The 55,476-nt window shown below is 70.5% G+C and carries 55 protein-coding genes and 2 pseudogenes (1 of these 57 only partly in view); 31 read left to right on the top strand and 26 right to left on the bottom strand.

The annotated features are described in order from the left end of the window. Window positions 1-78, bottom strand: the 5' portion of a protein-coding gene (locus ACWGDB_RS18610) for a menaquinone biosynthesis decarboxylase (RefSeq protein WP_453823416.1). 1,380 nt of this gene lie to the left of the window's left edge; the window shows 78 of its 1,458 coding nt (coding positions 1-78); its start codon is at window positions 76-78; the stop codon falls past the left edge of the window. An 89-nt stretch (window positions 79-167) separates the two neighbouring features. On the opposite strand from ACWGDB_RS18610, the gene ACWGDB_RS18605 reads away from it, so the two are divergent. Then, window positions 168-491 carry a PLD nuclease N-terminal domain-containing protein gene (locus ACWGDB_RS18605; protein WP_453823415.1) on the top strand — a complete coding sequence of 108 codons (324 nt, stop codon included), beginning with the start codon at window positions 168-170 and terminating at the stop codon, window positions 489-491. A 19-nt stretch (window positions 492-510) separates the two neighbouring features. Here ACWGDB_RS18605 and ACWGDB_RS18600 read toward each other — a convergent pair whose 3' ends face one another. Both ACWGDB_RS18600 and ACWGDB_RS18595 read right to left on the bottom strand, forming a co-directional pair. Continuing rightward, window positions 511-999, bottom strand: a complete 489-nt coding sequence (locus tag ACWGDB_RS18600; protein WP_453823414.1) for a hypothetical protein — start codon at window positions 997-999, stop codon at window positions 511-513. A 115-nt stretch (window positions 1,000-1,114) separates the two neighbouring features. Beyond that, window positions 1,115-1,663 carry a hypothetical protein gene (locus ACWGDB_RS18595; protein ID WP_453823413.1) on the bottom strand — a complete coding sequence of 183 codons (549 nt, stop codon included), beginning with the start codon at window positions 1,661-1,663 and terminating at the stop codon, window positions 1,115-1,117. Between the two features lie 282 nt (window positions 1,664-1,945). Between ACWGDB_RS18595 and ACWGDB_RS18590 the strand changes: the two genes are divergently transcribed. From ACWGDB_RS18590 to ACWGDB_RS18580, 3 genes are all read left to right on the top strand, one after another. Continuing rightward, window positions 1,946-2,404: a nucleoside deaminase gene (locus ACWGDB_RS18590; protein WP_453823412.1), complete on the top strand. Its 459-nt coding sequence runs from the start codon at window positions 1,946-1,948 to the stop codon at window positions 2,402-2,404. Next, window positions 2,397-3,362 (top strand): isopenicillin N synthase family dioxygenase, encoded by a 966-nt coding sequence (locus ACWGDB_RS18585; protein WP_453823411.1) that lies wholly within the window; start codon window positions 2,397-2,399, stop codon window positions 3,360-3,362. The genes ACWGDB_RS18590 and ACWGDB_RS18585 overlap by 8 nt, the downstream gene beginning before the upstream one ends. 103 nt (window positions 3,363-3,465) lie before the next feature. After that, window positions 3,466-4,857 carry a condensation domain-containing protein gene (locus tag ACWGDB_RS18580; protein WP_453823410.1) on the top strand — a complete coding sequence of 464 codons (1,392 nt, stop codon included), beginning with the start codon at window positions 3,466-3,468 and terminating at the stop codon, window positions 4,855-4,857. 21 nt (window positions 4,858-4,878) lie between these two features. On the opposite strand, the gene ACWGDB_RS18575 is transcribed toward ACWGDB_RS18580, so the two are convergent. From ACWGDB_RS18575 to hemL, 8 genes are all read right to left on the bottom strand, one after another. Beyond that, a complete protein-coding gene (locus ACWGDB_RS18575; RefSeq protein WP_453823409.1) occupies window positions 4,879-5,286 on the bottom strand; it encodes an SRPBCC domain-containing protein in 408 nt (135 codons plus the stop codon). A gap of 235 nt (window positions 5,287-5,521) precedes the next feature. Continuing rightward, window positions 5,522-6,625, bottom strand: coding sequence for a c-type cytochrome biogenesis protein CcsB (ccsB, locus tag ACWGDB_RS18570; RefSeq protein ID WP_427840476.1), 1,104 nt, complete (start codon window positions 6,623-6,625; stop codon window positions 5,522-5,524). Then, on the bottom strand, window positions 6,622-8,349 hold the full coding sequence (gene resB, locus ACWGDB_RS18565; RefSeq protein WP_453823408.1) for a cytochrome c biogenesis protein ResB: 1,728 nt from the start codon (window positions 8,347-8,349) through the stop codon (window positions 6,622-6,624). Before resB ends, ccsB begins: the two co-directional genes overlap by 4 nt. Window positions 8,350-8,352: 3 nt before the next feature. Further along, a complete protein-coding gene (locus ACWGDB_RS18560) occupies window positions 8,353-9,120 on the bottom strand; it encodes a cytochrome c biogenesis CcdA family protein (RefSeq protein WP_328880046.1) in 768 nt (255 codons plus the stop codon). Between the two features lies 1 nt (window position 9,121). After that, complete coding sequence (locus ACWGDB_RS18555) at window positions 9,122-9,736, bottom strand: TlpA family protein disulfide reductase (protein ID WP_453823407.1); 615 nt, start codon at window positions 9,734-9,736, stop codon at window positions 9,122-9,124. A gap of 66 nt (window positions 9,737-9,802) precedes the next feature. After that, window positions 9,803-11,089 (bottom strand): hypothetical protein, encoded by a 1,287-nt coding sequence (locus tag ACWGDB_RS18550; RefSeq protein WP_453823406.1) that lies wholly within the window; start codon window positions 11,087-11,089, stop codon window positions 9,803-9,805. Between the two features lie 109 nt (window positions 11,090-11,198). Beyond that, the gene (locus tag ACWGDB_RS18545) at window positions 11,199-11,912 is read right to left on the bottom strand and encodes a histidine phosphatase family protein (RefSeq protein WP_453823405.1); all 714 of its coding nucleotides are present in this window, start codon (window positions 11,910-11,912) and stop codon (window positions 11,199-11,201) included. Further along, on the bottom strand, window positions 11,909-13,228 hold the full coding sequence (gene hemL, locus ACWGDB_RS18540) for a glutamate-1-semialdehyde 2,1-aminomutase (RefSeq protein WP_453823404.1): 1,320 nt from the start codon (window positions 13,226-13,228) through the stop codon (window positions 11,909-11,911). The genes ACWGDB_RS18545 and hemL overlap by 4 nt, the downstream gene beginning before the upstream one ends. A 509-nt stretch (window positions 13,229-13,737) precedes the next feature. Here hemL and ACWGDB_RS18535 point away from each other — a divergent pair. From ACWGDB_RS18535 to ACWGDB_RS18525, 3 genes and pseudogenes are all read left to right on the top strand, one after another. After that, window positions 13,738-14,175, top strand: coding sequence for a hypothetical protein (locus ACWGDB_RS18535; protein WP_003974483.1), 438 nt, complete (start codon window positions 13,738-13,740; stop codon window positions 14,173-14,175). A gap of 134 nt (window positions 14,176-14,309) precedes the next feature. Beyond that, window positions 14,310-14,680: pseudogene (locus ACWGDB_RS18530) on the top strand (MFS transporter); the annotation flags it as partial. A gap of 205 nt (window positions 14,681-14,885) precedes the next feature. Then, window positions 14,886-15,548, top strand: coding sequence for an HdeD family acid-resistance protein (locus ACWGDB_RS18525; protein WP_453823403.1), 663 nt, complete (start codon window positions 14,886-14,888; stop codon window positions 15,546-15,548). Between the two features lie 140 nt (window positions 15,549-15,688). Here ACWGDB_RS18525 and ACWGDB_RS18520 read toward each other — a convergent pair whose 3' ends face one another. Further along, window positions 15,689-16,708, bottom strand: a complete 1,020-nt coding sequence (locus ACWGDB_RS18520) for a LacI family DNA-binding transcriptional regulator (protein WP_453823510.1) — start codon at window positions 16,706-16,708, stop codon at window positions 15,689-15,691. A 286-nt stretch (window positions 16,709-16,994) separates the two neighbouring features. Between ACWGDB_RS18520 and ACWGDB_RS18515 the strand changes: the two genes are divergently transcribed. From ACWGDB_RS18515 to ACWGDB_RS18485, 7 genes are all read left to right on the top strand, one after another. Next, a complete protein-coding gene (locus tag ACWGDB_RS18515; protein WP_453823402.1) occupies window positions 16,995-18,311 on the top strand; it encodes an ABC transporter substrate-binding protein in 1,317 nt (438 codons plus the stop codon). Window positions 18,312-18,322: 11 nt separating this feature from the next. Then, complete coding sequence (locus tag ACWGDB_RS18510) at window positions 18,323-19,345, top strand: carbohydrate ABC transporter permease (protein ID WP_453823401.1); 1,023 nt, start codon at window positions 18,323-18,325, stop codon at window positions 19,343-19,345. Beyond that, window positions 19,342-20,202, top strand: a complete 861-nt coding sequence (locus ACWGDB_RS18505; protein WP_453823400.1) for a carbohydrate ABC transporter permease — start codon at window positions 19,342-19,344, stop codon at window positions 20,200-20,202. Before ACWGDB_RS18510 ends, ACWGDB_RS18505 begins: the two co-directional genes overlap by 4 nt. Window positions 20,203-20,263: 61 nt before the next feature. Next, window positions 20,264-21,907: a glycoside hydrolase family 13 protein gene (locus ACWGDB_RS18500; protein WP_453823399.1), complete on the top strand. Its 1,644-nt coding sequence runs from the start codon at window positions 20,264-20,266 to the stop codon at window positions 21,905-21,907. Window positions 21,908-22,081: 174 nt separating this feature from the next. After that, complete coding sequence (locus ACWGDB_RS18495; protein ID WP_427840490.1) at window positions 22,082-22,807, top strand: response regulator transcription factor; 726 nt, start codon at window positions 22,082-22,084, stop codon at window positions 22,805-22,807. Beyond that, window positions 22,808-24,229 carry an ATP-binding protein gene (locus ACWGDB_RS18490; RefSeq protein WP_453823398.1) on the top strand — a complete coding sequence of 474 codons (1,422 nt, stop codon included), beginning with the start codon at window positions 22,808-22,810 and terminating at the stop codon, window positions 24,227-24,229. A gap of 126 nt (window positions 24,230-24,355) precedes the next feature. Then, window positions 24,356-25,621, top strand: a complete 1,266-nt coding sequence (locus ACWGDB_RS18485; RefSeq protein WP_453823397.1) for an ArgE/DapE family deacylase — start codon at window positions 24,356-24,358, stop codon at window positions 25,619-25,621. Between the two features lie 70 nt (window positions 25,622-25,691). Here ACWGDB_RS18485 and ACWGDB_RS18480 read toward each other — a convergent pair whose 3' ends face one another. Beyond that, window positions 25,692-26,588, bottom strand: coding sequence for a LysR family transcriptional regulator (locus ACWGDB_RS18480; protein ID WP_453823509.1), 897 nt, complete (start codon window positions 26,586-26,588; stop codon window positions 25,692-25,694). A gap of 79 nt (window positions 26,589-26,667) precedes the next feature. Between ACWGDB_RS18480 and ACWGDB_RS18475 the strand changes: the two genes are divergently transcribed. Both ACWGDB_RS18475 and ACWGDB_RS18470 read left to right on the top strand, forming a co-directional pair. Continuing rightward, window positions 26,668-27,612 (top strand): EamA family transporter, encoded by a 945-nt coding sequence (locus ACWGDB_RS18475; RefSeq protein WP_453823396.1) that lies wholly within the window; start codon window positions 26,668-26,670, stop codon window positions 27,610-27,612. 68 nt (window positions 27,613-27,680) lie between these two features. After that, the gene (locus ACWGDB_RS18470; RefSeq protein WP_453823395.1) at window positions 27,681-28,400 is read left to right on the top strand and encodes an NAD(P)-dependent oxidoreductase; all 720 of its coding nucleotides are present in this window, start codon (window positions 27,681-27,683) and stop codon (window positions 28,398-28,400) included. 238 nt (window positions 28,401-28,638) lie between these two features. On the opposite strand, the gene ACWGDB_RS18465 is transcribed toward ACWGDB_RS18470, so the two are convergent. The 3 genes from ACWGDB_RS18465 to ACWGDB_RS18455 all read right to left on the bottom strand — a co-directional run bounded on the left by ACWGDB_RS18465 (window position 28,639) and on the right by ACWGDB_RS18455 (window position 31,003). After that, a complete protein-coding gene (locus ACWGDB_RS18465) occupies window positions 28,639-29,244 on the bottom strand; it encodes an FMN reductase (protein ID WP_453823394.1) in 606 nt (201 codons plus the stop codon). After that, entirely contained in the window at window positions 29,241-30,335 is a 1,095-nt protein-coding gene (locus ACWGDB_RS18460) for an LLM class flavin-dependent oxidoreductase (protein WP_453823393.1), read from the bottom strand. Before ACWGDB_RS18460 ends, ACWGDB_RS18465 begins: the two co-directional genes overlap by 4 nt. A gap of 77 nt (window positions 30,336-30,412) precedes the next feature. Continuing rightward, on the bottom strand, window positions 30,413-31,003 hold the full coding sequence (locus ACWGDB_RS18455; protein WP_453823392.1) for a TIGR03086 family metal-binding protein: 591 nt from the start codon (window positions 31,001-31,003) through the stop codon (window positions 30,413-30,415). A 78-nt stretch (window positions 31,004-31,081) separates the two neighbouring features. On the opposite strand from ACWGDB_RS18455, the gene ACWGDB_RS18450 reads away from it, so the two are divergent. Continuing rightward, window positions 31,082-31,915: an AraC family transcriptional regulator gene (locus tag ACWGDB_RS18450; protein ID WP_453823391.1), complete on the top strand. Its 834-nt coding sequence runs from the start codon at window positions 31,082-31,084 to the stop codon at window positions 31,913-31,915. Here the strand turns inward: ACWGDB_RS18450 and ACWGDB_RS18445 are convergent. Continuing rightward, window positions 31,912-32,802, bottom strand: a complete 891-nt coding sequence (locus tag ACWGDB_RS18445) for an NADP-dependent oxidoreductase (RefSeq protein WP_453823390.1) — start codon at window positions 32,800-32,802, stop codon at window positions 31,912-31,914. The genes ACWGDB_RS18450 and ACWGDB_RS18445 overlap by 4 nt on opposite strands. Before the next feature lie 132 nt (window positions 32,803-32,934). On the opposite strand from ACWGDB_RS18445, the gene ACWGDB_RS18440 reads away from it, so the two are divergent. After that, window positions 32,935-33,345, top strand: a complete 411-nt coding sequence (locus tag ACWGDB_RS18440) for a winged helix-turn-helix transcriptional regulator (protein WP_453823389.1) — start codon at window positions 32,935-32,937, stop codon at window positions 33,343-33,345. Window positions 33,346-33,373: 28 nt separating this feature from the next. Here ACWGDB_RS18440 and ACWGDB_RS18435 read toward each other — a convergent pair whose 3' ends face one another. Beyond that, the gene (locus ACWGDB_RS18435) at window positions 33,374-33,859 is read right to left on the bottom strand and encodes a hypothetical protein (protein ID WP_453823388.1); all 486 of its coding nucleotides are present in this window, start codon (window positions 33,857-33,859) and stop codon (window positions 33,374-33,376) included. A 137-nt stretch (window positions 33,860-33,996) separates the two neighbouring features. On the opposite strand from ACWGDB_RS18435, the gene ACWGDB_RS18430 reads away from it, so the two are divergent. Further along, window positions 33,997-34,332 (top strand): YnfA family protein, encoded by a 336-nt coding sequence (locus ACWGDB_RS18430; RefSeq protein ID WP_453823387.1) that lies wholly within the window; start codon window positions 33,997-33,999, stop codon window positions 34,330-34,332. 10 nt (window positions 34,333-34,342) lie between these two features. Here the strand turns inward: ACWGDB_RS18430 and ACWGDB_RS18425 are convergent, their stop codons facing one another. Beyond that, complete coding sequence (locus ACWGDB_RS18425) at window positions 34,343-34,771, bottom strand: ester cyclase (RefSeq protein WP_453823386.1); 429 nt, start codon at window positions 34,769-34,771, stop codon at window positions 34,343-34,345. A 104-nt stretch (window positions 34,772-34,875) separates the two neighbouring features. On the opposite strand from ACWGDB_RS18425, the gene ACWGDB_RS18420 reads away from it, so the two are divergent. The 3 genes from ACWGDB_RS18420 to ACWGDB_RS18410 all read left to right on the top strand — a co-directional run bounded on the left by ACWGDB_RS18420 (window position 34,876) and on the right by ACWGDB_RS18410 (window position 37,215). Further along, window positions 34,876-35,652, top strand: coding sequence for an SDR family NAD(P)-dependent oxidoreductase (locus ACWGDB_RS18420; protein WP_453823385.1), 777 nt, complete (start codon window positions 34,876-34,878; stop codon window positions 35,650-35,652). Between the two features lie 11 nt (window positions 35,653-35,663). Beyond that, window positions 35,664-36,239 (top strand): tyrosine-protein phosphatase, encoded by a 576-nt coding sequence (locus ACWGDB_RS18415; RefSeq protein ID WP_453823384.1) that lies wholly within the window; start codon window positions 35,664-35,666, stop codon window positions 36,237-36,239. A gap of 142 nt (window positions 36,240-36,381) precedes the next feature. After that, on the top strand, window positions 36,382-37,215 hold the full coding sequence (locus tag ACWGDB_RS18410; protein ID WP_453823383.1) for a hypothetical protein: 834 nt from the start codon (window positions 36,382-36,384) through the stop codon (window positions 37,213-37,215). A gap of 44 nt (window positions 37,216-37,259) precedes the next feature. Here ACWGDB_RS18410 and ACWGDB_RS18405 read toward each other — a convergent pair whose 3' ends face one another. Next, window positions 37,260-38,453 carry an RtcB family protein gene (locus tag ACWGDB_RS18405; protein WP_453823382.1) on the bottom strand — a complete coding sequence of 398 codons (1,194 nt, stop codon included), beginning with the start codon at window positions 38,451-38,453 and terminating at the stop codon, window positions 37,260-37,262. Between the two features lie 215 nt (window positions 38,454-38,668). Here ACWGDB_RS18405 and ACWGDB_RS18400 point away from each other — a divergent pair, with 215 nt between their 5' ends. From ACWGDB_RS18400 to ACWGDB_RS18390, 3 genes are all read left to right on the top strand, one after another. After that, entirely contained in the window at window positions 38,669-39,529 is an 861-nt protein-coding gene (locus ACWGDB_RS18400) for a DUF3558 domain-containing protein (protein WP_453823381.1), read from the top strand. A 137-nt stretch (window positions 39,530-39,666) separates the two neighbouring features. Further along, window positions 39,667-40,566, top strand: a complete 900-nt coding sequence (locus ACWGDB_RS18395) for a DUF3558 family protein (protein ID WP_453823380.1) — start codon at window positions 39,667-39,669, stop codon at window positions 40,564-40,566. A gap of 167 nt (window positions 40,567-40,733) precedes the next feature. Then, a complete protein-coding gene (locus ACWGDB_RS18390; RefSeq protein ID WP_453823379.1) occupies window positions 40,734-42,068 on the top strand; it encodes a DUF2637 domain-containing protein in 1,335 nt (444 codons plus the stop codon). A gap of 51 nt (window positions 42,069-42,119) precedes the next feature. Here the strand turns inward: ACWGDB_RS18390 and lysS are convergent, their stop codons facing one another. After that, window positions 42,120-43,862, bottom strand: coding sequence for a lysine--tRNA ligase (gene lysS, locus ACWGDB_RS18385; protein WP_453823378.1), 1,743 nt, complete (start codon window positions 43,860-43,862; stop codon window positions 42,120-42,122). Window positions 43,863-44,109: 247 nt separating this feature from the next. Between lysS and argS the strand changes: the two genes are divergently transcribed. Then, the gene (argS, locus tag ACWGDB_RS18380) at window positions 44,110-45,867 is read left to right on the top strand and encodes an arginine--tRNA ligase (protein ID WP_453823377.1); all 1,758 of its coding nucleotides are present in this window, start codon (window positions 44,110-44,112) and stop codon (window positions 45,865-45,867) included. 82 nt (window positions 45,868-45,949) lie between these two features. Here argS and ACWGDB_RS18375 read toward each other — a convergent pair whose 3' ends face one another. Further along, on the bottom strand, window positions 45,950-46,390 hold the full coding sequence (locus ACWGDB_RS18375) for a peptidoglycan-binding domain-containing protein (RefSeq protein ID WP_383610391.1): 441 nt from the start codon (window positions 46,388-46,390) through the stop codon (window positions 45,950-45,952). A gap of 317 nt (window positions 46,391-46,707) precedes the next feature. On the opposite strand from ACWGDB_RS18375, the gene ACWGDB_RS18370 reads away from it, so the two are divergent. The 3 genes and pseudogenes from ACWGDB_RS18370 (at window position 46,708) to ACWGDB_RS18360 (ending at window position 49,268) form a co-directional block, all read left to right on the top strand. After that, on the top strand, window positions 46,708-47,541 hold the full coding sequence (locus tag ACWGDB_RS18370) for a peptidoglycan-binding protein (RefSeq protein ID WP_453823376.1): 834 nt from the start codon (window positions 46,708-46,710) through the stop codon (window positions 47,539-47,541). Next, a pseudogene (locus ACWGDB_RS18365) lies at window positions 47,538-48,290 on the top strand (helix-turn-helix domain-containing protein); the annotation flags it as partial. The gene ACWGDB_RS18370 and the pseudogene ACWGDB_RS18365, both read left to right, overlap by 4 nt. Before the next feature lie 168 nt (window positions 48,291-48,458). Further along, complete coding sequence (locus ACWGDB_RS18360; RefSeq protein WP_453823508.1) at window positions 48,459-49,268, top strand: DUF4253 domain-containing protein; 810 nt, start codon at window positions 48,459-48,461, stop codon at window positions 49,266-49,268. A gap of 18 nt (window positions 49,269-49,286) precedes the next feature. Here ACWGDB_RS18360 and ACWGDB_RS18355 read toward each other — a convergent pair whose 3' ends face one another. After that, entirely contained in the window at window positions 49,287-50,138 is an 852-nt protein-coding gene (locus ACWGDB_RS18355) for an arylamine N-acetyltransferase family protein (protein WP_453823375.1), read from the bottom strand. 3 nt (window positions 50,139-50,141) lie between these two features. Further along, entirely contained in the window at window positions 50,142-51,362 is a 1,221-nt protein-coding gene (locus ACWGDB_RS18350) for an aminotransferase-like domain-containing protein (RefSeq protein WP_453823374.1), read from the bottom strand. A gap of 287 nt (window positions 51,363-51,649) precedes the next feature. Here ACWGDB_RS18350 and ACWGDB_RS18345 point away from each other — a divergent pair, with 287 nt between their 5' ends. Beyond that, window positions 51,650-51,838: a hypothetical protein gene (locus ACWGDB_RS18345; RefSeq protein WP_383610405.1), complete on the top strand. Its 189-nt coding sequence runs from the start codon at window positions 51,650-51,652 to the stop codon at window positions 51,836-51,838. A 24-nt stretch (window positions 51,839-51,862) separates the two neighbouring features. Here ACWGDB_RS18345 and ACWGDB_RS18340 read toward each other — a convergent pair whose 3' ends face one another. Together ACWGDB_RS18340 and hemB are read right to left on the bottom strand one after the other, a co-directional pair. Then, entirely contained in the window at window positions 51,863-52,219 is a 357-nt protein-coding gene (locus ACWGDB_RS18340; RefSeq protein ID WP_453823373.1) for a DUF805 domain-containing protein, read from the bottom strand. A 330-nt stretch (window positions 52,220-52,549) separates the two neighbouring features. Further along, window positions 52,550-53,542 (bottom strand): porphobilinogen synthase, encoded by a 993-nt coding sequence (gene hemB / locus ACWGDB_RS18335; protein WP_453823372.1) that lies wholly within the window; start codon window positions 53,540-53,542, stop codon window positions 52,550-52,552. A gap of 240 nt (window positions 53,543-53,782) precedes the next feature. On the opposite strand from hemB, the gene ACWGDB_RS18330 reads away from it, so the two are divergent. Continuing rightward, window positions 53,783-55,168: an FAD-binding oxidoreductase gene (locus ACWGDB_RS18330; RefSeq protein ID WP_453823371.1), complete on the top strand. Its 1,386-nt coding sequence runs from the start codon at window positions 53,783-53,785 to the stop codon at window positions 55,166-55,168. Window positions 55,169-55,476 lie beyond the last annotated feature (308 nt).

The raw sequence follows: 55,476 nt of genomic DNA, 5'->3' as shown, positions 1-55,476 counted from the left end.
GACCTCAGCCTTGACGCGCTTGAGGTCGCCTTCGCGCTCCAGCGCCCTGAGCAGGGAACGAAGATCGTCGTAAGCCATGGGGTCAAGTATCCCCGAGCGGCTACCCTGGCCCTTGACCCGGGGGGCCGTACCCCCGGTCCGACGACCGTTTCGCTGGAGAGGGGCCCATGCTCCGCGTGCTGATGTTCCTCGTGCCACTGGCGCTCAGCGTGTATGCCTTCATCGACTGCATCAGCACGAAGGAGGACGAGATCCGCCACATGCCCAAGCCGCTGTGGGCCATCCTCGTCCTGGTCTTCCCGCTGGTCGGTTCGATCTCCTGGCTCATCGCGGGCAAGAAGCGCAGCCCCGCGGCCGAGGGCTGGTCCGGGGTCCGGGACAACCGGCGCCGGCAGTGGGTCGCGCCCGACGACAATCCGGAGTTCCTGAAGTCCCTGGACGAGGACGACGACGGGACGAAGGACGACAAGCCCAAGCGGGACGAGCCCTGACACGGAGCTGCGGCTCCGCCTACGCCTCGTACAGCTCGCGCAGCTCCCGCAGCCGTGCCAGTTCCCGTGCCGCGGCCGGGCGATTGCCGAGGTCGAGGGCCATCGTGCCGCGGCCGTAGGCGTAGAAGACGTCCTCGCGCGTCTGCGGGTCGAGTCTCCGCACCCTGCGCAGGGCGAAGAAGCAGACGTCCAGGGAGAGCTTCGTCCCCGACAGCCAGTCGCGGGCCGGGGCCGTGAGACGTTCGCGCAGGACGTCCTTGACGTGGTCCCGCGTCAGACGGTCGGCCTCGTCGGGGCGGGGGACGCCGGGATGGTGCGGGTGATCAGCGAGGTCGTCCGCCCAGTCGGCCAGCGTCCGCACGATCTCGTGGGCCGCATCGAGGTCGCCGGGGTCCGACGCGAGCAACCGCCCCGCCAACTCCCGCGCCTGTCGGCCCCGCTCCTCGTCATCACCGCACGCGGCCACGAAGGCCGCCAGCGCACCGCCTCTCTGACGCAGCTCGGCCACCTGCCAAGCCCACTCCCGCCCCGCCACACAACCTCCCCGCCCCGGCACTCCTCGTGATCACCGGGCCTGGCCACACAACACCCGGCGCCCACCGGCCCGCCACCGAATTTCCGCGTCAGCGCAAGGCGGCGGCCTCGCGCGCGAAGGCGCCGAGGGCAGCGAAGTCCGCATCCCGCAGGCCGAGGCGCGCGTCCACGTGCCGGAGCAGCGCGGGGCCGGCATGGTGTGCGACGACGAAGCGCCGGTCAGGGACGCCGAGTTCGTCGTCCACCCAGGCGAACGGCCTGCCGTCGGCATGTGCGACGAGGTGGCGGGTCTTCCAGAAGGTGCCGTGCGGCCCCTCGTCGTGCATCGCCGGCCACTCCACCACGGCCAGGTCCGGCAGACCGAGCACCGGCGAGATGAAGGTGTTCGCCTCCGCTCCCCACGTGGTCGCCCACACCAGGTCGTACCGCTCACCCAGTTCGAGGAGCCTGCGGCCGTGGCCGGCGTTGAGCCACACCCGTAACGGCCGCACGCGATGCGCGGGTGTGTCACCGTGCCGGGCGAGCCAACCCTCGGGCTTCATCCGGTGGGTCGAGTAGCCGTCGGGGCGGCGCTCGGGCTTCGCGGCGTACGGGTTCAGCGGGCCGTCGACGTCGAGGTAGAGCAGGGGGCGGCGCACGGGACTGCTCCTCTCGGTGTGAGGGGCGTGGCGGCGAGCGTAGCTCCGGTGCCGGGCGGGGGCCTTCGCTTTTCGCGGCCAGCAGACGTCGGCCCGGCTCCGGACGATTCGGCGCGAGGGGGCGCGGCAGTTGTTCACCGCGGACGGCATCCTGCGTACGCCGGACACGGTGACGTGCTTGGCGCCCTTCAACGGGGAGAGCCGGGTGGTGCTGCGTCGTTGCGGCGGGTGGGTAGTCATCCCAGGTCGCCACCCCGTCTGCCCCGCAGGAAAGTGAGAGGCATGGAGTTCTTGGATCACGCCACGGCCCGCGCCTGGCTGGCCACCGCCGTCGAGGAGGCGCGCGCCGGGCTCGCCGGGGGCGGTATCCCGATCGGGGCCGCGCTCCATGGCCCGGACGGGGTCGTCCTCGGCCGCGGGCACAACCGACGCGTCCAGGACGGTGACCCGTCGATGCACGCGGAGACGGCCGCGTTCCGGGCGGCGGGACGGCAGCGGTCGTATCGCAAAACGACCATGGTGACCACGCTCTCGCCCTGCTGGTACTGCTCCGGGCTGGTACGGCAGTTCGGGATCTCCCGCGTCGTCATCGGCGAGGCGGTCACCTTTCACGGCGGGCACGACTGGCTGGCCGAGCACGGCGTGGAGATCGTGCTGCTCGACGACCCCGAGTGCATCGCGATGATGCGCGACTTCATCAGGAACAATCCGGAACTGTGGAACGAGGACATCGGTGAGTGAGCCACGCATTCCCACGATCGACCTCGGGCCCTGGATCGAGGGCGACGCCCGGGCGCGCGGCGCGATCGCCCGTACCGTCGACAAGGCCCTGCAGACCGCCGGCTTCCTGCTGGTCACCGGGCACGGCGTGGACGCTGGGCTGCGGGGACGGATCCGGGAGGCGGCCCGCGCCTTCTTCGTGCTCCCCGGGCCGGCCAAGCAGGCCTACGAGGCCAAGGTCGGCGGCCGCGGCTGGCTCGGCCCCGGCGCCGAGGCGAACGGCTACGCGGAGGGCACCGAGACCCCGCCGGATCTGAAGGAGTCGCTGACCTTCGCGACGCACGAGCCCTTCGAGGACCCGATCGTCAACGCCGAGTGGTACGCGCCGAACGTCTGGCCGGCCGAGGTCCCCGAACTCCGTGCGCTGTGCGAGGAGTACCTCGCGCGGATGGGCGAGCTGGAGAACCGGCTCCTCTCCCTGCTCGGTGAGGCCCTCGGCCTCGAACCCGACTTCTTCAGCCGGCACATGGCCCACCCGACCTACGGCTTCAACATCAACTGGTATCCGGGAGCGGACGTGATCGGTGAGCCGGAGCCCGGTCAGTTCCGGATCGGGCCGCACACCGACTTCGGGACCGTGACGATCCTCGACCGGCAGGAGGGGAAGGGCGGCTTGCAGGTCTACACGGACGAGGGCGGCTGGGAGGACGCGCCGTTCGATCCGGCGGCGTTCACCATCAACATCGGGGATCTGATGGCCCGTTGGACCGGCGACCGGTGGCGGTCCGGGCGCCATCGCGTCCTGCCGCCACCCGCCGACGCCCCCACCGAGGAGCTGATGTCCCTCGTCTACTTCGGGGAGTGCACACCCGGCACCCGCGTGGAGTCGGTGCCCGCTCCGGTGGGACGGGTGGCGTACGCGCCGGTGGACTCGCATGTGTATCTGCGCGAGAAGCTGAACTCGATCACTGTCGGATGATCATGGTTGGGTGATCGCGACGAGCCGTTTCTGACAAAGGGTTGCCTCGTTGGGCGGGATACCACCCTTTCGGGTGTGTCCCCCGCCGCGAATGGAGCCGCCCGTGCGAATGACTGACATCCAGCGCTGCGAGGTCCGACCCGGACGACTCGTCGAATGGACGTTCAGTCCGGCGACCGTGGCGACGGCGGCAGACCTCCCGGAGGACTCCCGCCCACCGGCGTACATCCAGGAGTCGCACCTAAGGACCGCCCGATCCGTGCGCGAGGACGGCCTGTTCGTGCCGACCTGGCTCGGTACCGCGTTCGATCTCCCGGGCCGGGCCGACCTCGACGCGCTGGGAGAGGCGCTGCGCAGGTGGACGCTGCGGCACGAGACGCTGCGCAGCGGCTTCCGCTGGTCCGGCCGGCCCGCCGACGAGGTACGCCGGTTCACGCTCGACGCCGGCGCCGTGTCCCTGCACCGCACCGAGGTCGGCGACTTCACCGACCCCACGGCCTTGGTCCAGCACCTCCAGGACCGCTTCGACGTCACCGCGGACGCGCTGCGCTGGCCCAACCTCATCTACACGGCCGTCCTCCGCGACGACTCCACCAGCGTGTACATGGCCTTCGACCACAGCAACGTCGACGCCCACTCCATCCATCGCATCCCCGCCGAGATCCACGAGCTCTACGCCGCGTGCCTCGCGGGCGGGACCGTGGAGGGGACGCCGGCCGGGAGCTACGTCGACTTCTGCGAGATCGAGCGGACGGACGCCGACCGGATCGACGACGGCCACGACATCGTCGGCCGCTGGCGCGAGTTCATCCGGCGCTGCGACGGCAGGCTGCCCGCCTTCCCCGTCGATCTGGGCCTGGACCCCGAGGGCGGGCTGCCCACCCAGGAGCTGCTGCGCGAGCCGCTCACCGACGCGGACACCGCCGCCGCGTTCGAGGCGTACTGCCGTCCCTACGGCGGCAGTTCGGTCGGCATCCTGGCCGCGACCGCCCTCATCGTCCACGAGATCGGCGGCGAGCCCGTCTACCGCACCGTCGTGCCGTTCCACACCCGAGTGAAGTCCCGGTGGTCCGACTCCGTCGGCTGGTACGTCGGCGGCGCGCCCATCGAGATCCCCGTGGAGCAGGCCCACGACCTGCCCAGCGCGCTGCGCACGGTACGCGCCGCGCTGCACGCCAACCGGCATCTGGCCCGTATGCCGCTGGCCCGGGTGCTCCGCCTGCTCGGCGCGGACTTCCGCCCCACGTCACCCGACCTGTACTCGATCGTCTCCTTCGTCGACACCCGCGGCATCCCCGGCTCCGGCCACTGGGCCGAGCACAAGGCGTACGGGCTGATCAGGGTGTCGTACGGCGACCAGGTGTGCGCCTGGGTCACGCGGCTGCACGAGGGCCTGTGGTTCGCGGGCCGCTACCCGGACACCGACGTCGCGCAGAAGAACATGCGGCTGTACGTTGAGCGGCTGCGGGACGTCATCGCCTCGACCGCCTCGTAGTCCGGGGTGGCGCGGCGGCGCTCAGGAGCCGCCGCCCTCCAGCATCTCGATCAGCGCCTCGAAGCGGGCCCGCCAGCGCTGCTCCGACTCCGTCTCGCCCTGGAACTCGTACGTGAAGCGCAGCGCGGTCCCCGTATCGCCGTCCCGTTCCAGGTGGAACCGCAGGCGTCCGCCGTCCTCCATCGTGTACTCGGCGACCCGCTCGACGTCCCATGCCGTGACCTGCCCGGATCCGACGTCACGCAGTGAGATCGAGCCGCCGAGCCGGGGTTCCAGGACGTCGGCGGGCGTGAACCAGCCGGCGAGCCCTTCGGGGGTGCCGAGCGCCGGCCAGACCGTCTCCACGGGCCGGGGGAGCCGCACCAGGAAGTGCAGGATGTGCGTGTTCCCGTGGGTCTGGCTGATGCCCTGTTCTACGGAACCGCTCATGACACCAGCCTGACCCCGACGGGGGCGATGCGCACCCGTTACGGGCGCTGACCTGCACGGTCGACGACGGCCCGGCGTCCACCACGTTCTCAGCGACCTTCACACCGGGGATCCTGGCGGCCGCGCGGAAGAGCGCCACGCCTTCAGATTCGTATCCACGCCCTCTGCCTGTCCGCACGACAAAGGCCGGCTCCTGTGAACTGGGTCATGGGAACCGGCCTTCGCGGCGAGGGACTTACACCCCGGCGTACGAGTGCTTGCCGGAGACGAAGATGTTCACGCCGTAGTAGTTGAACAGCCAGCAGCCGAAGGCGATCAGGGCCAGGTAGGCGGCCTTGCGGCCCTTCCAGCCGGCTGTGGCGCGGGCGTGCAGGTAGCAGGCGTAGGCGACCCAGGTGATGAAGGACCAGGTCTCCTTGGGGTCCCAGCCCCAGTAGCGGCCCCAGGCGTCGCCCGCCCAGATGGCGCCCGCGATGATCGTGAAGGTCCACAGCGGGAAGACGGCGGCGTTGACGCGGTAGGAGAACTTGTCGAGGGACGCCGAGGCGGGCAGCCGGTCCAGGACGGAGTTCGCGAAGCGGCCGGGGGTGCCCCCGTTCGCGAGCTTGTTCTCGTAGCTGTCCTTGAAGAGGTAGAGCAGCGTGGACATCGCGCCGACGTAGAAGACCGCGCCGCAGAAGATCGCCGTGGAGACGTGGATGTACAGCCAGTACGAGTGAAGGGCGGGAACCAACTGGTCGCTGGCGGTGTACAAGACAGTGACGGCGAGGCCGAGATCGAGGAGGACCGTGGTGATCAGGAACAAGCCGAGCCAGCGCACGTTCTTCTTCAGCGCGAGCAGCGACAGGTACACCCCGACGGCGACCGTGGAGAAGGTGATGTTGAACTCGTACATGTTGCCCCACGGCGCCCGCTCCACCGACAGAGCCCGCGTGAGCACACCACCGAACTCGATCAGGAAGGCGAGCACGGTGAGGGAGATGGCGATACGCCCGTAGAGGTCGCCCTGCGCGTCCCCACCGTGCGCCCCGGGCCCGTCCGGCACGTCCCGCTGACCGGCGGTGGCCCGCACGACGACCTTCGGCCGCTCCAGTACGGCGGTGGACCCGCCCTTCTTCACGGTGACGGCGGGCGCGGCGGCGGCCTTGGCGGCCTTCGCCGGGGTGAGCGCGGCGGCCGTGCGGCCGACCTTGCTGCGGCTGCCGAGGAGCCATTCGGCGATGTACGCGAAGAAGGCCAGGGTGTAGACGGCCATCGACGAGTAGATCAGCGTGTTGCTGATGTTCGCCAGGTTTTCGTTGGTGGCGGCGGCCAGCTCGGTCGCGGCGGCGAGAGTCACTTGGTGTCAGCCCCTTCGGCGGGTGCGACTTGGGGGTCGGGGGGAGCTTCGGAATCTGCGGGGTCGTCGGCTGCGGCATCGGGTGCGCCCGGCGCCTGCTCGTACAGGATCCCGGCGAGATCGCCGAGCTCCTCGGGCACCTTGGCGGACTCGCTGCGGCCGAGGCCGGCCATCTCGACGACCGTGACGCCGTCGGGGCCGGGGGCTGCCCGCACCCAGACGCGGCGGCGCTGGATGAAGAGGGAGGCGGCCAGACCGAAGATCGCAGCGAGGGAACCGGCGAGCGCCCAGCCGCTGCCGGGCTGGCGGGCCACCTGGAAGCCGGCCCACTCCTTGACCTCCTTCTCGAAGGTGATCGAGCCGGCACCGTCCGGGAGCTTCATGGTCTCGCCGGGCTTCAGGTTCTCCCTGAGCTGTGCGCCCTTGGAGTCCTTGAACCCCTTCAGGTTCTTCTTGTTCAGCTGGTACACGCTCTGCGGGAGGCCCGCGTTGACACCGAGGTCACCGTGGTAGGCCTCCAGGTTCAGCACCGGGTTCAGCAGCGCCGGGAACTGCGAGGCGATCTCGTTGCCCTTGACGTAGGTGGGAAGGAAGAAGGCCTGGAAACCGAGCTGGTCCCACTTGCCCTTGGCATCGCGGTAGCCGTCCATGACCTTGATCGCGCCGGTGGAGGTGACGTTGCCGTCAAGCGGCAGCAGCGGTACCGCGTCGCTGTAGACGGCCTTGCCCTTGCCGTCGCGGACCGTGATGACGGGCGCGTAGCCGTGGCTGACGAGGTAGACCTTCGAGTCGCCGATCTCCAGCGGCTCGTTGACCTTGACCGTGGTCGTCTGCTCCTTGCCGTCGGCGCCCACGCTGTAGGCGAGGTCTGCCTGGTAGGTGCGCGGGGTGCCGCGGTTGGGGCCGCTTGCCTCGTACGTGCCCTTGAAGTTCTTCAGGTTGAAGCTGAACGGATCCAGCTCGTCCTGGCTGAAGAGGCTGCCCGACTTGAAGTCGTCGTACTGGGTGAGGGTGTTGGAGAAGCCGTCTCCCTCGACGATCAGCTTGTTGCCCTCGGACTTGTACAACTGGCCCCAGGCGAAGGCGATCAGCATCACGATCAGCGCGATGTGAAAGGCAAGGTTGCCGACCTCGCGCAGATAGCCCTTCTCCGCGGCGACGGCGTCACCGGCGAGGTGGGCCCGGAAGCGGCGCTTCTTCAGCAGCGCGAGCGCGGCCTCGCGGACCTGGTCGGGCTCGGCCTCGGTGCGCCAGGTGGTGTAGGCGGGCAGCCGGGTCAGGCGCCTCGGGGCGCCCGGCGGACGGCCGCGGAGCTGGCCGACGAACTGCCAGGTGCGCGGGACGATGCAGCCGATGAGGGAGACGAACAGCAGGATGTAGATCGCGGAGAACCACACCGAGCTGTAGACGTTGAAGAGGCCGAGCTTGTCGTAGATCGGCGCGAGCGTCTCATGTGCCTTGCGGAACTCGGCGACCTTCGTCTCGTCGATGCCGGTCTGCGGGATGAGCGAGCCAGGGATCGCGCCGAGCGACAGCAGCAGAAGCAGCAAAAGCGCGACCCGCATCGAGGTGAGCTGCCGCCAGAACCAGCGCGCCCAGCCGATGATGCCGAAGGAGGGGAGGTGGGAGATCTCCTCGACGGGGGCTGTGGAGAGCTGAGAGCCGGCGGTGCCCAGATCCTGGTCGTCGGCGGCCGGGGTCGCGTCGGTTGTCGTCTTGCTCATGGATCAGATCCCCACAGTGAAGCCGTTGGACCAGACCTGCATCTCCTGCACGATGCGGTCCCACGCGCCGGTCAGCAGCAGCACACCGGTCACGATCATCATGGTGCCGCCGATGCGCATTACCCAGACATAGTGGCGCTTGACCCAGGCGAAGGCGCCGAGGGCCTTGCGGAAGGCTACGGCAGCGAGCACGAAGGGGATGCCGAGGCCGAGGCAGTAGGCGACGGTCAGTATGGCGCCGCGGGCGGCACTGGCCTCGTTGATGGCGAGCGTCTGCACGGAGGACAGGGTCGGGCCGATGCACGGCGTCCAGCCGATGCCGAACAGCGCGCCCAGCAGGGGCGCACCGGCGAGTCCGGTGGTCGGCCTGGTGTGGAAGCGGAACTCCCGCTGGGTGAGCCAGGGCATCATCCCCATGAAGAAGACGCCCATGAGGATCATCAGGACGCCGAGAATCTTCGACAGGACGTCCTTGTGCTCCTGAAGGGTCGAGCCCCAGTAGCCGAACAGCGCCCCGCCGGAGACGAACACGACGGTGAAGCCGAGCACGAACAGGGAGGCGCCGGCGACCATGCGTCCGCGGCGGGCCTCGGCCAGGTCGGTGCCGCTGACTCCGGTGACGTACGACAGATAGCCGGGGACGAGAGGCAGGACGCACGGGGAGAAGAAGGAGACGAGCCCGCCGAGCATCGCGATCGGCAGCGCCAGCAGCAGGGCACCGTGCAGCACGGTGCCGTTGTACTCCGCGGCGAGGGTGAGCGCTCCGGCCACGTCACTTCTCCGCGAGGACCGGCTCGATCATGCCCCGCAGCGACTCCTCGCTGAGGGGCTGCAGCGCACGCGCCGCGATCTTGCCGTCCCGGTCGATGACGAGGGTGGAGGGAATCAGCTGCGGGTTGAGCGTGCCCTTCTCGAAGCGGAGCATCAGCTTGCCCGTCGGGTCGTACAGGCTCGGGTAGGTGATCCCCTGCTCCTTCTCGAAGGCGAGCGCGGGGGTGGTGCTGGTGTCGCGGGTGTTGATGCCGACGAACTGGACGCCCTGGTCCTTGAGGTCGCTGGACACCTTCTCGAAGTTCTTCGCCTCGAGCCGGCAGGGCGGACACCACGATCCCCACACGTTGACGACGATGATCTTGCCCTTGTAGTCGGCGGTGGTCAGCTTCTTGTCGTCGACGGTCTTGCCGTCCAGCACGGGCGCCGTGGTGCGCTTGCCCTGCTCGACCGTGGCGATGCCGTTCTTGCCGGTGACGAAGTTGGTGTCACCGCCGCCGCCCGACGTGCCGCCGGAACTGCACGCGGACAGGGTCAGCGCGGTGGCCGCGGCTGTCGCGGTGAGCAGGACGAGACGTCGGCGGTTCGAGCGCTGGGGGGCGCTTGCGGCACTCATGTGAAAAGTTTCGCATGCCCGTTCCGGGGATCTTGCGCACCCCCCTTGCGGGTGGAAAACCGCATTTCAGGCAGCGTTTTGGGTGCTGTTGGAGCTGCCCGCGCCGCCCTTCATGAACGCCTTCCAGCCACCGGCCGGCTCCTGCCCGACCTCCAGCGTGCGCAACTTGTCCAGAACATCCGGCTTCTGTACGTCCATCCAGTCCACGAACTGCCGGAAGGAGACGAGCCGGACGTCGCCGCCCTTCTCCTTCTCCCGCGCGATGTGCTTGAGGGCCTCCTCGACGGCGTCCATGTAGATGCCGCCGTTCCACTGCTCGAAGTGGTTGCCCACGAAGAAGGGGGCGCGGTTTGTCTCGTATGCCCGCTTGAATCCCTGGATGTACGCCTGTGCGGACTGCTCGCGCCAGGCCGGGTAGTTGTGGCTGGGCGCGTTCGTGGAGTTGATCGACTGGTTGGCGAGCATGTTGTAGTCCATGGAGAGGACCTCGAACGAACGGCCGGGGAAAGGTATCTGCTGCAACGGCAGATCCCACAGTCCCTGCTTCTTCGTCGGCCACACCTGACGCCCGCCGGGCGAGGAGGCGTCGTAGCGCCAGCCCAGCTCCTTGGCGGTGGGCAGCAGGTTGTCCTGACCGAGGAGACAGGGCGTGCGGCCGCCGACGAGTTCCTTGTCGTAGTCGAAGGGCAGGGAGGGCAGGTCGGTCCACCCGGAGTTCGTGCGCCACTCCTTGACGAAGGACTTGGCCTGGTCGATCTCGCTGCGCCACTGCTGCGCGGTCCAGTTGCCGACGGTGCCGTTGCCGCCGCAGAAGTGGCCGTTGAAGTGGGTGCCTATCTCGTGGCCGTCGAGCCAGGCCTGGCGGACGTTCTTCAGCGTGGCCTTGATGTGGTCGTCGGTGAGGTAGCCGATGTCGGAGGCGCCGCGCGGGTTGTTCGGCGGGTCGTAGAGCCGCTTCTTCGACTCGGGCAGCAGATAGAGCCCCGAGAGGAAGAAGGTCATGTGCGCCTCGTGCTGCTTGGCGAGGTCGAGGAAGCGCGGGAAGAGACCGTTGCCGACCTCCCCGGCACCGTCCCAGGAGAAGACGACGAACTGCGGCGGCTCCTGACCGGGCTCCAGCGGCTCGGGCTTGCCGGGCTGGTTCGGCTGCTTGCCGGTGTACGAGGTGGAGCCGTCGCCTATGGGCTTGGCGCGCTGGGTCTGGGTGCCGGGCCGATTGTCCCCGCCGTCGCCGGAACCTCCACCCTGGTTCGACCCGTCTGACTGCGTGAAGGTGCCGCACCCCGCGAGTCCGAGTGCGGCAGCGGCTCCGGCGCCGAGCCCGAGAATTCCCCTTCGGTTGAAGTCGCGCATTGCTTTCCCGTCCGTCGCGTCCTTCGGTGGTCACCCAGTCAGAGGGCGCGACGAACGGGGAGGTTCCTCCAGATCACGGAGGATTCGCAACAAATGTCACAAAGGCGTCTTAGGCGCCGAAAGCCTTGTCCTTCCCCTTCACCGGCTTGGCGCCGGCGCGGAGATGGGCGGGGACGAGGTCGATGGCCGGCTCGCTGTAGCCGACGGACACGATCTTGTCGCCCTGGTACGTGAAGGTCGTCAGGGACGCCAGCGTGCACTGCCGCTTGCGCGGGTCGTGCCACAGCCGCCGCTTCTCGACGTAGCTGCGCACGATCCAGATCGGCAGCTGGTGACTGACCAGCACGGCCTCATGCCCACGCGCGGCGTCCTTGGCGGCGTCCAGCGCGCCCATCATGCGGATGACCTGCTCGACGTACGGCTCACCCCAGGACGGCTTGAAGGGGTTGACGAGGTGCTTCCAGTTCTCCGGCCGCTTCAGCGCCCCGTCCCCCACCCCGAAGGTCTTGCCCTGGAAGACGTTGCCGGCCTCGATGAGCCGCGCGTCGGTCGCGAGGTCCAGGCCGTGCGCCTTGGCGATCGGCGTCGCGGTCTCCTGCGCCCGCTCCAGCGGGGAGGCGCAGACGTGCGTGACGTCCCGGGAGGCGAGATGCTCGGCGACCCGGTCGGCCATCTGCCGCCCGAGTTCGGACAGGTGATACCCCGCGAGACGGCCGTAGAGAATCCCGTCCGGGTTGGCCACCTCGCCGTGCCGCATGAGGTGGACGACGGTGATGTCGCTGTCGCCGGTGGGGCTGTCGTTGGTCATGGGGGTGTCGCTCATGCCGCCGTGGCCTCCGCCGCCGCTCGGGCCGCCGCCGGGAGGGCGTCGGCGATCCGCTGGACGGCCTGCTCGTCGTGTGCCGTGGAAACGAACCAGGACTCGAAGGACGAGGGCGGCAGATAGACACCCTGCGCCAGCATCGACTGGAAGAACGCGGTGAAGCGGAAAGACTCCTGCCGCTTGGCGTCCTCGTAGTTGCGCACTTCCCGGTCCGTGAAGAACACGGAGAACATGTTGGAGGCGGTCTGCAGCCGGTGCGCGACGCCTTCCTTGGTGAGGGCCTCGGTGACGAGGGACTGGATGGCCCCCGACACGGCGTTGACCTTGTCGTACGCCGCCTCGTCGAGGAGCCGCAGCTGGGCGAGCCCGGCGGCGGTGGCGACGGGGTTACCGGAGAGGGTGCCGGCCTGGTAGACGGGTCCGGCGGGCGCGAGGTGGGCCATCACATCGGCACGGCCACCGAAGGCGGCGGCCGGGAAGCCGCCGCCCATGACCTTGCCGAAGGTCATGAGGTCGGGCTTGACCCCGTCGACGCCGTACCACCCGGCGCGGCTGGTGCGGAAGCCGGTCATGACCTCGTCGGAGATGTAGAGGGCGCCGTTCTTCCCGCAGGCGTCCTTCAGCCCCTGGTTGAAGCCGGGCAGCGGCGGGACGACGCCCATGTTGCCGGGCGAGGCCTCGGTGATCACACAGGCGATCTCACCGGGGAAGCGGTGGAAGGCCTCGTGGACGGACTCGAGGTCGTTGTAGGGCAGGACGATCGTGTCGCCGGCCTGGGCGCCGGTGACGCCGGGGGTGTCGGGAAGAGCGAAGGTCGCGACTCCTGACCCGGCAGAGGCGAGCAGCGAGTCGACGTGCCCGTGATAGCACCCGGCGAACTTGATCACCTTGGACCGCTGGGTGAACCCGCGGGCGAGCCGGATGGCGGACATCGTGGCCTCGGTGCCGCTGGACACAAGCCGCACCTGCTCCAGCGGCTCGATCCGGTCGACCATCTCCTCCGCGAGCGCGACCTCGCCCTCACCGGGCGTACCGAAGGAGGTACCGCGGGAGACGGCGTCCTGGACGGCGGCGATCACGTCCGGGTGGGAGTGCCCGAGGATCATGGGGCCCCAGGAGCAGACGAGGTCGACGTACTCACGTCCGTCGGCGTCGGTCAGATACGGACCGCTGCCGGACACCATGAACCGGGGCGTTCCGCCCACGGCGCGGAAGGCACGGACCGGGGAGTTCACGCCGCCGGGTGTGACGGCGGCCGCACGGTCGAACAGGGCCTGCGAGGCCGGTGCTTCGTATGGGTAGGGCGATTCGCTCATGGCCTGCGACTTCTCCGACCTTCTCGGGCTCCGATTGCCAGTGACCTCCTCAGGGTAGGCCAGCGGGAGGTGACGGCAGCGGGGCCACCGCTGACCGGGCAACCGGTCTCCGCTCGCCCGCGATCTGCGAGACTGGGCGTGATACACACAGCTCATGCGGGGCGTGATGGTCGGGGACTGAAGGCATCCCGCGGACAGGTGTTTCAACGCACGTTTCGGCGGGCGGCCGTGGGGGAGGTCACTGACACGATGATCGGGTTGCGCGGCCGGGGCCACGCGTCCTAGAAAAGCAGTCGGGTGGAGATATGCATCGCGGTGGCGGACTGGGCGAGGGGACTGATGACCTGGGTCCTCGACGTGCCCGGCGGGGAAAACACCGGCGCGAGGCAGAGGATTCGAACGAAGCACGTCAGGGACACGTAGTACCGGATATGCCGAGTGTTCCGAACGAATCAGAGCGGGCCGACCGACGCAGTGATCGGCTGAGGGTGAGCGGGAATGGTGGTCGGGTGGGGGTGACGTACAAGTACTTCGGCGCGCCTGACGGCGCGACCGCGGCCCGCGTCCCGATCTCGATGCGCCCCGAGGAACTCGGCGGCGACGAGCTTGGCATGAACGGCATGTTCACCAAGATCAAGCCGGAGACCATGGCCGCGATGGTCCTCACGGGCATCGAGGGCGTCCCCCTGCACAAGGTGCCGCCCCTGGAGCTGGTCGTCCTCCACCCCGACTACGCCGTGGTCAAGCTGCCGATGACGGTCGTGGATCCCCTGCGCGGCATAGGAGAGGAAGCGGTGGGCGCGGCGGCGTTCATCTGGTCGACCGTGCCGGACCGGGGTGGGCCCCGGGATGCGTTCAACGTGTATCAGCTGCTGCACGAGTGGCAGGACTTCTCGCATCGGTTGCACGAGGCTGGGCATCAGCCCTACTGCCTCGTCTGGCCCTGAGCGGACGGCGCCCGGCCGAGGACCCCCCTCCCCCGACCCCCCGTAGCGGGTGAGGCGCGGGTCAGGTCCTTCGGATGTCATGAGGGTGACGGCGGCGCAGGCGTCTGCCGTCACCCGGCGGTCTCCCTCGGCGCGGGACCGCGCTGATCGGATCGATCCTCATCGGTTCGCTGGCCCAAGCCCTCACCACCCAGGTCGCGGACGACCCGCGACTGTCCACGCAGACACGGGAGGAGGTCGGCGTGGCCCTCGAGGCGGGAGTCACCTTCGTCGCCACCGACCAGGTGCGCTCCGCCGCCCAGCGCGCCGGGCTGCCCCCGTCCGAGGTCGACGCAGTGACGGACTCCTACGCCTCGGCACAGCTCACGGCCTGAAGGCGGCGATCCTCGCGACCGGCGGCATCACACTCGTCAGCTTCCTGGTCACACCCCATCTGCCGGCCGGCCGGACGAACCGTGCCCGTCGGCCGAGGACCGATGCTCCGGCAGGGGCCGGATCGACGTAGTGAACCGGGCGGAAGGGGCACCTGCCGTGTCCCGGAACGCCGGCCCGGCACGCGGCGACCCCATCGCCGCGGCGCAGTCCCCGGATCACCCGCCGTGGGTGACCCGGCCGTCGGCGGTGCAAGGGACGATGAGGCGGTCGAGGCCCCCGTATCGCGCTTTCCGCAGTCCGGGAGCGACCCGCTCGATCACGCGAGGAGAAGAGCGATGACCATGCCGCGTGGACCGGCGTCGCGCGCCGGACCGGAACCCCCTGCCGGCGGGGTGGCCCCCGGCCCGGTGGAGGATCCCGCGGATGTGCTGGCGCGACTGGGCCGTTCCTGGATCTGGATCCTGGGCTCGGCGGTCGCGACGCTGGTGCCAGGCATTCTGATACTGGTCTGGCCGGATGGCACGCTGCACGTCCTGGCGGTCCTCATCGGCCTGTATCTCCTGGTCACCGGCGTGTTCCGGTTTGTCGACGTGTTTGCGCGGGAGGAGCACGGAGAACGACTGCCCGGACTGCTCCTGGCCGTGCTGTACCTCCTGGCCGGAGTCCTGTGCCTGCGGAACCCGCTGCAGACCATCACCGCGCTCTCGCTGATCGTCGGCGTCGTCTGGCTCGTGTCCGGTGTCCTCACCCTCTACACGGCCGTCGCGGCCAAGGGCCTGCCGCACCGTGGCGTGGTCCTGTGCGTCGCGGTGCTCGGCATCGTCGCGGGGATCGTGGTGCTCGCCCTGCCGGCCGAGTCCGCCCGCGCGTTGACCCGGCTGCTCGGCCTGTGGCTGGTCCTGCTCGGTGTGGCCGAGGCGGCGGTCGCCTTCGCGTGGCGGGCGGCGCTCCGAAGGGCGCGCGGCACGGGCACGCAAGATCCCGCCCCCATGGCATGACGCCCCGGCGCCGTTCGTCCGGGCGCTGTGCGTGGACCGAAGCGACGGGCCCTTCGAGTCGTGCGAGCGCGTGTCTGGGGACGTGTGGCTGCCGAAGGCGCACGTGAGTGCCGAAAGGAGCCGCGCCCCGGTCGGGCTCGTCAGGCGCCGGACTCGTCGTCCGGGCGGAACACGGGCGCCGTGGTGGCCCGCGGCATCACATGCGTGGGCAGGACGACGTGCCGTTCGTGCTCGGCCTCGGAGTCCTCGATGAGCCGCAGGGCCAGCTCGCCGGCCTCGCGGCCGATGTCCGCGGCGGACTGGGCCACCGTGGACAGGTCGAACCAGTCGGCGAGCGGCTGGTCGTCGAAGCCGAGGACGGAGATCCGTTCCGGCACGGCGATCTGTGTCCTGCGCAGGATCCGGACGGACGCGACCGCGACCTCGTCCTGCTCGGCGAAGATCGCGGTGGGCGGCTCGCGCAGGCTGAGCAGCGTGCCGAGTGCCTCGGCGATGTCGCGCCGGTCGGCGACCTGCACCGCGGTCACGAGGTCGTCGTCGAGCGGGACGCCCGCTTCGGTGAGTGCCTGCTGGTAGCCGAGCAGCCGTTCGTTGGAGCTGAAGGAGAAGCCGCTGGCGCCCTGCGTCGCCAGGAAGGCGATCCGCCGGTGGCCGAGGTTGAGCAGGTGCCGGGTGCCGTGCAGGGCGCCGGCCACGTCGTCGACGTAGACGCTGGGCCGTCCTTCGACGTGCTGGCTGACGTAGATGACGGGGATGCCGAGGCTGTCCAGCCGCGCGGTCTCCTCGTCGGTGAGGTCGAAGGAGAACACCAGCAGGGCGTCCGCGTTGCGCCGGGCCGGGAGGCGGTCGAAGAACGAGGTGCGTTCGGCCAGGTCGGGGATCACATAGACGTTGAGCTCCATGCCGGCCGCCCGCAGCAGCGGGGCCAGGCTGGACAGGGCGGCTCCCATGAACCACGCGTCGAGTGTGGGCACGAGCACCGCGACGTTCCCGGTTCGGCCCGTGACAAGGCTTGCAGCCTGTCGTGACACGGCGAAGTTCAGCTCGCGCGCGGCCTTCTCGACGCGGGCGCGCACGTCGGGCGAAACGGTGGAGAGTCCGCGCAGCGTGCGGGAGACGGTGGATGTGGAGACCCCGGCCCGTTCGGCCACGTCGGCCATCGTCGGGTGCCGCTGAGCTGGTGGCATGAGCGGACGGTAGCACAGGGGACACGCCGTCCACGGGTCTGCGTGACAGCGCTTTCACGGCACACTTCGCAGTACTACCGCTAAGTAACACATTGACTTCCGGTTAGGCCGCCCCTAGCTTGCAAGCGTTGTCTCGACGGTGCCGAATCGCTGTCGAATTCCCCCAGTGCCGTCAAAGCAATTGCTCTGACCTGCCTGATTGCCCAATCAGGGCAATGACAACGCAGTCTCAAGAGGAACCGCACGCCCAGGAGAGACAGTGACGATCAAGACCTCCCCAACGTCCAGGACCGCGACCAGAGCGTTCCGGTGTTCGGCCGCGCTCGCCACCGGCGGGCTGCTCATCACCGCCTGCTCCCCCTCCGCCGGCACCGACTCCGGGCAGTCCGGAGCACCGTCGTTCGAGGGGCGCGGCCCCATCACGTACGTGGCCGGCAAGGACACCACCGGCAGCGTCCAGCCGATGATCGACCGCTGGAACAAGCAGCACCCGAAGGAGAAGGTCACCTTCATCCAGCTGCCGACGGACCCGGACGCCCAGCGCCGGCAGATGATCCAGAACGCGGAGACGAAGTCCGACGCCTACACGGTGTTGTCCCTCGACGTCGTGTGGACGTCGGAGTTCGCCGCCCACCAGTGGATCGACAGGCTGCCGCAGGAGCGGTTCCCGCTGAGCAGAATGCTGAAGCCGGTGGTGGAGACGGCCAAGTACCGCGGCGGCCTGTACGCGGTTCCGGGCAGCTCCGACGGCGGCATGCTGTACTACCGCTCCGACCTGCTGAAGAAGGCCGGGGTCGGCCAACCCCCGGTCACCTGGGCCGAGTTGAAGAACGCCTGCGCCAAGGTGAAGAAGCTGCCCGAGGCGAAGGACATGTCCTGCTACGCCGGGCAGTTCCAGAAGTACGAGGGCCTGACCGTGAACTTCGCCGAGGCCGTGAACTCGGCGGGCGGCACCGTCACCGACGCGAAGGGCACGCCGGACGTCGACACCTCCGAGGCCAGGAAGGGCCTGGACTTCCTCGTCGGCTCCGCGAAGGACGGGACGATCCCCAAGGAGAGCGTCACCTACCAGGAGGAGGACGGCCGCCAGGCGTTCCAGTCCGGCAAGCTCGTCTTCCTGCGCAACTGGCCCTACATGTACGGCCTGGCCGCCAAGAGCGGGATCAAGGGGAAGTACGCGGTCGCCCCGCTGCCCGGCCTGAACGGGCCCGGCGCCTCCAGCCTGGGCGGCCACAACATGGCCCTGTCCTCCTTCGCGAGGAACAAGGCCACGGCCCTGGACTTCATCAAGTTCTTCACCAGCGAGGAGAACACGGCCACGCAACTCAAGGAGGCCTCCGCCGCCCCGCCGTACGCCGCCCTGTACGACGACAAGGCGCTGATCGCGCAGTACCCCTATCTGCCCGTGCTCAAGGAGTCCATCCTGCGGGCCGTGCCGCGCCCGCGGGTCGTGCAGTACGGCGATGTGACCGCGGCGGTCCAGCAGCAGGCGTACGCCGCCCTGACCGGTGACAAGAGCAGCGCGCAGGCGCTGAAGGACCTGCAGGCGGCGCTGCAGAAGTCCGTCACGCGGTGAGGGGCGGGGCCATGACCAAGACCGAGATCCCGCCCGAGGTCACCGACGGACCGGCCTGCGAACCCGTCACCCGCCGTCGGCTCACGGGAAGGACGGCCCGGGCGACCGCCGGATCGGGGCGGATGGCGGCCCTGCTGGTGTCCCCGACCCTGCTGGTGCTGTCGATCGTCGTCATCTACCCGACCCTCATGGCGCTCAAGGGGTCGCTGTACGGGCCGAAGGGCCTGGACCCGGCGACCGGATTCATCAGCGACACCGAGCCGTTCGTCGCCCTGAAGAACTACGCCGACATCTTCGGCGAGGCCGGGGACCGGTTCTGGAACGCCTTCTGGAACACCACCTGGTTCACCGTCGTCACGGTCGGCCTGGAGACCGTGATCGGGGTGGCCATGGCCCTGATCATGCACAAGGCCTTCCGAGGCCGCGGCTTCGTACGCGCCGGGATCCTGATCCCCTGGGCGGTGCCCACCGCGATCTCCGGCCTGCTGTGGCGGTGGATCTTCAACAGCGACGGCATCGCCAACGCCCTGATCGGCCATCAGATCCTGTGGACCACCGAGGGCTTCCACGCCAAGGTCGCGGTCATCGTCGCCGAGGTGTGGAAGACGGCCCCCTTCATCGGGCTGCTCGTCCTGGCCGGCCTGCAGGTGATCCCGAAGGAGGTCTACGAGGCGGCCCGCCTCGACGGCGCCCGTCCACCCCGCCAGTTCTGGCACATCACACTGCCCCTGGTGAAGCCCGCGCTGCTGGTGGCGGTGCTGTTCCGCTGCATGGACGCGCTGCGGATGTTCGACCTGCCGTACATCCTCGTGGGCGCGCAGAAGCACTCGGTGGAGACCCTGTCCATGCTGGCGCAGGACGAGGCGTCCAACGTCCGCTTCGGCCCGGCGTCCGCCTACGCCGTGCTCCTCTTCCTCTACGTCTTCCTCATCGCCCTGGCCTTCGTACGGCTGCTCGGCGCGGACCTCGTCGGAGAGGGCGCCGCACGCCGCCGACGGACGGCAGGACGCCGCCGTACGGAGGTGACCGCATGACAACCACCCTCACCGCGAGGACAACGTCCGTCACCGCGAAGTGGCGCAGCGGACTGCTCTACGCCTCGGTCGCCGCCGTCGTCGCCTGCTGTCTGGCCCCGTTCTACTGGATGCTGGTCTCCAGCCTGCGCCGCACCTCGGACATCTTCGACACCTCGCTCGTGCCGTCCCCGGTGTCCTTCGAGAACTACCGGGCGGTGTTCGACCCGGCGCAGGGCTTCGGCCGGGCGCTGCTGAACAGCCTGGTCGTCGCCGGGATCACCACCGTCCTGGCCCTGGTGCTGGCCACGTTCACCGCCTACGCGATGGCCCGGCTGGAGTTCCGCGGCAAGCGGCTGATCCTGACCCTCGTCATCGCTACCTCGATGTTCCCGGTGGTGTCGATCGTGGTCCCGCTGCTGAAGCTGTTCACGGACGTCGGCTGGATCAACACCTACCAGGCGATGATCGTGCCGAGCATGTCCTTCGCGCTGCCGCTGGCGGTGTGGAACCTGACCGCGTTCTTCCGGCAGATGCCGGACGAGCTGGAGCACGCGGCGATGGTCGACGGCTGCACGCGCGGCCAGGCGTTCCGCAAGGTCATCATCCCGCTCGCCGCGCCGGGCATCTTCACCACGGCGATCATCACGTTCATCGCCGCCTGGAACGAGTTCCTCATCGCCCTGTCGATGACCAACAAGCCGGACATGCAGACCGCGCCGGTCGCCATCTCGAAGTTCACCGGCGCGACGACGTACGAGACGCCGTTCGGCAGTCAGATGGCCGCGGGCGTCCTCGTCACGGTCCCGCTGGTGGTCATGGTGCTGCTCTTCCAGCGCCGCATCGTCGCCGGACTCACGGCGGGCGCGGCAAAGTAGCCACCCCTTTCCGTAGCCGTTTCCCCCCATCCCCACCCAACGACCAAGGAGATACCCAGCCTTGTCCCCCACCTCCGCACCCTGGTGGCGCAGTGCCGTCATCTACCAGGTCTACATCCGCAGCTTCGCCGACGGGAACGGCGACGGCGTCGGTGACATCGCCGGCATCCGCTCCCGACTGCCGTACCTGAAGTCGCTGGGCGTGGACGCCATCTGGATCAACCCCTGGTACAAGTCCCCGATGGCGGACCACGGTTACGACGTGGCCGACTTCCGGGAGATCGACCCGGTGTTCGGCACGGTCGCCGAGGCCGAGCGGCTCATCGAGGAGGCGCACGCGCACGGGATCCGCGTCATCCCCGACATCGTGCCCAACCACACCTCGGACCGGCACGCCTGGTTCCAGGAGGCGCTGGCGGCGGGCCCCGGCAGCCCGGAGCGGGAACGCTACGTCTTCCGCGAGGGCCGGGGCGACGACGGCTCCCTGCCGCCCAACGACTGGGTGTCCTGCTTCGGCGGCCCCGCCTGGACCCGGCTGCCCGACGGCCAGTGGTACCTGCACCTCTTCGCCCCCGAACAGCCGGACCTGAACTGGGAACACCCCGAGGTGCGCGCCGAGTTCGAGTCCGTCCTGCGCTTCTGGTTCGGCCGTGGCGTGGACGGCTTCCGCATCGACGTCGCGCACGGCCTGATCAAGCACCCGGAGCTGCCCGACCTCCCGCCCCGCCGGGACCCGGACGACGGGCAGGCCTGGCAGCACGTCGACCATCCGCACTGGGACCGCGACGAGGTCCACGACATCTACCGCGCCTGGCGCAGGGTGGCCGACGAGTTCCCCGGCGACCGGTCCTTCGTCGCCGAGGCCTGGGCGGACACCCCCGAGAGGCTCGCCGCGTACGTCCGCCGGGACGGCCTGCACACCGCGTTCAACTTCGACTTCCTGATGTCGAGCTGGCACCCGAAGGACCTGCGCACGGTCATCGACGGCTCCCTGGAGATGCTCGGCGCGGTGGGCGCGCCCGCCACCTGGGTGCTGTCCAACCACGACGTCGTACGGCACCCCAGCCGCTACGGCCGCAAGGCCACCAAGCGCTGGGTGGCCAACACGTCATACGAACCCGAGGGCCCCCTCGACCTGGAGCTGGGCACCAGGCGGGCCCGCGCCGCCGCCCTGCTGATGCTGTCCCTGCCCGGCGGCGCCTACGTCTACCAGGGCGAGGAACTCGGCCTGCCCGAGGTCGAGGACCTGCCCGAGGCCGTGCTCCAGGATCCCGTCTGGGAGCGCTCCGGCCACACCGACCGTGGCCGGGACGGCTGCCGGGTCCCGATCCCCTGGTCCGGCCGCAGCGCCCCGTACGGCTTCAGTCCCGACGGCGCCACCGGGGAGCCCTGGCTGCCGCAGCCCGCCGACTGGGCGCCGCACAGCGTGGCGGCCCAGTCCGGCGACCCGGACTCCATGCTGGAGCTGTACCGCACCGCCCTGCGCCTGCGCCGCGAGCACCCCGCCCTCGGCGACGGCACCATGACCTGGCTGGAGACCCCCGAAGGTGTCCTCGCCCTCAGCCGCGACCCCGGCTTCGTGTGCGTGGTCAACCTCTCGGCCGAGCCGTGTCCGCTGCCGGACCACACCTCGGTGCTGCTGGCGAGCGGCCCCGTGGAGGGCGACGTGCTGGCGCCGGATCAGGCGGCGTGGCTGGCGGTGTAGCGGAGGGTGCGGTCGCACCCGCAGCACGTCGGGGCGGGACTTCCGGGTCCCCCCCCGATGCACGAGGCGCAGCCCCGGGTGCGGCGGCCCTGTGACGGTGAGATCCCAGTAAGAAGGGTGATCGTAAGCTCGCTCACAAGGCCGAACCGCCGGAGGCCTTGGCAGACTGAACCCGTGTCCCAGACTGTTCTCCTCGCCGAAGACGACCGCGCCATCCGCCACGCCCTGGAGCGCGCGCTGACCCTGGAGGGCTACCAGGTCACCGCGGTCGCCGACGGCGTCGAGGCGCTGGCGCAGGCCCACCGCACACCGCCGGACGTGCTCGTGCTGGACGTGATGATGCCCGGCATCGACGGCCTGCAGGTGTGCCGGGTGCTGCGCGCCGAGGGCGACCGCACCCCGATCCTGATGCTGACGGCGCTCGTGGAGACCCAGGACCGCATCGCCGGCCTGGACGCGGGCGCCGACGACTACGTCGTGAAGCCCTTCGACGTCGAGGAGGTCTTCGCCCGGCTGCGCGCCCTGCTGCGCCGCACCAGTGAGGCGAACGGCGCCCCCGTCGACGTACCGAAGCAGCCGCAGGCCCCCGAGCCCTCCGGCCGGCTGATCGAGGCGGCCGGGCTGCGGATGGACCCGCAGGCGCGGCGGGCGTGGCGGGGCGCGCGGGAGCTGGAGCTGACGCGGACCGAGTTCGAGCTGCTCGAGCTGCTGGTCCGCAACGCCGGCATCGTCCTCGACCACTCCACCATCTACGACCGCATCTGGGGCTACGACTTCGGCCCCGGCTCCAAGAACCTCGCCGTCTACGTCGGCTACCTCCGCCGCAAGCTCGACGAGCCGGGCGCTCCGCAGCTGATCCACACGGTGCGCGGCGTGGGTTACGTGCTGCGGGAGGACTGAGTGGGCACGGCCCGGCGTCGGCTCGGGAAGCTGCTGACGGCACGACGCAGAACGGGACTGGGCACCACCTTCGCCCTGTCCTTCGCCGCCGTGACCGCCGTGGTCACCGTCCTGGTCGGGCTGCTGTCGTACACCGCCGCCGCCCGGCTGGTGCGGGTCGACCAGGAGTCCGTGTTCGACGAGGTCGTGCAGGATCTGCGGGGCGAGGTCCGGCAGCGGCCGATGACCCCGGACGACTTCTCCTCCTCCGCGCCGGGCCACGATCTCGTACGGCCCGCCCGTACCGATGTGCAGGTGCTGGGCCCGGACGGGACCGTCGTCGACCCGGGGCGCCCGGGCTTGCCGGTCATGTCCGCCGACCGGCGGATCGCGGCCGACGGGACGGCCGGGCGGATGGTCCAGTACCGGGACGTCGGCGTCGGCAGCGACATCTACCGCGTCGCGACCGTCGCGCTCGGCGGCGGGCGGGGCGCGGTCCAGGTCGCCCAGGAGTTCAGCGACACCGAGGACCTGCTGCGGGCGCTCCAGCAGCGGACGCTGCTGCTGATGGCGGCGGTGGTGACGCTGGCGGGGCTCTTCGGCTGGTGGCTGGCCCGGCGCATCACGCGTCGCCTGGTCGTCCTCACCTCCGCCGCCGAGGATGTCGCCCGCACCCGGCGGCTCGGCATCCAGGTGCCGGTCGCCGGATACGACGAGGTCGGCCGGCTGGGCCGCGCCTTCGACCGCATGCTGGGGCGCCTCGCCCAGTCGGAGGAGGACCAGCGGCGGCTGGTTCAGGACGCGGGCCACGAGCTGCGCACCCCGCTCACCTCACTCCGTACGAACATCTCCCTGCTGCGCCGCATCGACGAACTGCCTCCCGACACCCGTGACGAGCTGGTCGCGGACCTGGGCCAGGAGGCGCGCGAACTGACCGACCTGGTCAATGAGTTGGTCGACCTGGCGGCCGGGCAGTCCGACGCCGAGCCGGCCCAGCGGGTGGACCTCGCGGACATCGCCGAGGACGTCGCCGGGCTCGCCCGGCGGCGCACGGGACGGCGGATCGTCGTCCGCGCGTGCGGGGAGACGACGACGCAGGGGCGGCCGGCGATGCTTCAGCGCGCGGTGACCAATCTCGTCGAGAACGCGGCGAAGTTCGACCGCGCGGGGACCGCGCCGATCGAGATCAACGTCGCCGGGCCCGCCCGGCCCGGGACGGTGCGGGTGGAGGTCCTCGACCGGGGGCCCGGTATCGCCGAGGACGACCTGATCCGGGTCTTCGACCGCTTCTACCGCGCCGCCGACGCGCGATCGCTGCCGGGGTCCGGGCTGGGGCTGTCGATCGTGCGGGAGGTGGCGCTGTCGCACGGGGGAGCGCCGTTCGCCTTCCGGCGGGACGGGGGCGGGACGGCGATCGGGTTCACGGTGGGCGGTTCCGGCTGAGGGCGGGCTGCACTCTCTCGGATCTGCATGGATCGGATCTGCGTGGATCGGATCTTCGTGAATGGGCCACTATCTGTGCGGGCGGGGCGTGCGTCGTGCCCGGTGGTCGAGGGGAGGAGCGTCATCGTGCTGAGCGACGTGGAGAGCGCCGTACTGGCGGAGATCGACGAGGCCGGGATCGGGCGGACGCTGCTGGAGCTGATCTCCGTGCCCAGCGTGACCGGGAGCGCGGCCGAGTCGGAGCTTCAGCATCTACTGGCGGGGCGGCTGGAGCGGCTCGGGCTGGATGTCGACCTGTGGTCCATGGACCTGGACGCGCTGCGCGCGGACCCCGGCTTTCCGGGGGCGGAGGCCGAACGCGAGGAGGCCTGGGGGCTCGTCGGGGTGACGGAGGACGGCGGCGACGGTCCGGCCTTCGTCCTCCAGGGCCACGTGGACGTCGTACCGCCGGGTGACCTGGACGCCTGGGAGGGCGATCCGTTCGTGCCGAGGGTGGTCGGGGACGTCGTCCACGGCCGGGGCGCCTGCGACATGAAGGCCGGCCTGGTGGCGCACCTCGCCGCCCTCGCGGCGATACGGGCCGCCGGGGTGCGGCTGCGCGGGCGCATCGGCGTGCACTTCGTCGTGGGCGAGGAGGACGGCGGCCTCGGCGCCTTCGGCACGCTGCGGCGCGGCCACCGGGGTGACGTCTGCGTCATCGCCGAGCCGACGGGCGGCGCCCTCGTCACCGCCAACGCCGGCGCCCTGACCTTCCGTATCGCCGTGCCCGGCAAGGCGGCCCACGGCAGTGCGCGGGACCAGGGCGTGAGCGCGGTCGACGCGTATCTGCCGCTGCACCGGGCGCTGGCCCGGCTGGAGACCGAGCGCAACCGGGACGCGCATCCCCTGATGGCCGAACACCCGATCCCCTACGCCGTGTCGGTGGGAACCCTGCGCGCCGGGGACTGGGCGAGCAGCGTGCCCGATCTGCTGGTCGCGGAGGGGCGGTTGGGGGTACGGCTGGGGGAGGAACCGGCGCAGGCGCGGGCCGCGTTCGAGCGGTGCGTGGCACAGGCGTGCACCGATGACCCCTGGCTGCGCGCGCACCCGGCGACCGTGACCTGGCCGGGCGGGCAGTTCGCCGCCGGGCGGCTGCCGGAGGGACATCCGTTGCCGGAGGCGATCCGGGGCGCCCATGCGGACGCCGGGGGAGCGGCGGGGCTGCGGGAGTGCGGGGCGCCGTACGGGAGCGATCTGCGGCTGTACGCCGGCGCGGGGATCCCGACGTTGCAGTTCGGGCCGGGGGACATCCGCGTGGCGCACAGTGAGCGGGAGCGGGTGTCGCTCGCCGAAGTGGTGCAGGCGGCGCGGACGTTGGCGGTGGCGGTGCTGCGGACGGTCGGCGCTAAGTGAGCCGAGCCGGGGGTGACGCCTTGGAAGGGTCCTACGAGGGGCCGGAGCAGGGCGGGGCGCCCTGACGCTCTCACTTCCCTGAGGAACGTGCGACCCCGAGGACATCGAGCAGCGCCCGAGTCGCCGGGCTGGGATTGAAGCGGCTCCACGCCAGGTACTCCAGGCGGTGCGGTCCGTCGAGCACCCGGACCAGGGCCAGTTCGGGGTCGTGGGCGGCCAGGGGGCCGATGTACGCCGACGGCAGCAGCGCGATGCCGAGCCCGCGGGCGACCAGCCGGGAGATCAGCTCGACGACGCCGGCCTCGTACGCGACATCGCGGACCAGACCGGCCGCGGCGAAGGCCCGGTCGGACTGGGCGCGGGCCGGTGTCCCCGCCGCGAAGTCCACGAACGTCTCGCCGGCGATCTCCGCCAGCGTGACCCGGGAGGCGCCCGCGAGCCGGTGCCCGGCCGGCACGACGAGGGCGTGCTCGTCGTGATCGAGGACGACGGATTCGACGCCGGACGGCGCCTCGCCCTCCGGCAGGCCCAGGAAGGCGATGTCCAGGTCGCCGTCGCGGATGGCCGTCGCCAGTTCGTCGCTGCGTCCGGAGCGCAGGACGACATGGACGTCCGGGTACCGGGCGCGGTAGCGCTGCAGCAGTTCCGGTACGTCCACGGCAGCCGTCGTCACGATCACACCGACGGCGAGCCGGCCCCGTACGACTCCGGTCGCCGCGGCGGCGTCGGCGACCGCGCGGTCGGCCGCGGCCAGGCACTCGCGCGCGGCGGCGACGAACGCCTCCCCGGCGCTGGTCAGCTCGACACGGCGGCTGGAGCGGGCGAACAGCCGGACCCCGAGCTCCCGTTCCAGTCCGGCGATCCGGTGACTGAGCGACGACTGCACCACGCCGCAGCGCTCTGCGGCACGGGTGAAGTTGCGGGTTTCGGCGACGGCGACGACGTAGCGCATCTGCTGGAGGTCCACGTTTCCATCGTTCTGCTTCATGGCTGTGATGACAACCATGCTTTGGAGTCATGAAGGGTGGCCGCGGAGACTGCGTGACATGCATTCCTTGACCGAACGGTCACCGGGCCCGATACGGCCTTCGTACGCGTTGCCGGTGACGACCGCCGCGACCGCCGCAACCGTCGCCCTCACCGCGATCGCCCCCGTGACCTGGGGCACCACATACGCCGTGACCACGGAACTCCTGCCCCCCGGGCATCCGATGTTCGCCGCGCTGATGCGCGCCCTGCCCGCCGGGCTGATCGGGCTGGCGATCTCACGCGTGCTGCCGCGCGGGGACTGGTGGTGGCGGGCCGCCATCCTCGGCGGTCTCAACATCGGCGTCCTGTTCCCCCTGTTGTTCCTCGCCGCCGAACGCCTCCCCGGCGGTGTCGCCGCCACGCTCGGCGCCACCCAGCCACTGCTCGTCGCCGGGCTGGCCATCGCGGTGCTCCACGACCGGCCTACGGTCTGGCGATGGATCTGGGGCGTGATCGGTGTCGCCGGCGTCGGACTCGTCGTGCTCGGGCCGGACGCCCAACTGGACGCCGCAGGCGTGCTCGCCGGCCTCGGCGGGACGGCCGCCATGGCCGGCGGGGTCGTCCTCACCAAGCGCTGGGGCCGTCCCGCGGGGGTCGGCCCCCTGACCCTGGCCGGCTGGCAACTCACCGCCGGTGGCCTGCTGTTGCTCCCCCTCACCCTCGCGATCGAGGGCGTGCCGCAGCGGATCGACGCCGGGGCGGCCGGCGGCTACCTCTGGCTCGGCAGCATGGGCGGGCTGATCGCCTACACGCTGTGGTTCCGCGGCATCGGCAGGCTGCCGGTCGGCGCGTCCGCACCGCTGGTGCTGCTGTCCCCGCTGGTCGCGACCGTCGTCGGCCTCGCCCTGGGCGAATCGCTGAGCCTGCCGCAGGGCATCGGCTTCGCGCTCGCCCTGGCCGCGTTGCTCGCGGCACAGCTCAATTCCCCGAAGGCGCTGATGAGAGGAGTGCGGGTTCGATGACGACGGATTCGATGACGACGGGTTCGACTACGGCGAGTTCGACTTCGACGAGTTCGATGAATGCAGGCATGACGATCGCCGTGCTCGGTGCCACCGGGATGGTCGGCAGCCGGGTGATCGGCGAGGCGGGCACGCGCGGCCACCAGGTGCTCGCCCTGTCCCGGAAGCCCCCGGCCCAGGGGCCGAACGTCACGCCGGTCGCGGTCGACGCGAACGACCCCTCCGCTTTGCGCGAGGCGCTCACGCACTCCGCGCCGGACGCCGTCGTGCTCACCGTACGGACCCTTCCGGTCGACCAGGACTTCCTGGTCGGAGCCACCCGCACGGTGCTGGACGTCGCCTCCAGACTCGGCATCCGCGTCCTCGTCGTCGGCGGCGCCGGCGCGCTGCGCAGCCCGGAGGACCGCGGCCTGCCGGTGGCCGACAATCCCGCGTACGTCCCGGCCGAGTGGCGGGCCGTGGCGGCTGCCGGAACGGCTCAGCTGCGGACCTGCCAGGCGCACCCCGATGCCGACTGGGTCTATCTGAGCCCACCGGCCCTGCTGGAGCCCGGTGACCGGACCGGCCGCTACCGGCGGGGCACCGACACCTTGCTCACCGCCGCGGACGGCCGTTCGTGGATCAGCGCGGAGGACCTGGCGGTCGCGGTGGTCGACGAACTGGAGGCCTCCGGCCCCGAGCGCCACACCGATGAAGTCGGCCGCATCCGCCACTTCACGGTCGTCCACCGCGACGAGAGCCCGGCTGATCGGCAAGCGGCCGGACGAGGTTGCGCTCCAGGGCGGTGACATAGCCGGCCATGAAGTAGTCAAGCGTCCGGACGCTGTCCCCAATCCTGTGCATCGCCCCGCATGAGGTGAGCCGCCCTGGAGCCTGGGCAATCACACCCGTCCGGGGCGGGCAACGCCCCCGACTGCCCGGCCGGGGGCTGCAGTTGGGGGCAGGTTGCTGCCCAGGTCGATCACACCGAGGGGTAAGGGCACGGTCATGGAAGGCCAACCCCTTTCCGCCTGAACGGCCTCGTCCTCAACCGCCGGACGGGCTGTTCAGTGCGGCCAGCTGCTCGGCGAAGGGCACCACCGTGAGGTCGGCCGCGGCGGTCGTCCTGACTCCCGACAGGCCCTGCATCAACCCCGCCAGCTCGCCCGCCGCCCGCTCGATCCGCCCGTTCAGCCCCTCGGCACCCCAGTCCTCCGAGGCGGCGTAGACGCCGGTCGGAACGACCACGGCCCTCAGGTGGGCGAAGAGCGGACGCAGGGCGTGCTCCAGGACCAGGGAGTGCCGGGCGGTGCCGCCGGTGGCCGCGATCAGCACCGGCAGGCCCGTCAGCGCGTCCTTGTCGATCACGTCGAAGAAGGACTTGAACAAGCCGCTGTACGAGGCCGAGAACACCGGCGTGATGACGATCAGCCCGTCCGCCGAGGTCACCGCGTCGATCGCGGCGGCCAGCTTGCGGCCCGGGAAGCCGCTGGTGAAGTTGTGCGCGATCTCCACGGCGAGGTCGCGTAGCTCGACTACCTCGACGTCCACCGGGTCGGAGGACTGCCGGGCCACCGCCGCCGCCAGCCGGTCGCCCAGCAACCGCGTGGAGGACGGGACGCTCAGCCCCGCGGACACGACGACGAGCTTCATGCGACGGTCACCTCTTCCGAACCCTTCTTCGCCAGCAGGGAAGCGTGTGTCGGCGCCTCGGGCACGTCGGCCGGCCGCCCGGCCGCGAACTCCTTGCGCAGCACCGGCACGACCTCCTCGCCGAGCAGGTCGAGCTGCTCCAGGACGGTCTTCAGCGGCAGCCCGGCGTGGTCCATCAGGAACAGCTGGCGCTGGTAGTCACCGGCGTACTCGCGGAAGGAGAGCGTCTTCTCGATCACCTGCTGCGGGGAGCCGACCGTCAGCGGCGTCTGGTCCGTGAAGTCCTCCAGTGACGGGCCGTGCCCGTACACCGGCGCGACGTCGAAGTACGGCCGGAACTCCCGGACCGCGTCCTGCGAGTTCTTCCGCATGAAGACCTGCCCGCCCAGCCCCACGATCGCCTGCTCGGGGGTGCCGTGCCCGTAGTGGGCGTACCGGTTCCGGTACAGCTCGACCATCTGCTTGGTGTGGTCGGCCGGCCAGAAGATGTTGTTGTGGAAGAAGCCGTCGCCGTAGTACGCGGCCTGCTCGGCGATCTCCGGCGAGCGGATCGAGCCGTGCCAGACGAACGGCGCGACGCCGTCCAGCGGCCGGGGCGTGGACGTGAAGCCCTGCAGGGGCGTACGGAACTTGCCCTCCCAGTTCACGACGTCCTCGCGCCACAGCCGGTGCAGCAGGGCGTAGTTCTCGATGGCGAGGTTGATGCCCTGGCGGATGTCCTGGCCGAACCAGGGGTAGACCGGGCCGGTGTTGCCGCGGCCCATCATCAGGTCCACCCGGCCGTCGGCCAGGTGCTGGAGCATCGCGAAGTCCTCGGCGATCTTCACCGGGTCGTTGGTGGTGATCAGGGTGGTGGAGGTGGACAGCACCAGCCGCTCCGTCTGCGCCGCGATGTAGCCGAGCATCGTCGTCGGGGACGACGGCACGAACGGCGGGTTGTGGTGCTCGCCGGTCGCGAAGACGTCGAGCCCGACCTCCTCGGCCTTCAGCGCGATGGCGACCATGGCCTTGATGCGGTCGCGCTCGGTCGGCGTACGGCCCGTGGTGGGGTCCGGCGTGACATCGCCGACGCTGAAGATCCCGAACTGCATGGTCGCTCACCCTCCAGGTTGTTGACGGTTCAACTATACCCGGAGAACGGCGAGCGCCCAGGCACTATTCCCGCCCCCTACCGCCAGTGCGGATCCCTGCCGGTCCGCGCCAGCAGCCGCTCGAACGCCGACGCGCCCTCGGCCACCGGAATCGGCTCCCCGAACACGCCCATCTTCCTGGCCGTCGGCGCCAGCTCGTCCACCGCGCCGGCCAGCTCCGCCACGACCGCCTCGTCGGCCGCCGGGCAGTCCTGGCCCGTCGCCCGTGCCAGGTCCCACACATGCACGGTGAGATCGAGCAGTGCCATGGAGCCGACCAGCCGCGCGGGCATGTCCATCCCCCCGGTCCTGCCCTCCTCGGCCCCGGGCGCCGACCAGGCCGCCACCAGCCGGTCCGCCTCGTCCGTGAGCCGCTCCCGCCACTCGGGGCTCGCGGCGACCCGGTCGGGGGTCTCGGCGAAGTCCGACGCCTCCTTCGCAGCCAGCTTCTGGAACTGCACGATCACCTGGAAGAGATGATTGACCAGCGCCTTCACGTCGTACTCGGCACAGGGCGTGGGAGCGGCGAGCGCCGTGTCGGGAATGCCCCGCACCACCGGAACCGCCCGCTCGCGCGCCATGGCCAGCAGCTCACCGATGCCGTACGTCCTCACACTGTTCGTGTCCATGCCCCGACCGTAGGGAAGCCGCCCCCGCCCTTCTTGAAGAAACGCGACGCCCGCGGAATCGCGACGTACGATCCGGCCATGGAGGCACCCCGCCACGACACCCGCGGGATCGTCGACCCGTCCGCGCTGCTGAACCGCGTCCGGTTCCGCCGCCACGAGCCCGCCGAGCCGCTGCGCCGGTACGTCGAGTGGTACTGGCTCATCGACTGGGACCTGCCCGCGCCCTACGCCTCCCACGTGGTCCCGCACCCGGCCGTCAACCTCACCTTCCAGTGGGACGAGGACGAGGGGCCGCCGTATGCCGAGGTCACCGGCGTCGCGCTCGGCCTGTACACCCGGAAGCTGACCGGCCGGGGCCGGGTCTGCGGGGTGAAGTTCCGCCCCGGCGGCTTCCGGCCCTACGCCCCCGAGGCACCGGTGTCCCGGTGGACGGGCCGCGCGCTGCCCGCCCAGGATGTGTTCGCGCACGCCACGGGCGACGCCGCCCACGCGATCGTCACCCCCGCCGACGACGCCGCCCGCGTGGCCGCCCTCGACGCCTTCCTGCTCGCCCTGCCCTGCGCCCCCGACCCGCAGGCCGACCTCGCCATCGACCTCGTCCGGCGCATCCGTGCCGACCGCACGGTGTGCCGCGTCGGCGACTTCGCCCGGGAGCAGGGCCTGTCGGTGCGGGCCCTGCAGCGCCTGTTCTCGACGTACGTCGGCGTCAGCCCGAAGTGGGTCCTCCTGCGCTACCGCATCCACGAGGCCCTGGACCTCGCCGGCACCCGCACCGACGTCGACTGGGCCACCCTCGCCGGCGAACTCGGCTACGCCGACCAGGCCCACCTCGTACGGGACTTCACGGCGACGGTGGGGATGCCGCCGACGGCGTACGCGGCGGACGCCCGGTCCGGCGGCCCCGACGGTTAGGGAACCAGGACCAACCGGCCCCGCACCCCGCCCTCCGCCAGCCGGGCGTGCGCCTTGGCCGCGTCGTCCAGCGCGAAGGTCTCGGCCACCCGGAGGGTCAGCACCCCGTCGTCCGCCAGCCGGACCAGTTCGGCGAGCTGTGCCCCGTCGGCACTCACCTCGACCGCACCGGTGCGTACCCCACGCACGGACCCGGGCTGGGTGCCCGGAATGACGCCGATGTAGGCGCCCCCGTCCCGCACCCACCGAAGAGCCGTCTCACCCAGGATCGCGGCGTCCAGCACGGCGTCGAAGCTGCCCGCCTCGACGTCACCCGCCGTGAAACGGGTGGCCCCGAAGGACCGCACGAGTTCCTCGTCGCCCTCGCGGGCCAGTGCGGTCACGGATATCCCGCGGTGAGCGGCGAGCTGGACGGCGTATCCGCCGACCGCGCCCGCCGCGCCCGTCACCAGCAGCGACTGATCCGGTCCCAACTCCAGCCGGTCCAGGGCCTGCGCGGCGGTCAGGGCGTTCAGCGGCAGCGTCGCCGCGTGGACGGAGTCGCCCGTCACCGGGGCCTTGGCCACGGCGTCCGCGGGGACGACGACGTACTCGGCGTGCGTGCCCAGCGGCTTGAGCATGCCGTGGTGCAGCGCCACCACCTCGTCCCCGACACCCCAGGAAGCGGCCGGTCCCACCGCGTCCACCGTCCCGGCCACGTCCCAGCCGAGCCCGACATCGGTGCCGGCACCCCCGAAGACACCGGCCGCCAACCCCGCGTCGACCGGGTTCAGCGCGGCCGCCGTGACCTTGATCCGCACCTCCCCCGCGCCCGGCTCGGGCACCTCCCGCTCCACGATCTCCACGGCGTCCGGTCCGCCGAACGTCCTCACCACAGCAGCACGCATGGCAACTCTCCTGGTCTGTGCAATCAGTACATGTCGGGGTGGGTTTCCCCGCTGTTGCAACAACCCTAGGAAGAGTTACTATCCATTCGTAAGTAGTTACCTGGGAGTGCGTACCTACCCGCGAGGTGAGCCATGCCGACCATGACAGCGGCCCAGCGGCGCGAAGAGGCCCGCATCGCCTACGACGCGTTCCTCAAGAGCTGTCCCACCAACCAGCTCCTGGACCGCCTCAGCGACAAGTGGGTCAGCCTCGTCGTCGCCGCCCTCTCCACGGGCCCCATGCGCTACAGCGACCTCGGCCGCAAGATCGCCGGGGTGAGCCCGAAGATGCTGACCCAGACCCTGCGCTCACTGGAGCGGGACGGCCTCCTCACCCGCAAGGTCACCCCGTCCGTCCCCGTCCGCGTCGACTACGAGCTCACACCGCTCGGGCACGGCCTGGCCCTGCTGCTGACCGCGGTGAAGGACTGGGCGGAGACCCACTTCGACGAGGTCCGAGAGGCCCGCGAGCGCTACGACAGCGAGACCCCGGACGCGGCCTAAGCCGAGGCTCCGAGGCGGGGAACCGGCGTCAGAAGTGGTACGAGTCCCCCGTGTCCAGCACCAGCACCCGCTGCTGATCGTTCCCGCGGTCCACGCCCGCCGCGCCGCCACTGCGCACGGTGTCGAACTCCACCAGCACCTCCGAGGGCGCGCCCCGCAGCCGTACCCGCAGACCGACCGGCTCCCCCACCCCGTCCGCGTCCAGCGCCCCGACCCGGCACATCACGATCCGCTCGCCCGCCCGCGCACATCTGTCGGGCAGCGCCTGCCGGTCCGCCAGCGGCACGGACCAGCGCAGCCGTACGGCCACCGTCGGAACCGGCACGGCACCCGTGCCGACCCGGTACGGCGTGAACCGTACGGCGACCCGGCCACCGGACATGGCGGCGGAGCCGTGATAGGCGACAACCGCCTCCGGTGCGCTCACCGCCCCGGCCACCGGGGCCACGGTCACCCCACCGGCCACCGCCATCACGGCCGCACCGCACACCGCAGCAACCCTCGTCCGCCGCATCCGCCCACTCCTCACTCCAGCGTGGTCGTACGGATGTATCCCACGCGGAGCGAGCGGCAGGCGCCGTCCAACAGGTGACGTGCGCCGCCCCCGAACCGGTGGACGGACACGACGCGGCCCCATGGCAAGCTGCCCGCATGCTCGTCCTGCGCTCCGCCGCCCTCTTCGTCGTCGCCGCCCTCTTCGAGATCGGCGGCGCCTGGCTGGTGTGGCAGGGCGTGCGCGAACACCGCGGATGGCTGTGGATCGGCGCGGGCGTGATGTCCCTCGGCGCCTACGGCTTCATCGCCACGCTCCAGCCGGACGCCCAGTTCGGCCGCATCCTCGCCGCGTACGGCGGTGTCTTCGTCGCCGGATCACTGGCCTGGGGCATGGTCGCGGACGGCTACCGACCGGACCGCTGGGACGTCACGGGCGCGCTGATCTGCCTCGCGGGCATGGCGGTGATCATGTACGCGCCGCGGGGCAACTGAACTGGAGGGCTCAGGTCGGCGGCAGCAGCCCCAACTGCCCGAGGAACTCCATCTCGTCGAAGTAGAGCCGGTAGTCGACGATGTGTCCGCTGTCGTCGACGGTGGCGAAGTCGACCCCGCGGATCCTGATCTCCTTCTGCGTGGCGGGCAGTGTCTCGCCGGTGGGCAACTGGATCGGTCCCGTGTTCCGGCCGGTGAAGACGCCCTCGTCGATGGCCGTGTCGCCGATCTCGTACGAGTGCACCGACTCGTACCGGCCGTCGGGAACCATCTCCGCCATCTGGCGCCAGTACGCGGCGATGTCGTCGCGCCCGTGGAGCTCCCCGCCGTCCGGGGTGACGGCGACCGCGTCCTGTGCGTACAGCTCGGCGATGCCCTTGGAATCCGCGGTGGTGATCGCCGCGGTGAGCCGGTCCATGACTTCACGTGCCTGTCCCATGATCCACCTCCTGCTCGGGAGATCACCCGTCTCATTGTCCCACCGCATCGCGCGCCTATCCTGGCCGGACAGTGCCTGGACTCGACCACGCAAGAGGAGCAGCCATGCCCGCCGCAGCCCCGCCCACCGCCTCCCGCATCGCCGTAGTCACCGGTGCGAGCAGCGGAATCGGCGCAGCCACGGCGCGGCAGCTCGCCGCGGCCGGCTACCGCGTGGTCCTCACCGCCCGCCGCAAGGACCGCATCGAGGCGCTGGCCGAGGAGATCAACGCGGCCGGCCACTCCGCGGCGGCCTACCAGCTGGACGTGACGGACCGCGCGGCGGTCGACGAGTTCGCGCTGGCCTTCAAGACGATCGGCGTCCTGGTCAACAACGCGGGCGGCGCCCTGGGAGCCGACCCGGTGGCCACCGGCGACCCGGCCGACTGGCGCACGATGTACGAGACGAACGTCCTCGGCACCCTGAACCTCACCCAGGCCCTGCTGCCCAAGCTGGAGGCGAGCGGCGACGGCACGGTGGTCGTCGTCTCCTCCACCGCCGGCCACGGCACCTACGAGGGCGGCGCGGGCTATGTCGCGGCCAAGCACGGCGCCCACGTCCTCGCCGAGACCCTCCGCTTGGAGATCGTCGGCCGGCCGGTCCGCGTCATCGAGGTCGCGCCCGGCATGGTCAAGACGGACGAGTTCGCCCTGACCCGCTTCTCCGGCGACACCGACAAGGCGTCCAAGGTCTACGAGGGCGTGGCCGCCCCGCTGACCGCCGACGACGTCGCCGACACCATCACCTGGGCGGTCACCCGCCCCAGCCACGTCAACATCGACCTCCTGGTGGTCCGCCCCCGCGCCCAGGCGTCCAACACGAAGGTCCACAGGGAGAAGTAGGGTCACGCAGCGTGGACAGACACATACGTCTCGAAGCGCTGCACAATTTCCGCGACCTGGGCGGCTACCCGACGACGGACGGCCACCGTGTCCGCCCCGGCCGCCTCTACCGCTCGGACTCCCTGGGCAAGTTACGCGCGGGCACCGCGGACTGGTCCCGCTTCCACTCCCTCGGCATCGGCACGGTCATCGACCTGCGCTACCGGTGGGAGATCGAGAAGCGCGGCCGCGTCCCCGGACACCCCCTGGCCTTCCACTGCGCCTCGGGCAAGGACCGCACGGGCATGGTGGCGGCCCTGATCCTGGGCCTGCTCGGAGTGCCCGAGCGCGCGATCACCGAGGACTTCACCCTCACGGAACAGGCCGTCCCCGCCCTCCTGGCCGACTGGAAGGCCCGCAACGACGGCCGCGCCCCGACCCGGCCGGGTTTCGGCCGCGCCCCCGAAGCGGTCATGCGCCTGTTCCTGGCAGACCTGGCGGGGCGTTACGGCTCGATCGAGGGCTATGCCTCCGAGGGCCTGTCCTTGAATCCTGAGCCCCTCTCAACAACCCTCCGCAGCGCCCTCCTTGAGAAGCGACCGGAATAACTCACAAGGGTGAACACCATCGATCACCCGAACGGGGGCTGAACTGGCGATCTAGGCTCGCGCCACAACATCAAATCGACGGCCCTCGACCGGGATGCCGCCCGGGCGAGGGCCTGACCAGCAAGGAAGGAAGAGCTTCCTCATGGCTGAATGCGAGCCTATCGCCCACCAGTTCATGGACCTCACGGTGCCTGAGTACGCGTACATGTACGGCTTCTTACAGGCGGACGGACATCTCGCAAAGGGGGCCGGCCAGAAGGGGCGCCTTCCGGTCGAGATCAGCGCGCGAGATGTCGATCTTCTACATCGGTTCCAGAAATTGACGCCGTACAACAGCAGCATCACCGAGCGCACTCGGTCCACGAACTTCGTCAAGGTTCACACTTCGGTCACCTGGACCCTGTGCTCCCTCGAAGCCAGGACCAGACTCAACGAAATCGGCCTTCCCTACGGCCGCAAGTCGAAGAACATCGCCCCATCCGCTGGCGAGTTCTCGACTCGCGACTATCTGCGTGGCGTCATCGACGCCGATGGCTCGGTGGGTTACACAAGCCATGGCTTCCCGTTCATCTCCCTGACCACGGCCAGCACAGCCATCGGCGCCTTCATGTGCTTCTACGCAGGGAAGGTCACGCGGGCTGAACGCACCCTCAAGCGGAACGCTCGGGACAACATCTACAACATCCTCTACACAAAGGAGAACGCACAGGAGTTGGCAGCCCATCTCTATTACGAGGACTGTCTGTCCCTGCGGCGCAAGAAGGCAGCAGCCGACTCGCTGTCGGCCTGGATCCGGCCCGCAGGTATGAGGGTCGCGGCTGAGCGCCGTCGCTGGACGGCACACGAGGATCGCGTGCTGCTCCGACTGAACAACGATGCTGTGGCGGCCAAGGAACTCGGCCGAACCGACAAGAGCTGCCAAATCCGCCTCTGCCGACTGAGGACCGGCCAGATCCCGATGCCGACGGACAGATGACCGATCGTGCGAGGCCCACCGTTCCGACCCTGGGGCCTCGCACGTCAGCCCTTCACGCAGATGAACTGCTTCAGCCTCGCCACGACCTCGACCAGATCACGCTGCTGCTCCATCACCTGGTCGATGTTCTTGTAGGCCCCCGGGATCTCATCCAGCACACCGGAGTCCTTACGGCACTCGACTCCTCGCGTCTGCTCTTCCAGATCCCGCACCGTGAAGCGCCGCTTGGCCGCGTTCCGGCTCATACGCCGACCCGCGCCGTGCGAGGCTGAGTTGAAGGCCTTCTCGTTACCGAGCCCCTTCACGATGTACGAGCTGGTGCCCATCGAACCCGGAATGATCCCGAACTCACCGGAGCCGGCACGGATCGCCCCCTTGCGGGTAACGAGCATGTCCATGCCCTCGTAGCACTCCTCGGCCACATAGTTGTGGTGGCACGAGATCTCCTGCTCGAAGGTGGGCTTCGCCTTCTTGAACTCCTTCCGGACCACGTCCTTCAGAAGCGCCATCATGATCGCGCGGTTGTACTTGGCGTACTCCTGAGCCCAGTACAGATCATTCCGGTAGGCCGCCATCTGCGGTGTGTCCGATACGAACACCGCGAGGTCTCGATCGACCAGTCCCTGGTTGTGCGGGAGCCTCTGCGCGACACCGATGTGAAACTCAGCCAGCTCCTTGCCGATGTTCCGGGAACCGGAGTGCAGCATGAGCCAGACCGAGTTTGACTGATCTAGACACAATTCGATCATATGGTTACCCGAGCCGAGAGTGCCCATCTGCTTACCGGCCCGCTCCTGACGGAACTTCACCGCGTCCGCGATCCCGTCGAACCGCCCCCAGAAGTCGTCCCACCCGGCCGTGCCGAAGCCGTGCAGGCGTCCGGGGTCGACGGGGTCGTCGTGCATCCCGCGTCCCACCGGAATCGCCTGCTCGATCTTCGACCGCAGCCGCGACAGGTCACCCGGCAGGTCATTGGCCGTCAGCGACGTCTTCACCGCCGACATCCCGCACCCGATGTCCACGCCCACCGCCGCAGGACAGACGGCCCCGCGCATCGCGATGACGGACCCGACCGTCGCCCCCTTCCCGTAATGCACGTCCGGCATCACGGCGAGGCCCTTGATCCACGGCAGGGTCGCGACGTTCCGCAGCTGCTGGAGCGCCCCGTCCTCGACCGTCGCCGGGTCGGCCCACATACGGATGGGAACCTTCGCGCCCGGCATCTCCACGTACGACATAACGTCCTCAATCCCCCGGAAAACACATACAAGTCTGAAATCGCAAAACCGGCACCAAGGTTGATGAAAGGGACAGCGGACCGGCGCCCACGGCAGTGCGTGCGATACACATTGTCTCCAGTGGGCGCCCCCGCGCGGCAAGCGAATAACCAGCGGGGACACTGAATGACCGGCAACGGACCGACCACAGAACCACCGTCGAGAGGAGCCTGACCGTGCAGCGGAAGGCCTATGTATCCGGCGTCGCCGCACTCCTCGCGGCGCTGCTGGCCGGCTGCACCGGCAGCTCCGACGACGGCGGCACGACCGACGGCTCCAACCCCGGCGACTCCGGCACGGCGACCGCGGCGGCCGAGCCCGGCCGGTACGACACACTGCCCGAACCGTGCGGCGTGGTCGGCGAGGACACGCTCGACTCGCTGCTTCCGGGCGTCAGGCAGATCACGGACGAGGACCAGCGCGAGAAGGCGTACGAGGGCGCACCGACCCTCACCTACGACACCGACCGCAAGGTCGGCTGCCGTTGGAAGGTCGAGTCGACCGACGCCACGGACCATCTCTTCGTCGACTTCGAGCGTGTGGTGTCGTACGACACGTCGGTCAGCGACGACAGCGAGGCAGAGCAGCTCTTCGCGGCCCTGCAGGAGGCGGCCGACCTCCCCGAGCCGACGAGCACCGAGTCCGCCGCGACCGGCGAGGCCACCCCCTCCGCCGACCCGAGCGGCTCGCCCTCCTCCTCGCCCCCGGCCTCACCGTCGGCGTCGGCGCCCTCCTCGCCCTCCGGCTCCACCTCCCCGTCGGCCTCGCCCTCCGGCGACGGCGCGACCCCGGCCGCCCTCCAGCCCCGGGTGCTCGACGACCTGGGCGACGAGGCCTTCCTCGACGACAAGCTCAGCAGCTCCGGTTCGACGGCCCAGCAGCGCAAGGTGACTGTGGCGTTCCGCACGTCCAACGTGATCGTGACGATCGAGTACGAGGAGCAGCCGGCCACCGTCGGCACGGTCCCGGACAGCGAGGAAATGCAGGACAGGGCCCAGAAACTGGCGGCACAACTGGCCGACGAACTGGCCGAGTAGCGCCCCTCGCACACCCTCGTACGCCCAAGTGCGGCGTAACCGAAACGAGACCGCACACCTTCTTCACCGCGTACCGTGGCCCCTCGGACCCGATCCGACGGCAGGGACCACGAGTGTCAGTCATGAGTGAAGGAACCATGCAGCGAGTAGCAGAGCGAGAACAGCGTGACGGGCGTAAGCAGCGCGAGCAGCGGGGGAAGGGCCTTCACGGCCTGCAGCGTGCCCTCGTCTGCGCGGCCGTCGTCCCCGCGGTGCTGATCGCCGCGGGCTGCTCCTCGGACTCCGGTTCGGACGACAGGACGGCCGGGGACACGAAGGCCTCGGCGTCGGCGTCCGAGTCCGCGAGCCCGTCGCCGACGGTGCAGGCGGCGGCGTACAAGGCGCTTCCGCAGCCGTGCAAGGCGCTGTCGAAGAAGACGCTGGAGGAGCTCGCCCCCGAGGCCAAGTCCGGCAAGGAGGGCTCCTCGGACGAAGCGTCGACGCGTGGCTCCTGCTCCTGGAGCAGCCTCGACAACAACGGCGTGAAGGGCTCGCAGTTCCGCTGGCTCAACGTCTCCCTGCTGCGCTTCGAGTCGGACGCCTCGCGCGGCTCGGGCGACAAGCGGGCGCAGGAGTACTACGAGACGCAGGCCCAGGACGCGAAGTCGGTGTCGGGCGCGAAGAACACCAAGTCGGAGCCGGTCGCCGGGGTGGGCGACGAGGCGACGGCGGTGCGCTACGACCTGAAGAAGAAGGAGGGCTCCTTCCGCCAGGAGACGATCGTGGCCCGGGTCGAGAACGTCGTCGTGACGCTCGACTACAACGGCGCCGGTCTGGCCGGTGAGAAGACCCCGAGCACGGAGTCCATCGACAAGCTCGCGCGCAAGGCCGCCAAGGAGGCGGTGGCCGCGGTGAAGAACGCGAACGGCGGCAAGAGCGCGGGCACGCCGAGCAGCGCCCCGTCGAAGTCGGCTTCGAAGTCTCCCTCGAAGTCGGCTTCCGGGAGCTCCTCGAAGGCGTCCGGCTCCCCGTCCAAGTCAGCGCCGAAGAAGAGCTGACCGTCACACCTGGCCCACCGCTGAGTCACAACACGCAGCTCAGCCACGCCTGTTGCCCGAGCCCGGCCCCCTGAAGGGACCGGGCTCGGGCCGTACCGGCAATCCGTACGACGCACAGATGTGCCACCCTGTTGCGCGCAACAACATGCACTGGGAGGGGAGTACGCGTGGCCGGGCCACCGCAGCTGACTCGGACGCACCGCATTCTCATCGGTGTGGTCGTGTTCGGCGCCGTCATCATCGCCGGCATCGGCTTCGCCGGTTCGTACGCGGCCGTCCGCGAGCTGGCCATCCAGAAGGGCTTCGGGAACTTCAGTTATGTCTTCCCGATAGGCATCGACGCAGGTATCTGCGTCCTGCTCGCCCTTGACCTGCTCCTGACGTGGATCCGCATCCCGTTCCCGCTCCTGCGCCAGACGGCGTGGCTGCTGACGGCTGCGACGATCGCCTTCAACGGCGCGGCGGCCTGGCCGGACCCGCTGGGCGTCGGCATGCACGGCGTGATCCCGATCCTGTTCGTGGTCTCGGTGGAGGCGGCCCGCCATGCGATCGGGCGCATAGCGGACATCACGGCCGACAAGCACATGGAGGGCGTCCGCCTCACCCGCTGGCTCCTCTCCCCCCTGCCGACCTTCCTCCTGTGGCGCCGCATGAAGCTCTGGGAGCTGCGCTCCTACGAGCAGGTCATCAAGCTGGAGCAGGAGCGGCTGGTGTACCAGGCCCGCCTGCGCTCCCGCTTCGGCCGGGCGTGGCGGCGCAAGGCGCCGGTGGAGTCGTTGATGCCGCTGCGTCTGGCGCGGTACGGCGTTCCGCTGGCGCAGACGGCTCCGGCGGGGCTCGCGGCGGCCGGCATCGAGCCGGCCCTGCTGCCGCCGGCACCGAAGCAGGCCCTGGACGCCGTTCACCCGGCCGACGTGGCCGGCATGACGCCGGGCAACGCCGCCGGCCCTCGCGCCGCCGCGGCGCCGGTCCCCCGGCAGGCGGCGCCCGCCGGCGAGCAGCGCCCCGAGCTGGTCGGCCCGGAGCCGGCCGGCCCGCCCGACGTCGAGCAGCCGGAGTACGTGCAGGACTGGTTCAACACCCCCCGGAACGTCGAGTACCACGGCGGCTACGACGCCCAGTACGACCCCCAGGGCCACTACGAGGAGTGGTACGAGGAACAGCTGCGGGCCGAGCAGTACCAGGACCAGTACCAGCAGGAACCGCCCGTCCAGGAACCCTCCCCCGAGGACACCGGCACCTTCCCGATCCCCGTGACCGGCAACCGCACCCGCCAGCTCGGCGAGGGCGGCGGTCCTCCGGAGCGCCCGGAGCCGAACGACGACGACTACTACCAGATCTTCCGTCAGTCGATCGACGGCAGCTACCCCACGCCCCGCGTCCTGGGTGACAACATCCAGGCGACGTACGGCACGTCGCTGAGCCCCAGCGCTCTGAAGACCCTCACGGAACGCTTCCAGAAGCGCCATTCGGCGGAGCTGGAAGAGGACCACATCGCCTGACCCTGAGCCTAAAAAAGGGGCCCTCCGCAGAGGGCCCCTTTTCCGTGCCGCCTACTCCCCGAGCAGGGTTCGCACCCGCTCCTGCCCCACCGCGAGCAGCAGCGTGGGCAGGCGCGGCCCGGTGTCCCGCCCGACCAGCAGGTGGTACAGCAGCGCGAAGAACGTCCGCTGGGCCGTCTTGATCTCGGCCGGCAGTTCCTTGGGCGTGGCGTCCGCGGAGAACCCGGCCTGCACCTTGGGCACGCCGTAGACGAGGTGGGTCAGCCCGTCCAGCGACCAGTGCGACTCCAGCCCGTCGAGGAGCAGCCGCAGCGACTGCTGGGACGCCTCGTCGAGGGACTTCAGCAGCTCGACGTCGGGCTCGTCGCGCACGATGGTCCGCTGGTCGGCGGGCACCTGCGTGTTGATCCAGGCCTCGGCCTTGTCGTACCGGGGACGCGCCTCGTCGAGCGAGCCCAGCGGGTTCTCCGGGTCCAGCTCGGAGAGGATCCGCAGCGCCTGGTCCTGGTGCCCGGCGGTGATGTCGGCGACGGACGCGAGCGTCCGGTACGGCAGCGGGCGCTGCGTACGCGGCAGCTCACCCGCGGCCGTGCGCACGGCACGCGAGTGCGCGGCGATGTCGGCGGGCAGGGCGGACCCGTCGGCGACCTTCCCGTCGAGCTTGTCCCACTCGTCGTAGAGCCGCTGGATCTCCTGGTCGAAGGCGATCTTGAAGGACTGGTTGGGCCTGCGGCGGGCGTACAGCCAGCGCAGCAGCTGCGGCTCCATGATCTTCAGCGCGTCGGACGGGGTGGGCACCCCACCGCGCGAGGAGGACATCTTCGCCATGCCGCTGATGCCGACGAAGGCGTACATCGGCCCGATCGGCTGCTTGCCGCCGAAGATCCCGACGACCTGGCCGCCCACCTGGAAGCTCGACCCCGGCGAGGAGTGGTCGACACCGCTCGGCTCGAACACGACGCCCTCGTACGCCCACCGCATGGGCCAGTCGACCTTCCAGACCAGCTTGCCGCGGTTGAACTCGTTGAGGCGGACGGTCTCGGAGAAGCCGCACTCGTTGCAGGTGTACGTCAGCTCGGTGGTGTCGTCGACGTACGAGGTGACGGTGGTGAGGTCCTTCTCGCAGTTGCCGCAGTAGGGCTTGTACGGGAAGTAGCCGGCGGAGCCGGAGCTGCCGTCGTCCTCGGCGGCCGCGCCGGAGCCCTCGGCGGCCTCCAGCTCGGCCTCGTCGACCGGCTTCTGCGACTTCTTGCCGCCGCCCTTGGGCTTGGTGCGGTACTGCGCGAGCACGGCGTCGATGTCGCCGCGGTGCTTCATCGCGTGCAGGATCTGCTCGCGGTACACCCCGGAGGTGTACTGCGCGGTCTGGCTGATCCCGTCGAACTCCACACCCATCTCGGCGAGCGCCTCGACCATCGCCGCCTTGAAGTGCTCGGCCCAGTTCGGGTGGGCCGACCCCTTGGGCGCCGGGACGGAGGTCAGCGGCTTGCCGATGTGCGCGGCCCACGTCTCGTCGACCCCGGCGACACCGGCCGGCACCTTGCGGTAGCGGTCGTAGTCGTCCCAGGAGATCAGATGCCGGACCTGGTGGCCGCGCCGCCGGACCTCGTCGGCGACGAGGTGCGGGGTCATGACCTCGCGCAGGTTGCCGAGGTGGATGGGTCCGGAGGGGGAGAGTCCCGACGCGACGACGACCGGTTTGCCCGGGGCCCGACGCTCCGACTCCTCGATGACCTCATCCGCGAAACGGGAGACCCAGTCGGTGGTCTCGGTGCTCTGAGCCACGATCGGCACGTCCTTCTTTCTCCAGGGCAGCCGTACGGTCAACGGCTGGCGCCCTCATTGTCCCAGCAAGGACGGCAACAACGAAAACGCCTTTGCGGGCAGCGCCCTGAAGGGGCGCGGGGCTGTATCGATGTGCGGCTCCGCCGCGTGGGCGCGACCAGCCCCCATCGGCCCACGGCCGCAATAACCGCTTTACCACCCATGGGATACTGACCGTGTCTATCCATCCCCACGAGGAGAAACGGCACTCACTCCTATGGCCCCGGTCACGCCCCTAAGCGACTCCGTCAACCAGCACCTCGTCGACGCCCTCACGGCCACCCTCCCGGGAACCGTCGGAGACGCCCTGCTGCGACGTAGTGACCGGGCCGACTTCCAGGCGAACGGCATTCTCGCCCTCGCCAAGAAGGCCAAGGCCAACCCCAGAGAGCTTGCCACCCAGGTCGTCGGCAACATCACCACCGGTGACGTGATCAAGGACGTCGAGGTCTCCGGCCCCGGCTTCCTCAACATCACCGTCTCCGACCAGGCGATCACGGAGAACCTCGCGGCGCGCTACGCGGACACCGAACGCCTCGGCGTCCCCCGCAAGGACATCCCCGGCATCACCGTCGTCGACTACGCCCAGCCGAACGTCGCCAAGGAAATGCACGTCGGCCACCTCCGCTCCGCGGTCATCGGCGACGCCCTGCGCGGCATGCTCGACTTCACCGGCGAGCAGACGATCGGCCGGCACCACATCGGCGACTGGGGCACCCAGTTCGGCATGCTCATCCAGCACCTGTTCGAGAACCCCGGCGAGCTGGCCCCCGCGGCCGACGTCGACGGCGAGCAGGCGATGAGCAACCTGAACCGGGTGTACAAGGCGTCCCGTGCGGTCTTCGACTCGGACGAGGAGTTCAAGGAGCGGGCCCGCAAGCGGGTCGTCGCCCTGCAGTCCGGCGACAAGGAGACGCTGGAGCTGTGGCAGCAGTTCGTCGACGAGTCGAAGGTCTACTTCAACTCGGTCTTCGAGAAGCTGGACATGGAGATCCGGGACGAGGAGATCGTCGGCGAGTCCGCGTACAACGACGGCATGCCCGAGACCGCCCGCCTCCTGGAGGAGATGGGCGTCGCGGTGCGCTCCGAGGGCGCGCTCGTGGTGTTCTTCGACGAGATCCGCGGCAAGGACGACCAGCCGGTCCCGCTGATCGTGCAGAAGGCCGACGGCGGCTTCGGTTACGCGGCCTCCGACCTGACCGCGATCCGCAACCGGGTCCAGGACCTGCACGCCACGTCTCTGCTCTACGTCGTGGACGTCCGTCAGTCGCTGCACTTCAAGATGGTCTTCGAGACCGCTCGCCGGGCGGGCTGGCTGAGCGACGGCGTCACCGCGCACAACATGGGCTACGGCACGGTGCTGGGCGCGGACGGCAAGCCGTTCAAGACGCGTGAGGGCGAGACCGTACGGCTGGAGGACCTGCTGGACGAGGCGGTGCAGCGGGCCGCGGAGGTCGTCCGGGAGAAGGCGCAGGACCTCACCGAGGACGAGATCCAGGAGCGGGCCGCGCAGGTCGGCATCGGTGCGGTGAAGTACGCGGACCTGTCGACGTCGCCGAACCGGGACTACAAGTTCGACCTGGACCAGATGGTCTCGCTGAACGGCGACACGTCCGTCTACCTGCAGTACGCGTACGCCCGTATCCAGTCGATCCTGCGCAAGGCGGGCGAGACGAAGCCGGCCGCGCACCCGGAGCTGGAACTGCACGCGGCGGAGCGGGCGCTCGGCCTGCACCTGGACGCGTTCGGCGACACGGTCTTCGAGGCGGCCGCGGAGTACGCCCCGCACAAGCTGGCCGCGTATCTGTACCAGCTGGCGTCGCTGTTCACGTCGTTCTACGACAAGTGCCCGGTGATCAAGCCGGAGCCGCCGAAGGACGTCGCGGAGAACCGTCTGCTCCTGTGCGACGTGACGGCCCGGACGCTGCACCAGGGCATGGCCCTGCTGGGCATCCGGACGCCCGAGCGGCTCTGAGCGTCCGACGAACCGCGCGCGGCCCGTCCTCTCCCCCCAAGGAGAGGACGGGCCGCTGTCGTCATGTGGAACGGCTGTGCGGCTAACGGCTGTTGGCGAAGTTCTTGAACGCGGCCCGGGTGCCCGAGCCGGCGATCCCGTCGATCGCGCCGGTGTAGCCGTAGTGCTGGAGCAGCCGCTGCAGCGCCTTGATGGTGCCCGATCCGACGATGCCGTCGATGGCACCGGTGTAGCCCCAGTACTCCTTGAGGCAGCGCTGGAACGCCTTCCAGCTGTTGGTGCCGAGCTGCCCGTCGATCGCGCCGGTGTAGCCCCAGTACTGCTTCAGCCAGCCCTGGACCTTCTTGGCCTCGGCGGCGGTCAGGCCGAGGTTGTTCACCGCGAGGACGGAGACCTCGGAGCTCACGGCCGGCTGGGTGTCCGGTGCCGCGAAGCTGGTGCCCGCGGTGGCGAGGCTTCCGGCGGCAAGGCCGATGACGGCACTGACGCTGACGAGGGTCCTCGTCCAGACATTCGGTCGCATGCGTTTCCCTCTCGCTCTGTCTCGGGTGGCGGCCCCTGCCGCCGGGCTGGCGAAACGAGCGTGCGGGGCGGGCGGCGAGGCCTGCCACAGTTGCCGCGGAAGTGACGTCACCGCGGGACGTCCCACTCGCTGACCTGCGGAAACCTGACGCGGCGAGACGGCGGGGCGGGACGCCCGTGGCGAGCGGTTGGCCGATTTCGTACCGGTACGCGAACCCGCTCCCGGTGCGGGCCGTGGATGCTGATGCAGAATGCGACGGGGCATGGGGCCGCTGACCACGGACCGCGTGCCGGACCGTGAACGCGAGTGGGGGGAACATGTCGCGTTGGGCAGTGCTGCCCGCGGAACTCGATCCGCGCGTACGGCAGTTGGTGGTGCGGTTGCGTCGGCTGAAGGACCACAGCGGGCTGAGCCTGCGGCAGCTGGCCGCGAGGACGGGGTACAGCCCGAAGTCATGGGAACGGTATCTGGGCGGCCGTTCGTTGCCGCCACCGCGGGCCGTCGAGGCGCTGGCCCGGATCGGGGGTGAGGATCCGACCCGGTGGCTGGCCCTGCGCGAGGTCGCGGCGGAGGCGTGGGGGAACGGGCGCGGGGAAGCGCCCGCGGCGGACGCGCCCGCCCTGGAAGCAGCGATGCCGGAAGCGACGACGACCGCGCCGGAGATCCTTACAGCCGGGGCCGCCGCCGAAGCTCCGGCCGACGGCGCGCGTTCGCCGACGCGTTCCCTGCGGGTCGCCCTGGTCGCGGGCGCCGTGGCACTGGTGCTGGCCCTCTCATCGACGGTCCTCCTCGCCGTACGGCTCCTCGGCTCCGCGGGAGAGACGGCAGCTCCGCTCGCCGCGTCCGCCGCGTCGGCACCGGCATCGTCCTCGCAGTCGGCGCCCGGGTACGCCTGCCGTGTCGAGCGGATCGACGGCCGCTGGTACGCGGGCATCAGCCCCACCAGGGGTGCCGTCCTGGCTAACGGCCACGCGGGGCCGGAGGTGGCCGAGGCACAGTGCCTGCTGCTCCGGGCGGGCATCTCGCCGGGCGGCATCGACGGGATCTTCGGTCCGCTGACGGAGGCAGCGGTCAGACGCGCGCAGCAGCGGGCCGGGCTGGTGGTGGACGGCATCATCGGCCCGCACACCTGGAAGGCCCTACGGCGATGACGACACCGTCACCGGAGCGGGCCCGACTTGCCTGCGCGCTGCGGGAGTTGAAGGTCCGCACCGGCCTGAGCCTGGTCGGCCTCGCGGCGAAGACGGCGTTCAGCAAGTCCTCCTGGGACCGCTACCTCAACGGCCGCACCCTGCCCCCGCGCGACGCGGTACAGGAGCTGTGCCGTCTCGCGGGCGAGCCGGAGGGGCGCTGCCTGGCCCTGTGGGAGATCGCGGAGTCGGAGAGCAGCGGGCGGGCGCGGGAGGGCCCACGGTCTCCGTCTCCGCCCGCGCCCCCATCCGCTCCGGCATCCCCGCCTCCCCCTCCGACTCCCCCTCCATCTCCTCAGCAGGGCACGGGTGCCGGGAGTCCCGCCGACGCCGGTACGACCCACCGCGGCGCGACAGCCCTGGCGGTGCTCGCGTCGATCTGTGCCGTGCTCCTCGGGGGCGTCGCGGCGGCGGTCCTGCTGCTGCCGCACCCGGAGGGGGAGACGGGGTCGGCCCTGGCCCCGCCGCCGTCCGCCGCCGGGCCCCGCTGCCAGGGGGCGGCCTGCGAGGGCAGGGGCCCGATGCAGATGAAGTGCGCCGCAGCTCCGGTCATCCTCGCCAGGCACCGCACCACCACCGGCGCCTGGCTGGAACTGCGCTACAGCGAGGAGTGCGGGGCGGGTTGGGCCCGGATGTGGGGGACGCGCGTGGGTGACCGGCTGGAGATGTCGGCGGCCGACCGCGGCTGCGCCGGCGTCGGTGACGTCCGCGGCGCCGAGGTCCGGAGCGACATCGACGCGGACGCCTACGTCCACACCCCGATGACCGCGGCTCGGCCCGGTACCGCGGTCCGCGCCTGTTTCCGGGCGGCGGGAAGGAGTGCTTCGACAGCCGAGTGGCCGGTTGAGTTGTCAGTGCCGACCTCTACAGTCACCGACATGGCGACTCTTCCGAACCCACTGCCGAAGCTCGCGACCGACCCGACGGGCACCGCGCTCGGCCTCCGACTCCCGCCCGGGAGGCTCCTCGACGCGACCCACGAGGGCGAGTCGCACGAGCCGCTGCTGTGGCTCGCCGACCAGCAGGCGGTGCCGGGCGCCTGGGCCGCGCTGGCCCCGGCCCGGCGGACCGCCGGCCTGCTGCCGGTCATCCTGGACGCGGGCGGCCGCCATGGCGGCCCGCAGATGTGGGAGCTGACGCCCGAGGCGATGTCGTACCCGGGAGATCACGACGCCGATGAGGTGCTGGCGGACCTCTGGGAGGAGTACGCGGCCGGGGAGACGGAAGAGGAGTGGCCCGGGCCGGCCGACGCTCCCGCCGCCTCCGGCACCGTCTTTGCCGACGACCCCGACGCGGTGGCCACCGACATCGCGGACTCCCTGCTGGACAGCGGCGGCCTGTTGGAGGGCCCCCGCCTCGCCCTCGTTCCGGCCCGCCGCAGCGCGGACGTTCCGGCGGCGATCGGCTGGACGGGCCCGGTGAACCACGAGGGTGACACCGCTCGCCTCTGCGCCGTGCTCCGCTCCTGGGAGGACCGCTTCGGCATACGGGTCGTGGCGCTCGGCTTCGACCACCTGCTCGTCTCCGTCGCGTTTCCTCCGACCACCTTGGCCCAGGCGGAGGCCGTCGCCGCCGAGCACTTCGCGTTCTGCCCGGACAACATCCTGCAGAGCGGTGACAGCACTGTGCGCGCGTACGCCGAGAAGCGGCTCCTCAACCAGCCGGCCTGGCACTTCTGGTGGGACTGACCGCCCCGCCGTCCCCGGTCACTGCGGCAACACCCGCATTCCGTCCGGCACCTCGATGCCGAACTCCTCGTCCAGCAACCGCCGCGCCTGCTCCTCCTGAGTCACCTCCTGCTCGACGACCGCCCCGTCCGCCCGCGTCCGTGTGAGCAGCGGGCCGTTGAGCAGGAGGTGACGTTCGGCGGTGACGCTCTGGACGTAGACGCGCTGAGTGAACGGTGAGCGCGGATTGGTGCCGATGTGCCAGTTGATCACCTCGAAGTCGGGCTTCTCGAACGGCTCCAGAGTGAACGCGTACTGATCCGCCCAGTCGCCCTTCACACGATCGTGGGCCTGCAGCACCCACAGCTCCAGCGGCCCGTGGTGGGGCGCGTGGACGAGCCGGTGCCGGCGTTCCGCGTCCCGGAACTCGACACCGGCCGTCAGCGGCACCGGCTCCAGCAGCGCGCCGATCGCGCCGAAGCCGACGTCCGCGAGATACGGCTGCGGGTCGCCGGGCTCCTCGACGAGCAGCGCCATGTGGGTGCGCGGGCGGCTCTCGACGCGATCCGCTCCCACGACGACGCGCGCGGCCAGCCGGGTCACGCCGAAGCCCAGCGCCTCCAGCGCGCAGGCGAGCAGCGTGTTGTGCTCGTAGCAGTACCCGCCGCGCCGGCTGTGCACCAGCTTGGCCATCAGGTCGGCCGGGTCGAGGGAGGGCGCCGTACGCCGCAGGGCGTCCAGGTTCTCGAAGGGGATGCCCCTCATGTGCGCCAGGTGCACACCCCGAAGCGTCGCCACGTCGGCCCGCCGCTCGCCCTCCCAACCGATCCGCCGGAGGTATGCGTCGAGGTCGAACCCCGCCGCCTGAACCGTCTGCGCTGTGTCGGCCATGCCCTAAGCCTGACGCAAACCCTCCCCGAGCCGCCTCAGGCCCTCCCCGATCTCCTCGGGGGTCTGCGTCACGAAGCACAGCCGCAGGGTCGAGCGGTCGGGCTCACCGGCGTAGAAGGGCGCGCCGGGCACGTACGCCACGTCCTGCCGGACCACCTTGGGGAGCAGGGCCGTCGTGTCGTACGACTCCGGCAGGCGGGCCCACAGGAACATGCCGCCCTCGGGCCGGGCCCAGGTCGATCCCTCCGGGAGGGCCCCGGGCAGGCCGGCGAGCATGGCGTCGCGGCGTTCGCGGTAGACGTCCCGGACGCGGACCACATGTGCGTCGAGGCCGGTCAGGTAGCGGGCGGCGGCCAGCTGGTTCAGGGTCGGCGTGTGCAGGTCGGCCGCCTGCTTGGCGACCACACAGGCCCGCCGCAGGGCGGCCGGCGCGCGCAGCCAGCCCAGTCGCAGACCCGGCGCCATCACCTTGGAGAAGGAGCCGAGCAGCACCGTACGGTCCTGTGCTCCCGGGTAGGACGCGATCCAGGGCACGCGCTCGCCCTCGTAGCGGAGTTCGCCGTACGGGTCGTCCTCGACGATCCACACTCCGCCCCGGGCGGCGACCTCGGCGACGGCCGCCCTGCGCTCGGCGGGCAGGGTTCTGCCGGTCGGGTTCTGGAAGGTGGGCACGGTGTAGAAGAGCTTCGGCCGCTCCCGCGCGACAAGCTCCTCCAGCGCCTGCGGGTCCACCCCGTCCGCGTCCCCCGGCACGGCCACGACCCGCGCTCCCGCGAGGCCGAAGGCCTGAAGTGCCGCCAGATAACAGGGGTCTTCGACGAGAACCGTGTCACCGGGATCCAGCAGCGCGGTCGCCAGGAGCGACAGACCCTGCTGGGAGCCGGTGGTGACGAGAAGGTCGTCGGCGTCGGTCGCGAGGCCCCCGGCCGACATGCGCGCGGCGAGTCCGGTGCGCAGGCTCGGCTCGCCCTCCGTCGTGGAGTACTGCAACGCCCGCTCCGGTGTCTCGGCGAGCACGTCACGGAAGGCGGCCGCGATGCCCTCCCGGTCGAACAGTTCCGGCGCCGGCAGCCCGCCCGCGAAGTTGATGACCTCGGGCCGGGCGGTGACGGCGAGGATGTCCCGCACGGGCGAGCCACCGACCGACCCGGCCCGCGCCGCGAGCGGCGGCACGGCGGCCGGGGCGTGGTGGGGCGCGGGAGGCGCGGGCTCGGTGACGGTCATGACACGGCTCCTTCGGCTCGACGACGAGCGTGACGGCTCGTGCCGGGCAGCCTAGAGAACTAGGTGTCACCTACAGGCAGCTTTTCGGTATCCGGACTCCGCCGCGGCACAGCGGGGCGTTTCACCGCTCCGGACGTCCCACACCGAGCCGTTGGGACATGACGTCCCCGCAGGTCAACCGGCATTCCGCTGCTCGGGCGTCCCGAATTCACGGCGGACGCTGGCGGCCGGAAGGGATGATCACGCAGGCTGGGGTCCGACCCCCACCCAAGGAGAGGGCCCATCCCATGTCCGCACCCCCCACCCGTCGCCCACACGTCCGGCTCCTCGCCGCCACGCTGGTGACGATCGCCGCGCTCACGCTGACCGCGTGCAAGGACGGCGAGGGACTGCGCGACGAGGGCCCGGCCGCCCTCCATGACCCGGGGACGGCGAAAGGCCACCCGGACAACGTCCGGGTGGCCTCCAGGCCTTGAGGCCCACACCACCGGCTCATGGCATCACGCGTGCGCCGGGATCTCCTTGGGGCTCGGGCCGTACTTGTTCGCGCCCGGCTGGGTGTCCGCGCACAGGAAGACCAGCATGACGATGAAGCCGACGAGCGGGACGATCCCGATGAGGATCCACCAGCCCGAGCGATCGGTGTCGTGCAGTCGGCGCACGGTGACGCCCAGGGCGGGCAGCAGGAGCGCGACCACGAAGATGCCCACGAGGGCCGGGAAGTCGATCGCGTAGCCGACGGCCATGACCACGATCTCGAAGATCAGGTAGAACAGCGTGAACATCCAGTATTCCTTGCGGCGCGCACGGCCGCTGAACACCGCGTACTTCTTGAGCACCTCGATGAACCAGTTCACTGCATCCCCCCCAGGGATCGACGTATGACAGACCCTCCGGAACGGATCAGGCCAGGCGCAGAAGCTACGAACACTGACGGGGACCCGTCAATTCGGTTGATCTGCACAGCTCGTATCGCCGAACCCTGATCACCCACCTGATCCCGCCCGATTGCGACCGGCGAATTCAGGACAGATCCATCGAAGATCACCGAGTATCCCCGCGTGGGTCCCGCGGCGACCCGGCGCCGCAACCAGAACTGCCCCGATCCGAGTTCCAGTCGTGGCCGAAATGAATGCGTTCCGATGCCGGACCGATCCGGAACCGTTGCCGTGCCGTCGGCCGTTCCGTCAGCGAAGTCCCCGTGCCGCCTCGACGGCCCAGTAGGTCAGAATGTTGCGCGCGCCCGCCCTCTTGATGCCGGTCAGCGTCTCGAGGATGGCCCGGTCCCGGTCGATCCAGCCCTTCTCGGCGGCGGCCTCGACCATCGAGTACTCGCCGGAGATCTGATAGGCGGCGACCGGTACGTCCACCGCGTCGGCGACCCGCGCCAGGATGTCGAGGTAGGGCCCGGCCGGCTTGACCATCACCATGTCGGCGCCCTCCTCCAGGTCGAGGGCGAGCTCCCGCAGCGACTCCCGCGCATTCGCCGGGTCCTGCTGATACGTCTTCCGGTCACCCTGCAGCGACGAGGCGACGGCCTCCCGGAAGGGGCCGTAGAAGGCGGAGGCGTACTTGGCGGTGTAGGCGAGGATGGCGACGTCCTCCCGCCCGATCTGGTCGAGCGCGTCCCGGACGACGCCGATCTGCCCGTCCATCATCCCGCTGGGCCCGACCACGTGGGCCCCGGCGTCGGCCTGCACCTGCGCCATCTCGGCGTACCGCTCCAGGGTCGCGTCGTTGTCGACACGCCCGTCCGCGTCCAGTACTCCGCAGTGCCCGTGATCGGTGGTCTCGTCGAGACACAGATCGGACATGACGAGAAGCTCGTCCCCCACTTCGGCCCGCACATCGCGGATGGCGACCTGGAGAATCCCGTCAGGATCGGTCCCAGGGGTCCCGAGGGCGTCCTTCTTCTCCTCCTCGGGAACCCCGAAGAGCATGATGCCGGAGATGCCGGCCTCCACCGCTTCGGCAGCGGCCTTCTTCAGGCTCTCCCGCGTGTGCTGGACGACCCCCGGCATGGTCGCGATCGGCACCGGCTCGCTGACGCCCTCGCGCACGAAGGCCGGGAGGATGAAGTCGGCGGGGTGCAGCCTGGTCTCGGCGACCATCCGCCGCATGGCGGGGACGGTCCGCAGACGCCGCGGCCGCGTACCGGGAAAGGATCCGTACGTCGTCATGGCACCTACGCTACGCCCGCGTCGCGGGTGCCTTTGCCGACGAGGCGTCGGACGCAACACGGCCCCGGCGGCCCGCATGCGGTCCCCCACCCACCGGGTCCATCCTGAAGTAGAGAACTCCCAGGCCCCGCAGGCCCCCGCAGGCCCCGCAGGCCCCCGGACACAAGGACCCCGACGGCCCCGCCCCACCCGCCTCGCCGCCGCAGTCCCTCCGTACGTACGCACACCACGGAGGACGCGATGACCGCCACCCACCACAACACCCCCGCCCTCTTCGCCCTCTCCGAGATCCACGGCCCGGTCCTGCGCCCCGGCGACGACGGCTACGCCGACGAGGTCACCGGCTTCAACCTGGCCGCGCTGCACACGCCGGACGTGGTCGTGGGCGCGACGGACGTCGACGACATCGTGATGGCACTGCGCTGGGCGTCGGCCACCGGCACCCCGGTCGCCGTGCAGGCGACGGGCCACGGCGCGAACTTCCCGATCGACCACGGCCTGCTGATCAGCACGGCCCGCATGACGGACGTACGCATCGACACCGGCCAACGCCTCGCCACCATCGAGGCCGGAGCGAAGTGGCGGCACGTCATGGACGCGACCGCACCGCACGGCCTGGCCGCCCTCTGCGGCACGTCGACGGACGCCGGCGCGGTCGGCTACACCCTGGGCGGCGGCCTGCCGGTCCTCGGCCGGGCCTACGGCTACGCGACCGATCTGGTCCGCTCGTTCCAGGTGGCCACACCCGACGGCACCCTGTACGAGTCCGACCCCGACCACGAGCCGGAACTGTTCTGGGCGCTGCGCGGCGGCAAGGGCAATGTCGGCGTGGTGACCTCGATGGTCTGCGAGTTGCTGCCCTTGCCCACGATCCTCGGCGGCGGGATCTACTCCCCCGGCGAGCACACGGAGGCACTACTGCACGCCTGGACCGACTGGACCAGGACCGTCCCGGACGAGATGTGCAGCACCTTCTCCGTCCTCCGGCTCCCACCCATCCCGGAGATCCCCGAGCCCCTGCGCGGCGGCTTCTGGGCCCGCGTCGCGATCGCCTGGCCCGGCGACCCGGCCGAGGGGGAGCGCCTGCTGGCCCCGATCCGCGCGGCCGTCCCGGTGGCGGTCGACATGGTGGAGGAGATGCCGTACGCGGCCGTGGACCGCATCCACATGGAACCGCAGGCCCCCCTGCCGGCCCGCGAGGCATGCGCCCTGCTGCGCGACCTGCCCGCGGACGCGATCGACACGTTCCTCTCCCAGGTGGGCCCGGCCGTCCCCGACTGCCCCCTCCTCGTGGTGGAGTTCCGCCACATGGGCGGCGCCCTGGCCCGCCCCGCCCGCCTGGAGGACGCGATCTGCTCCCGGGACGCCAACTACCTCCTGGAATCGGTGGGCGTCCTGGCAGCCCCACCGGCAGCCGAGGCCATAGAGATGACCACAAGGTCCCTGTACACGGCGATGGCGCCCTACGGCACGGGCCACACAATGATCAACATCCACGGCACCCCGGGAGACACCACCGACCGAGCCCGAGCCTGGACCCCCGAGACCCGCACCCGCCTGAGCCAGGACAAGTCCACCTACGACCCATCCAACCTGCTCCGCTTCGGCCACACGGTGCCGACATAGCCCGTCCGCCGTTCGAGGACGAGGCGCCACCCAGCCACAGGCTGGGACCTGCACGCGCAAACCGACCGTGACTGCCGGCGCCGCCCAGCCATTCCACCCACCCGCTGGGGGCTGCACGCACACCGACGGTGCTTCGTCCGACGTTCGAGGCCGAGATACCGCCATCCCTAGCCCCCACCCACCCGCTGGGGGCTGCACCCACACCGACGGCGCTTCTCGGCGCAGGCCCAGGCATTGCAGCCCGTCCGGCGTTTGAGGACGAGGCCGTTCAGGCCGACAGCGGGGGTCTGGGGGCGGCAGCCCTCAGG

It is taken from the genome of Streptomyces sp. NPDC055013, assembly GCF_053608645.1.
The sequence above is the reverse complement of the archived record's forward strand: the minus strand, read 5'-3'. Positions and strand labels throughout refer to the sequence as shown.

Excerpts from the sequence above, each read along its gene's own strand:
- ACWGDB_RS18605 (WP_453823415.1), top strand. The coding sequence starts at position 168 with ATGCTCCGCGTGCTGATGTTCCTCGTGCCACTGGCGCTCAGCGTGTAT.
- ACWGDB_RS18590 (WP_453823412.1), top strand. The coding sequence starts at position 1,946 with ATGGAGTTCTTGGATCACGCCACGGCCCGCGCCTGGCTGGCCACCGCC.
- ACWGDB_RS18575 (WP_453823409.1), bottom strand. The coding sequence starts at position 5,286 with ATGAGCGGTTCCGTAGAACAGGGCATCAGCCAGACCCACGGGAACACG.
- resB (WP_453823408.1), bottom strand. The coding sequence starts at position 8,349 with ATGAGCAAGACGACAACCGACGCGACCCCGGCCGCCGACGACCAGGAT.
- ACWGDB_RS18555 (WP_453823407.1), bottom strand. The coding sequence starts at position 9,736 with ATGAGTGCCGCAAGCGCCCCCCAGCGCTCGAACCGCCGACGTCTCGTC.
- ACWGDB_RS18550 (WP_453823406.1), bottom strand. The coding sequence starts at position 11,089 with ATGCGCGACTTCAACCGAAGGGGAATTCTCGGGCTCGGCGCCGGAGCC.
- ACWGDB_RS18545 (WP_453823405.1), bottom strand. The coding sequence starts at position 11,912 with ATGAGCGACACCCCCATGACCAACGACAGCCCCACCGGCGACAGCGAC.
- hemL (WP_453823404.1), bottom strand. The coding sequence starts at position 13,228 with ATGAGCGAATCGCCCTACCCATACGAAGCACCGGCCTCGCAGGCCCTG.
- ACWGDB_RS18525 (WP_453823403.1), top strand. The coding sequence starts at position 14,886 with ATGACCATGCCGCGTGGACCGGCGTCGCGCGCCGGACCGGAACCCCCT.
- ACWGDB_RS18520 (WP_453823510.1), bottom strand. The coding sequence starts at position 16,708 with ATGGCCGACGTGGCCGAACGGGCCGGGGTCTCCACATCCACCGTCTCC.
- ACWGDB_RS18510 (WP_453823401.1), top strand. The coding sequence starts at position 18,323 with ATGACCAAGACCGAGATCCCGCCCGAGGTCACCGACGGACCGGCCTGC.
- ACWGDB_RS18505 (WP_453823400.1), top strand. The coding sequence starts at position 19,342 with ATGACAACCACCCTCACCGCGAGGACAACGTCCGTCACCGCGAAGTGG.
- ACWGDB_RS18475 (WP_453823396.1), top strand. The coding sequence starts at position 26,668 with ATGCATTCCTTGACCGAACGGTCACCGGGCCCGATACGGCCTTCGTAC.
- ACWGDB_RS18470 (WP_453823395.1), top strand. The coding sequence starts at position 27,681 with ATGACGATCGCCGTGCTCGGTGCCACCGGGATGGTCGGCAGCCGGGTG.
- ACWGDB_RS18465 (WP_453823394.1), bottom strand. The coding sequence starts at position 29,244 with ATGAAGCTCGTCGTCGTGTCCGCGGGGCTGAGCGTCCCGTCCTCCACG.
- ACWGDB_RS18460 (WP_453823393.1), bottom strand. The coding sequence starts at position 30,335 with ATGCAGTTCGGGATCTTCAGCGTCGGCGATGTCACGCCGGACCCCACC.
- ACWGDB_RS18455 (WP_453823392.1), bottom strand. The coding sequence starts at position 31,003 with ATGGACACGAACAGTGTGAGGACGTACGGCATCGGTGAGCTGCTGGCC.
- ACWGDB_RS18450 (WP_453823391.1), top strand. The coding sequence starts at position 31,082 with ATGGAGGCACCCCGCCACGACACCCGCGGGATCGTCGACCCGTCCGCG.
- ACWGDB_RS18445 (WP_453823390.1), bottom strand. The coding sequence starts at position 32,802 with ATGCGTGCTGCTGTGGTGAGGACGTTCGGCGGACCGGACGCCGTGGAG.
- ACWGDB_RS18440 (WP_453823389.1), top strand. The coding sequence starts at position 32,935 with ATGCCGACCATGACAGCGGCCCAGCGGCGCGAAGAGGCCCGCATCGCC.
- ACWGDB_RS18435 (WP_453823388.1), bottom strand. The coding sequence starts at position 33,859 with ATGCGGCGGACGAGGGTTGCTGCGGTGTGCGGTGCGGCCGTGATGGCG.
- ACWGDB_RS18430 (WP_453823387.1), top strand. The coding sequence starts at position 33,997 with ATGCTCGTCCTGCGCTCCGCCGCCCTCTTCGTCGTCGCCGCCCTCTTC.
- ACWGDB_RS18425 (WP_453823386.1), bottom strand. The coding sequence starts at position 34,771 with ATGGGACAGGCACGTGAAGTCATGGACCGGCTCACCGCGGCGATCACC.
- ACWGDB_RS18420 (WP_453823385.1), top strand. The coding sequence starts at position 34,876 with ATGCCCGCCGCAGCCCCGCCCACCGCCTCCCGCATCGCCGTAGTCACC.
- ACWGDB_RS18410 (WP_453823383.1), top strand. The coding sequence starts at position 36,382 with ATGGCTGAATGCGAGCCTATCGCCCACCAGTTCATGGACCTCACGGTG.
- ACWGDB_RS18405 (WP_453823382.1), bottom strand. The coding sequence starts at position 38,453 with ATGTCGTACGTGGAGATGCCGGGCGCGAAGGTTCCCATCCGTATGTGG.
- ACWGDB_RS18395 (WP_453823380.1), top strand. The coding sequence starts at position 39,667 with ATGCAGCGAGTAGCAGAGCGAGAACAGCGTGACGGGCGTAAGCAGCGC.
- argS (WP_453823377.1), top strand. The coding sequence starts at position 44,110 with ATGGCCCCGGTCACGCCCCTAAGCGACTCCGTCAACCAGCACCTCGTC.
- ACWGDB_RS18375 (WP_383610391.1), bottom strand. The coding sequence starts at position 46,390 with ATGCGACCGAATGTCTGGACGAGGACCCTCGTCAGCGTCAGTGCCGTC.
- ACWGDB_RS18370 (WP_453823376.1), top strand. The coding sequence starts at position 46,708 with ATGTCGCGTTGGGCAGTGCTGCCCGCGGAACTCGATCCGCGCGTACGG.
- ACWGDB_RS18360 (WP_453823508.1), top strand. The coding sequence starts at position 48,459 with ATGGCGACTCTTCCGAACCCACTGCCGAAGCTCGCGACCGACCCGACG.
- ACWGDB_RS18355 (WP_453823375.1), bottom strand. The coding sequence starts at position 50,138 with ATGGCCGACACAGCGCAGACGGTTCAGGCGGCGGGGTTCGACCTCGAC.
- ACWGDB_RS18350 (WP_453823374.1), bottom strand. The coding sequence starts at position 51,362 with ATGACCGTCACCGAGCCCGCGCCTCCCGCGCCCCACCACGCCCCGGCC.
- ACWGDB_RS18345 (WP_383610405.1), top strand. The coding sequence starts at position 51,650 with ATGTCCGCACCCCCCACCCGTCGCCCACACGTCCGGCTCCTCGCCGCC.
- hemB (WP_453823372.1), bottom strand. The coding sequence starts at position 53,542 with ATGACGACGTACGGATCCTTTCCCGGTACGCGGCCGCGGCGTCTGCGG.
- ACWGDB_RS18330 (WP_453823371.1), top strand. The coding sequence starts at position 53,783 with ATGACCGCCACCCACCACAACACCCCCGCCCTCTTCGCCCTCTCCGAG.